Genomic DNA, 45,384 nt, shown 5'->3' with positions numbered 1-45,384 from the left:
CGACGCGTTCGCAGGTGACGCCCGGTTCGGCGACGTCGAGGGCGGCTTCGACGCCCTCGACGACGATTTCCATCCGCTCTGTCATCTCCTCGGGCGGGTCGCCGACGTAGGCGGTGCGGGCGAGCGGCGAGTGATAGCGGTGCCGACAGCCCGACAGTTCGATGATGACCGGGTCGCCCGCCTCGAACTCCCGGTCGGTCCACGTCAGGTGCGGCGTCCCCGTGTGGTCGCCGGAGGGCATCAGCGGGACGATGGAGGGGTAGTCGCCGCCGTAGTCGTCGGTGCCGCGGATGAGGGCGTCGTAGATGGCCCGCGCCGCCTCCGACTCGGGGACGCCTTCTGCGATAGTATCGAGACCCGCCCGCATCGCGTTCTCGGAGATGCGGGCGGCCTCGCGCATGCAGTCGAGTTCCCGTTCGGACTTCCGTATCCGAACCCAGTTGACCAGAAGCGTCGCGTCCGAGAACGACGCCTCGCCGAGGTTCTCCTGCAGGCGCGTGTAGGACTTCGCGGTGAAGTAGTAGGCGTCCATCTCCAGTCCGATCGTCCCGTCGGAGACGCCGAGGGCGTCCAGGACGTCCGCGATGTAGTCCATCGGATGCAGGTCGTGCGGCGAGTGGACGTGGTCGTCGCTGTAGGAGTCGATGCTCTCCTCGGAGAGCCACGTCGTCGCGCGCGCGCCGTTGGCGTCCATCCCGCGGCCCACCCAGACGGGTTCCTCGCGGTCCGGGGTCACGACGACGGCCTGGTTCACGTAGAACGACCAGCCGTCGTACCCCGTGAGGTAGTTCATGTTCGCCGGGTCGGTGACCAAGAGGGCGTCCAGTTCCTCCTCGCGCATCCGCGCTTTCGTCTCCTCGATGCGTCTTTCGTACTCGCCGGGGTCGAAGATTGACTGTCGCATGTTAGCGAGACTCTACAGGCGCTTCGTCCAACGCCGATATAACCTTTTTCGTGGGGCGCGCTGGTGGTCAGTTTCTGTGTACAGTCCCTATGGAAACTGTGGACAACTTATTTACGACAGTTACACCTCAACACGCGTATGGCACGCGGACCACCGATAACGGAACTCCACTACGACGACGCACCGTCGGTCGACTCGGTCCCCGGACCGAAGTCCCGAGAACTCATCCGCCGACAGAAAGATATCGACAGCAGCGCCGTCGCCTACCCCGAGGACATCCCCATCGCGTTCGAGTCGGGGAAGGGCGCCACCGTCCGCGACGCCGACGGCAACACCTTCATCGACATGTTCGCCGGCATCGGCGTCCTCAACGTCGGCCACTCGAACCCCTACGTCCTCGACGCGGTGCACGAACAGGCCGACAAGTTCGTCCACACCGTCGACTTCCCCACCGAGGCGCGCCTCGAACTCATCGAGAAACTCGACGAGATAGCGCCCGAGGGCCTGCAGGGGAACATGCGGACGGTGTTCGGCGGCCCGACGGGGAGCGACGCCGTCGAGGCGGCTATCAAACTCTCGAAGTACAACACCGGCGGCACCGGCCTCGTCGCCTTCCGGGGCGGCTACCACGGCGCGACCAGCGGTGCGATGAGCGTCACCTCGAACAAGAAGTTCAAGGAGGCGTACACGCCGCTCCTGCCCGACGTCGTCCACGCGCCCTACCCGTACCCGTTCCGCGACGACAAGTCGCCGCAGGCGTCGGTCGACCACGCACTCGAGGAGGTCCAACAGATACTCGAAGACCCCTACGGCGGCCTCGCGAACCCCGCGGGCATCATCGTCGAACCGATTCAGGGCGAGGGCGGCATCGTCACGCCGCCGGAGGGCTTCCTGCAGGGCCTGCGCGACATCGCCACCGACAACGACGTGCCCCTCGTGTTCGACGAGATTCAGTCCGGCCTCGGCCGGACGGGCCAGTGGTGGGCCAACGAGTGGGAGGGCGTCACCCCGGACATCATGACCACGGCGAAGGCCCTCGGCGGCGTCGGCTTCCCCCTCTCGGCGACGATGTACCACGAGGACCTCGACACGTGGGGGTCGGGCGACCACGCCGGCACCTACCGCGGTCACGTCGTCGGCATGCGCGCCGGCACGCGGGCCATCGAGTACATTCAAGAACACGACCTGCTTTCGCACGCGCGCGAACTCGGCGAGTACCTCCGGGCGCGACTCGAAGAGGCGGGCGAGTCGAACCCGCAACTGGCCGAAGTGCGCGGAAAGGGACTGTTCGTCGGCGCGGAGTTCGTCGACGCCGACGGGCACCCCGACGGCGACGTCGCCGACGCGATTCAGGACTACTGCTTCGAGCACGGCGTCCTCGTCTGGAAGGCGGGTCGCCACGGCAACGTCCTGCGACTGCTCCCGCCCCTCGTGCTGACGCGGGACCTCGCCGAAACCGCGATGGACGTCATCGTCGACGCCGTCGAACACGCGACGACGGCGACGGCGACGCGGTAAGGAGTTAGCCGTCGAGGCCGTCGGCGGGCGACACCCACACCGTCTTCTTGTTCGTGAACTCGCGGATGCCGTCGGCGGCGAGTTCGCGGCCGTATCCGGAGTTTTTCACGCCGCCGAACGGAAGTTTCGGGTGCGACTGCACGAGTTCGTTGACGAACGCCGCGCCCGCCTCGAACTCGCCGGCGAGTCGCTCGCCCCGTTCGAGGTCCTCGGTCCAGACGCTCGCCCCGAGTCCGTAGTCGGTGTCGTTCGCCAGTTCCATCGCCGCTTCCTCGCTCTCGACGCGGAACAGGGAGGCGACGGGGCCGAACAGTTCGTCGCAGGCGGCGGGGCTGTCGTCCGGAATCTCCTCCAGCACCGTCGGTTCGAAGAAGTAGCCCTCGCGGTCCAGCGCCTCGCCCCCGGTGAGCACCGTCGCGCCGGCGTCCACCGTCTCTCGCACCTGCGTCTCCAAGGTGTCGAGGAGGTCCGCGCGGGCGATGGGACCGACGTCGGTGTCCTCATCCGCCGGGTCGCCGACCGTCAGCGACTCCATCTCGCGGACGAGGCCGTCGCGGAACTCCTCGTAGACGTCCTCGTGGACGATGAACCGCTTGGCGGCGATGCAGGCCTGCCCGTTGTTGTTCACGCGGGCCTGCGCGGCCACCTCGCACGCCCGGTCGAGGTGCGCGTCGTCGAGAACGACGAAGGGGTCGCTCCCCCCGAGTTCGAGCACGGAGGGTTTGAGGTTGTTCCCGGCCGTCTCGGCGACGGCGCGGCCCGCGCGGACGCTGCCGGTCAGTGTCGCCGCCGCGACCCGGTCGTCGGCGACGGCGTCGTGTATCGCGTCGGTGTCGACGACGAGGGTCTGGAAGACGCCCTCAGGGAAGCCGGCGTCGTCGAGAATCCGCTCGACGGCCTTCGCACACCCGGTGACGTTGGGCGCGTGGCTGAGAAGCATGGTGTTGCCGGCCGCAAGCGTCGGCGCGGCGACCCGCAGCACCTGCCAGAACGGGTAGTTCCACGGCATCACGGCGACGAGGGGGCCGAGGGGTTCGTAGGACACCTTCGTCCGCGCCTCGGGGTGGACGCCGACGCGTTCGTCCTGCAGGAACTCCGCGGCCCGTTCGGCGTAGAACTCGCAGACCCACGCGCACTTTTGAATCTCCCCGCGCGCCTGCGAGACGGGTTTGCCCATCTCCTCGGTCATCAGTTCGGCGTACTCGTCCTCGTTCTCGCGGAGGACGTCGGCTATCGACCCGACGAGCGCCTGTCGCTCGGTGATGGGCCGGTCGCGCCACGACGCGAAGCGGTCGGCCGACGCGTCGAGCATGCGGTCGAGGTCGGCGTCGTCGTGGCCCTCGTACGTCTCGATGTCCTCCTCCGTCGTCGGGTCGGTGGTCGTGAGCGCCATCTCAGTTCACCCTCGCGACGGCGTCTATCTCGACGCGCACGTCCTCGGGGAGGCGGGCGGCCTCGATGCAGACCCGGGCGGGCGGCGTCTCGCCGACGTGTTCGGCGTACGCCTCGTTGACGGCGTCGTAATCGTCCATGTCGGCGACGTAGACGGTGGTCTTCACGAGGTCATCCAGCGACCCGCCGGCCTCTTCGACGACGGCGGCGACGTTCTCCATCGCGCGGTGCGTGTGCGCTCCGACGTCGCCCTCGACTTCCGCGCCGGTCTCGGGGTCGACCGGACCGAATCCGGAGACGAACAGGAGGCCGTCGGTGAGGACGCCCTGCGAGTAGGGGTTGTCGTTCTGCGGTGCGCCCGCGGCCGATATCGCGGTCTGGTCTGGCATGAGTCTCGGTCGCACTCACTCGCTGGAGGTTCATAAACGTTATTCGGTACGTCGTACACAGAATCCGTTCTCGCGTCGGCGGAGCGCCGAACGGCACCGCGGGGCCGAGCGTCAGTCGCGCAGGTCTTCGGTCCGTCCGTTCCGCCGTTCCGTCGCCTCGGAGACGGCGTCGAGGAACGCCGGCATCTCCGCTTTCATTCCCGAGCGCATCTCCGCGGAGGAGAACTCCTCGGACTCGGTCATGAGTCGGACGAACGCGCGGAGTTCCTCGTCGGTCACCTCGTCGAACCGCTCGGCCTCCAGTTTGTCGACGACGTCGTCGACGTCGATTCGGCCGACCGGGTCCACGTTGAAGTCGACGGTCACCATGCGGTAGTCCGACCCCGCGAGTTTCTGCTCGGCCCGGTTGACGCCCTGCCCGAGCATATCCTTGAACGGGACGTGGTAGCCGAGGGTGCCGAGGTGGAGAAAGCCGAGCATGTCGACGATTCCCTGCGTGTAGGCGTCGCGGGCCTCGTCCTCGGGGTTGAACACCGTCTCCCTGTCGCGGTCCTCCAGATGCTCGAAGAGGATGGAGAAATCGAGGATGGCGTTTCGCAGGCGCCGACGGATGCGGTTGCGCTTCTGTTTCTTCGAGTGCTCGGTGTAGTCCGTCTTCCGCCCGAGGAGGAACTCCCGGTCGCTGGGCGTGAGGATGCCGCGCGCCCTGTCCGCCGAGTGCGCGAGCGTCTCGTCCGCGGCGTCCGCGTCGGGGGCGTCTGTCATACACACTTCTCGTGTACATCCGCGGATAAGATTTGCGAACCACGAGAACGCATCACACAGAGTTCGAGAAGCCCTCAGACGGCGGATGCTCGAAACCGCGTAGAGGGGTCGATTCGGTCCCGTACCCGATTACAGAAACCGTGTAGCCGGCCGAGGACCCGCGCGGCAGTGATGCTCGCTCGTCGTTCGCACCCACAACGTTTAACCGGGCGTTCCAGCATGTCGTTGATACGCACTCGCACACAGCCATGCACTCGACTCAGAGCGGCGACTCCGACGGCCGTGCGCGCGGGTACAGCGACGTCAATCACCGGGTCCGACGGGGAATCGGGGGAGAAGGCGCATGAGCGAGAGCGACGGCGCCGTCTCCGAGTTCCTCGACGAGATAGAGCCGACCATCTTCGGATTCGGGGCGGGTATCACCCTCCTGTTCGTGGTGCTCTTCGCGCTCCGCCCGCAGATGGCCGGCGAAGTCGTCTCCGGCGTCAACCAGTTCGTGCTCGCGCGGTTCAACTGGGCGTTCCTCATCGTCATGCTCGTTCTCGTCGGCTTTCTGACCTTCCTCATCCTCGGTCCGTGGGGGAAGCTCACACTCGGGGAGGGCAGCCCGGAGTTCAGCTACGTCTCCTACTTCACGATGATCTACTCGGCAGGGCTGGCCGCGGGCATCGTCTTCTGGGGGCCGACCGAGGCGCTGCTACACTACTCGACCGTGCCGCCGCTGTACAGTGCGGCCGCCGAGTCGCAGGCCGCCATCCCCATCGCCGTCCAGTACAGCCTGTTCCACTGGAGCATCACCCAGTGGTCCTGTTTCACCGTCATGGGCCTCGGAATCGGGTACTTCGCGCACGAACACGGGGCGCCGCTGCGCGTCTCGGCCGTGCTGACGCCGTTCGTCGGCGCCGACAACGTGGACAACCTCCTCGGGAAACTCGTCGACATCCTGGCGGTGTTCGCGACGCTCGGCGGGGTGGCCACGTCGCTCGGCCTCATCGGGAGTCAGTTCCTGACCGGCATCGAGTTCAACTGGGGGTATCAGATCGGCGACGTCGGGACCATCCTCATCATCACGGGGATGACGCTCCTGTTCACGGTCTCTCTGGTCCTCGGGGTCGACAAGGGTATCCGGCGCCTGTCGAACTTCAACATGGGGCTGTTCGCGGTGCTCATGACGGCGACGCTGATACTCGGGCCGACGGCCCGCGTTCTCGAACTGAGCACGCAGGCCACGGGCGGCCTCCTCGGCGACTGGTTCCTGATGAGCACCTTCACCGACTTCGGGAACGGCGGGTCGTGGTCGAACGCGTGGACGGTGTTCTACTGGGCGTGGCCGCTGGCGTGGTCGCCGTTCGCCGGCCTGTTCATCGCCCGCATCTCGCGCGGCCGGTCGGTCCGCGAGGTGGCGTTCACCGGCATCGTCGCCACGTCGCTGGCGACGATTCCGTGGTTCGCCATCGTCGGCGGCACCGCCGTCCTCTTCCAACACGGCGGCGTCGTCGACATCCTCGGACCCGTCGGGCAGTACGGCGAGGCCGTCTCGGGCTACCTCCTGTTTCAGGCGCTCGACGTGGCGTGGATTCCGCTCCCGGTGGGAACCATCCTCCTGTTCGCGTTCCTCGTCCTCGTGACGACGTTCTTCGTCACCTCGGCGGACTCCTCGACGCTCGCCGTCTCGATGATGACCACCGGCGGGAAGGCCGAACCCTCCTCCGTCAGCCGCATCTTCTGGGGCGTTCTGCAGGGCGTCGTCGCGTCCATCCTCATGGTCATCGGCGGCGTCGAGGCGCTCCAGTCGGCCGCCATCATCACCGGCGGGCCGTTCGCCGTCGTCTGTCTCATCGCCGTCGCCGGCCTCGTCAAGTCGTTCAGCCAGCAGTCGGAGAACGTCCTCTTACGGGAGGAGACGGTCCTGTACGGCGATACCGGCGGATCGGAGTCGGCCGACACGGAGGGACGGCCGGCGGGGGCCGACGACGACTGACCGGTCGTCGGGTCGCCCGCGACGCCGCCCGATTCGGCAGCGGCGAATCGGTTCGGTAACTCACTCGCGGATAAATCCGTTTTATCGTCGCACGTTCGTCCGACTATCGTTCCCTTCAGTCTTCGCTCCGCAAACTCCGCTCCCGTCCGTTCCTGAGAGCGGAACGCTATCTCCTCCGTCTGCGCTCCCGTGCGACATCTGAATCTCAAAGACTGCCACACAATTACATATCTAAGATTGTAATGCTTTCAATCCGCAACGGAGACGCCGAAAGGAAGCCCGAGGGGGTGAATAGAACGAAGAACGGAAGCAAATAGGACAGAGAAGTCGTTCAGCGCCCGGTTTCGTTCGAATAGTGTATGGAGATGGGATTAGACGGCGGAAAGATGACCGAGAGTCCACAATCATATCGGCCCGGCGACACTCTAGTTGGAGGGCGGTTCGGTCCCCAGCAGAACGTCAAGAGGTAGCAACCCGCACTCAGATCGGCCTTTCGTTCCGCTCTCAGGAACGGTTCGGTAGGCGCGGGCGGTTCCGCGAGGTTCGAAGCGAACGTGTTCGGCCGAGTTTCGTCTCGGCCTCAGTACACCTCTATGCAGGGTTAGAATCTCACTTCTGCCGATTTCATTCTCGTATTTGGAGATTTATTCGTACTATATGGATATACAACTATATTTGGAGCAAACGGTGGTTGTTTGAACCCCTTCTACCGTCGTATAGTCGTAGAATAGCTCTCCCACCTTGCGGTGAGTTCTTGTGGACGCCCGACTTCTCCGGTGTATGGACGTTCCGCGAACGGTTCGGGCCGCACTCGCGGACCGCCCGGTGTCGGGTGCGACCTGTCTCGAGGCGGGCGCGGGCGTCGGGAAGATGACCGCGGGTCTCCTCGACGCCGGCGCCGCGCACGTGTACGCGGTGACGAACGACCGCGACCACGCGCGACTCGTGCGCGAGCGCCTCGCTCCCGACGAACTGGCGCGGACGACGGTGCTGGAGGCGGACCTGCGGGCGCTTCCCCTTTCCGACGCCGCCGTCGACGTCGTCACCGCCCACGCCCTCTTCAACGTCGTCCCGGTCGCGTCGCTGGCTGCCGTCGTCGGGGAACTGACGCGGGTCGCGTCACCGGGTGCCCACCTCATCGTCGACGACTACGAACCGCTTCCCGGAGACGCGGCGATGCGCGAGTTGTTCGCGCTGGAGAACGCGGCGACCGAACTCGCGGACGGCCGACCCGCCCTGACGTTCTATCCCGCCGAGGTCCTGCGCGCGCAGTTCGAGGCCCGCGGGTGGGCGTTCGACCGGGAGCGGACGCTGTTGGACCCGGTGCCGTGGACCGAGAGCCACGTCGCGGCGCACGCGAACGTCGTTCGCCGGGCCTGTGAGCGACTGCCGGCCGCGTTCGCGGAGCGGTTCGCGTCGGAGGCGGACCGTTTGGAGGAGACGATAGGCTCGGAATCGGCGGGCGAGATGTACGGATTGGCGTTCCGACTGGCGGACGGTGCCGTCGCGTCGAGCAGGTAACCGACGGAGCGAGGGTGGTCCTATCCCATCGTCACGTCGAACGGCGGTTCGGCCGCCTCGGGGAGCGGCGTCTCGTAGGCGTCCGACCCGACGGTCGCCTCGAACTCCTCGCGCGCCGCCGCGAGTCGCTCCGCGTCGCCGAGCAGGTCGTACGCCGCCCCCGCAAGCACCTTCGCCGCGAAGGCGACGCCCTTCAACCCGAAGTCGCCGTTGGCGGCGACGACCTGCCAGGAGTGGCCGGGCGTCCCGACGGGCCACGTCGCGCCGTTGAACTGCCCGGTAGGAGTGATCCAACTCACGTCGCCCACCTCCGTCGACCCGTGGGTCTGCCGGTCGTGGTCGTAGGGGGCGACCGGTTCCGCGTACAGCGCCTCGTCCTCGATTTCGGCGGCGACTTCGTCGGGAAGTTCGGCGAGGCGCGACTCGATGCGCTCGTCAGCCACCGTCGCCTGCAATTCGGCGGCGAACTCTCGGTCCGCGTCGTCGTACGGAATCGGCCCGGCCGCCTCGATGTTCTCCCAGACGACCTCGGAGACGACGTCGTTCGCCCGATAGTCGTAACAGCCGGTGAGGAACCGTTCCGACACGTCGGTCTGCGTCATCATCGCCGCGGCCTCGGCGATGTCGCGGAGCCAGTCGGTGTTGCGCTCGACTTCCTCGCGGGTCGGCGCGCGGACGTAGTACCACACCGTCGCCTCCGCGGGAACGACGTTCGGCGCGTCGCCGCCGTCGGGTATCGAGTAGTGCATCCGCGCGTCGTCGGAGACGTGTTCGCGCATGTACTCGACGCCCGTGTTCATCAGTTCCACCGCATCAAGCGCCGACCGCCCGGAGTCGGGGGCGCCGCCGGCGTGCGCGGAGACGCCTTCGAACGTGAACGTGAGGGAGTTCAGCGCGTTCGAGGAGCCCATCCGAGGCGTGCTGAGGTCGCCGGGGTGCCACGTCAGCGCGGCGTCCAAGTCGTCGAACGCGCCCGCGCGGGCCATGTACGTCTTCCCGACGAGCGTCTCCTCGGCCGGACAGCCGTAGAAGACGACGGTTCCCGACACCTCGCCGGCGTCGACGGCCTCGGCGAGGGCGAGGGCGGCGCCGACGCCGGCCGTGCCGAAGAGGTTGTGCCCGCAGCCGTGTCCCGGACCGTCGGCCTCGACGGGGTCGCGCTCGGCCGATACCGACTGCGAGAGACCCGGCAGCGCGTCGTACTCGCCCAAGATACCGATTCGCGGGTCGCCGTCGCCGTACTCGGCGACGAACGCCGTCGGCATCCCGGCGACGCCCGTCTCCACCTCGAAGCCGCCGTCTTCGAGCGCCTCGACCAGCGTCGCGGCGGACTCCTCCTCGTGGAGACCCAACTCGGGCGTCTCCCAGATTCGCTGTGCGAGGGCTCTCAACTCCGGCTCGTTCGCCTCGATCCGCTCGAAAAGTTCCGATTTGGTCACAGTCTCGCGTCGGAGTGGTCGAATATCAACCTGTGTCTCGCGGCGGTTCGGGTGGATACTCCTAGACCGTAGAATTTGTACAATTTCCAGAGAGTGTGGGTCATCGTCCCGAGTGCCGGGCGGCCGACCGACCAACGGTGATGTCGGCGCCGATAGCATCGACGCGACGCCGGTGCAGTCAAACCCCTCCACCCTCTATCACGCGTAGAGACCGTATGGACAGACAACGTGACACGGCACGGATTCCCGTTCAGGCTCTCAAACGGCAGGTCGCGGACGCCGTGGGCGCCTCCGCGTCGCTCGTCGAGATAGAGCGGGTGGACGTCGAGGAGAGCACCCTGGCGGTGGAGTACTCGCTCCCCACGGGCGAGGCGCCGATAGTCGAAGTGTACGTGGACCACCCCGACGGGCGGACAGACTCGACCCTCGTCGAACTGGGCGAACCGGCGGGGCTGAAGGTGTACGGCGAGACGATTCGCATCGAGTACGCCGGCCGCGACAGCGAGACGAACGACGTCCTCGTCAGCGTCGACCAGCGACGCGGCGACGACTGGGTGACGCTGCTCGGGTGCGGGCAGATGTGGGCCGTCGAGAGCGAACGCGACGGCGACCCCGTGCGCGTCACCTGTCACGCCGAGACGCCGCGGACGGACGAAGACGAAGACGAAGACGAGGACGAGGGGGACGAACCGGACAAAGTGACCGAAGAGGGTGACGACGTGAACATCGGCCTCGGCGCCGAGTCCGAGTGGTAGACGAACGATGGTGGAGAACGTCCGGTGGGGCGCTCCACCAACCGTCCACTCAAGTACCCGGAGGTAGAAGCCTCGACCGATGCCAATCGTCGAAGTGACGCTCCCCGACGAACTGCTGACGGAGTTCGAGCAGCTCGTCGACCAGGAGTTCGTGAGCGAAGAACAGGCCGCGGAGGAACTGATAAGCATGGGTATCGACGCCTACAACGTCAACGTCGTCGACGAGTCGACGCCCGGTGACGACTTCATGGACGGCGCGGAGAACAACCTGTTCGACACCGCGAACGACCCCGGCGCCGCGGACGACGACCGCCTCTAACGCGACCCTTTTTTCGGAGAGAAAACCTCGAACCGTCAGCGACCGCCGTCCGCGTCGACCGCGATAGCCGCCATCCGGTCGCTCCCGGCGGCGGCGGCGAAACCGCCGTGGTAACACAGCGTCCGCGAGATATCTAACTGGGAGAGCGTCCGCACCGACGCCAGCGCCTCGTCCATCTCCTCGGTGAACGTCGGGTCGGGGCCGTTCAGTTCGCCGTCCGCGGCGGTGACGGCGTCGCCCGCGAGGAGGAACGACTCCTCCGGGAAGTACAGCGAGACGTGACCGGGAGTGTGGCCCGGCGTCGGAACGACGCGCGCCGGTCCCGCGCGGGTGTCGAGCGTCGCCTCGCCAGCGAGCGCCACGTCGACGGCGACCGGTTCGTACCGGTCGTCGTCGGGGTCGGAACCGCGGGGCGGTTCGGAGCCGTCGACGACGCGGGCCGCGTGTTCGCTGGCGACGACGACGGCGTCCGTCTCGGAGACGACGCGCGCGAGGCCGCCGACGTGGTCGCCGTCCTGATGAGTGAGGAAGACGAGGCGCACGTCCGAGAGGTCGAAGCCCGCCTCCGCGAGGCCCGCTTCGAGTTGGTCGGTAGTGTGTGCGAACCCGGCGTCGACGAGGACGAGGCCGCGGTCCGTCTCGACGGCGCAGGGCCAGAAGCGTCGGGTCCCGCCGTCGGTGTCGAGTTCGACCGGAAGCGGATGTACGGCGTCGGGAACGTTCATATTCGGGAGTCGGGCGGAGCCGGGATGGGCGTACCGGCACCGACGACCCGTTCCGGGGCCGTCCCCGCCCGCACTCGTTCGCGTCCGTCCGCGTCCGTCCGCTCACCCCAGCGCCAGCGGAACCGGCGTGAAGGAGAGCGCGCCGAGAAGGAGCGTCACCGCGCCGACGGCCAGGCGGGGCGTACCGAGGGGCGAGTCGTCGACGGGTTCGGCGCCGCCCGCACGGGCGAACAGGAGCGCGAGGAAGCCCCAGAGGACCCAGAGGCTCAGCGACTGCCCGTCGGCGAACAGGTAGGTGTACGCGCCGAGGCCGAACAGCGCGACGGGAACGAGTCGCTGGACCGTCGCGTGCGCGCTACCGAACATGGCGCGGACGACGTGGCCGCCGTCGAGTTGGCCGACCGGCAGGAGGTTGAGGAACGTCACGAACGCCCCCACCCACCCGCCGACGACGACGGGGTTGGCCATCAGCGAGGCGTCCGCGTAGGTGAGCGGCTGACCCAACGCGGCCGCGACGATGCGGATGAGCGGCGGGTAGCCCAGTCGGACGGGGAACGCGGCCGCTTCGACGGGCGGCAGGGAGACGCCGACGGCGGTGACGACGACGGTGGCGACGAGGCCCGCGAGGGGACCGGCGACGCCGATGTCGAACAGCGACTTCCGGTCGGGAAGCGTATCGCGCATCCGGATGACCGCGCCCATCGTCCCCAGCAGCGTCGGGACGGGGATGAAGTAGGGCAGCGACGCCTGCACGTCGTGGTGACGGCTGGCGACGTAGTGGCCGAGTTCGTGGACGCCGAGGACGCCGAGGACGGCGGCGGCGAACGGCCACGCGTCGAGGACCCCGAGAGGGTTCGAGAGGGCGTCGATGCCGTACCACTGCGACCCCGCGAACAGCGTCGTGACCACGGTGGCGAGAAAGAGGACGACGTTCGTCGTCGGGAAGCCGTCGACGCCGACGGTGCGTTCGCTGGCGACGAGAACGTACTCGCCCAGTTCTCGCTCCACGGAGACGGTGTACCCTCGCTCGCGGAACACCGGCGCGACGACGCGGACGACCGACTGATGGTCCGAGCGAGGCTGGCCGTAGTAGCATATCTCTCCCCCCTCGGCCTCAACCTCGTAAACGTCGAACACGCCGGCGAACCGACCGGGTTCAGGGGCGCCGCCGAGAGCCGTCTCGGTCATAGCTTCGGTACGTGCCGAACGTACATATGCCCACAGACTCCGGTGGGGCGTCGAAGAGTACCGAGGACCCAGTGACGGACGCCGCCGCGGAACTGGCACGGACGGACTTCCCGCCGATGATTCGGACCGCGGTGGACGAGCACGCATCCTCCACTCCCATCGAACGGGCGGCGTGAGCGTCTCAGACACCGGAACGGGAATTCGAATAGGTATGGTATCCCGTAACGTTCTTTGTACCCGCCGCACCACTCGGAGGTCGTGGAAGTCACGATTCGGTGTTACGCCGGCGTCGCCGACGCGGTTGGCGAGCGGTCGCTGTCGCGCGTCCTCGAACCGCGCTCCACCGTCGAGGACGTGGTTCGCGGCCTCACTGCGGAGTTCGACGCCTTCGACCCCGAGTCGCTGACGAGCGAACTCGTCTGTCGGGTGAACGGCGGCGACGCCGACCGGACGACCCGTCTCGCCGACGGCGACGCCGTCGTCCTCTCCGAGCGGTCCGCCGAGGAGTGAGTGCTCAGTCGTCCGCCGGCGCTCGCCGCGTGAGCGACCCCTCCCGCCACGTTCCGCGGCGGTACCAGAGGTAGGCGATGGCGGCGCCGGCGACGTTCGAGACGGTGAAGGCCATCCAGATACCCGTCGAGCCGTACCCCCACGACTGCGAGGCGAAGTAGGCGAACGGCAGGCGGATGACGGCGAGCATCAGCACCGAGATGGCCGCCGAGGTCAGCGTCTCGCCCGCGCCGCGGAAACTCCCGGTGTACGAGCGCATGATGCCGATGAAGCCGAACGTCGGCGCGACCCAGTAGAGGAAGTCAGCCCCGACGCGAATCACCTCGGGGTCGTCGGTGAACACGGCGATGATGGGGTTCGCGCCGACGTAGGCGAGGACGCCCGCCAGCGAGAGGATGACGAACATCGCGACCGCAGCGACGTTGGCCGCTTTCTCGGCGCGGGCCTCCTTCCCGGCGCCGATGTTCTGTCCCGTCATCGTCTCGACGCCGCGCGCGACGGCGATGGCGGGCAGGAAGATGACCGAGAACACCCGCACGCCGATACCGTAGGCGGCGACGACGGTGGTGGGGAACATCCCGACGACGATGAGCAGCAGATTCACCGAGAGGGCGCGTCCCGTCCCCTCGATGGAGGCGGGGATGCCGATGGCGAGCAGGCGCCGGAGAAATTCGAAGTCGGGCCGCATCTGCGAGAGGCGGATTTGGACGCCGCGGGTGCTCCCGAACATGATGTACAGACCGACGACGAGAGCGAGCGACCGCGAGAAGACGGTGGCGATGGCCGCTCCTCCGATGCCCGACCCGGCGTACCCCGTGGCGGCGAACAGTTGCGACTGGAGGCCGCCGAGTCCGAGCATCGTGAACAGCGGGTTCCCGTCGAATCCGAAGATGAGCACGGGGTCGATGGCGATGTTCAGGACGACGGACCCGAACATGACGAGCATCGGCGTGATGGTGTCGCCGTACCCCCGCATGAGGGCGATGAAGACGAAAAAGCCGAACATGAACGGCAGACCCAGCGAGATGATCTGCATGTAGTTCGTCGCGAGGGGGAGCACGTCGGGCGAGGCGCCCAGGAGGGAGAGGAACGGCCCCACGAGGAGGTAGCCGACCGCGCCGAGAAGCAGCGACCCGAGCAGCGAGAACGTCACCGTCTGCGAGGCGGCGTACTCGGCCTTGGCTTCCTCCTCCGCCCCGGTGTGTTGGGCGACGAGGACGCTGCCGGCGACGGAGAGTCCCATCCCCAGAGCGATGAGCAGGAACACCATCGGAAAGGCGAAACTGATGGCCGCCAGCGCGTTCGTGCTGAACTGGCCGAGCCAGAACGTGTCCGCGAGGTTGTACGCCGTCTGGAGGAGGTTGGTGACGACGATAGGTAACGAGAGGTAGAACAGCGGACGGGCGATGTCGCCGGAGGTGAGGTCGAACTCGTCGCGGCTCTTGAAGACGCTGTTCAGTCGGCCCCGGAGGCTCATTCGGCCGCCACCCCTTCTTCGGGCGGGTCGGCCAGCAGCGTGCGGCGGACGTAGCGGCGGAACGCCGCGAAGGAGTCGTCGAGCGACGCGCCGACGGCGACGTTCCGCGTCCGCGCCCCCTTGACGTAGGTGACGACGAACGACGACGCCTCGTCGGGGTCGACCGACTCGTCGAACGTGCCGTCGGCGACGCCCGCGGCGAGGAGCGAGCGGACGCGGTCGGCGAACGCCTCGTCGAACCGTTCGAGTCGCGCGCGGTACGCCTCGTCGTAGGGGGCCTGCGCCTCGATTTCGAGCAGCGCCGTTCGGAACTCGTGCGGGTCGCCGTCGGCGGGCGGCAGCAGCACCGTCTCCACGAGCGACAGCAACCGCGCTTCGGGGTCCGCGCCGGTCACCCCGTCGAGGCGCGCCTCGAACCGCTCCAGAAGGCGGTCGAGAAAGGAGCGCAGGAGGTCGCGTTTGCCGTCGAAGTGGTAGTGGAGCGCCGCCTTGCTCACTCCGGCCTCGTCGGCGATGTCCCGCATCGTCAACTCCGCGTACCCGCGCGCGCGGAGTGCGCTGTGCGTCCCGTCCATGATGGCGTCGGCGGCGTCAGAGCTCATTCGAAATCGACCGAAAATCGGTCACTATACTGATTGACTGGCCGGTCAGTCAAAAGCGTTGTAGCTTCAGGTTCCCGTGCCGCCAACGACAGAGCTAAACCCGGTGAGCGGTCGAAACATCTCCGAGCGAGCGCCGTGGGGCGGGAGTCGCGCCGGCGAACCGCCGAGCGGTTCAGGCGAAGAACTGGTTGGCGTCGCCCCAGAACAGGTCGACGGGGGGCGGCGTCTGTTCCACCAACGCCTCGAAGGTCCGCTCCCCGAGCAAATCCCGGGTGACCTCCTCCGAGAACATTCCGGACCGGAAGAGATTCCACACTTCTTCCTTCTGCGCGTCCGTTAGCTCGGCTGCCATGTGCCACGCATGGACGCGGGGGCATATTGGTGTGCACATCGTTACTCGGGTTAAGCGCGTGTTAAGTGCCCGAATCACCCGTTCCGACGCCCGTCGAGGGACGAGTCTCACTCGCCGACGAGTGAATCGGGGTCGGCGTTCGGGGCGCGGACTACCCGGACATACTCTGCGTGTCCTGCGCGACGATGAGGTCGAAGGCGGTGTCGGCGGGTTCGTCGTCGGGCGTGAGGTAACCCGCCGCGAACGCCGTGTACGCCTGGCCGCCGGACAGACTCACGTCGAAACTGGCGGCGACGTCGCCGTCGTTGCTCTCCGTGTCGCCGCGCACGTCCAAGGTGTAGTCGCCGGCGGGGACGGTGGTCGTGCTGCTCTCGCCGTAGGCGACGCCGTCGAACACCGTGTCGCCGTTCGACGCGAGCGTCACGTCCACCGCGGGCGCGTCGGGGGAGGCGTGAACCAAGCGGACGCGAGCCATGTCGCCGCCGGGGGCCGAACCGTCGCCCTGCAGGACCAACGGCTCGAACGCTTGGTCGGCCATGTCGCCGATTTCGCCGGTCGCGGCCACGGTGTACATCATCCCCGCTTCGACCGGAACGGCGCCCTCGAAGACGACCGTGTCGGGGTCGCCGGCCGCCGTGATTTGGACCTGTCGCTCCCCGGCGGGCACGGCGAGGTACTCGCTCACGGCGCCGAAGGGGACGTCTTCGAGGACCGCCGAGCCGTCGACGTACACGTCGACGTTCGGCGCGTTCGGGGCCACGTGCGCCACGCGGACGGAGGCGGACTCCCCCTCCGTTCCGGTGGCTTCGCCCGACTCCGTCTCCATCTCGGTTTCGCCGGCCATCTCCGTCGACGTCTCCATCTCCGTCGACATCTCGGTCGACGTCGACCCCTCGGTTTCGGTCCCGTCGCCGCCGCCCATACAGCCCGCGAGACCGACCGCAAGACCAGTTCCGATGCCGATCAGCGCGCGCCGTCGAGTCGTCTCGGAGTCGTCTGAGTTCATGCGTCGTACGGGAGGGACGACGCCGGATTAACCGCTTTCGCAGTTCTCACCCAAATCGGGCTCAACTCACGGGTGACTCCCGGCCGAATCTCCCCCAAGACGCCGCACCGAGGCGACGAGAGCGCGGACGCCCGCGGTGCCCGTCCTCCGCGTCGCGCGTCGCCGTCCGTTCGGGCGCGCTCGGGGGACGGACGCGCCGGGGTTCGGTGGTTTCTTGTCGAGCGACGACCACGAATAGTATCATGGAGACGGTCCTCTGGCAGGTTCTTGCCGGGACACGAGGAGGACCCAACCGCGCGCGGATTCTCCGGGCTATCGACGAGCGTCCTCGCAACGCGAACCGACTGTCCGAGGACCTCGATATGGCCTACAACACTATCAGACACCACCTCGAAGTTTTAGAGGAGAACGGCGTCGTCACAAGCGGTGGTTCGGACTACGGGACAGTGTACCTCCCGTCCGACCGAGTCCGAAACCACTGGAACACCGTCGAACGAATCATTTCACAGATCGATGATTAGGCCGAGAGACGCGAACGAACGGGCGCGAACGGGCGAGTCGAAGAACCGGCGGGGAACGCGCCGATGAGTCTCATGCTCAACGCGGCGCGTCTCGCGGCCGCGGTCAACATCGTGCTGTTGGCGACGCTTTTGACCATCTGGATTCGGAACTACCGCGAGATTCGAGCGCCCTTGACGCTCGGGTCCATCGTGTTCGGTTCGCTGTTGCTCGTAGAGAACGCCGTCGCGCTGTACTTCTATCTGAGTCCCCCGGCCATGCCGGCCCTCGCCGTCCGATTCATGATGGTCCTTCAAGTGCTCGAAACGGTGGCGATAGCGGTCCTCGCGTACGTCATCTGGCAGTGAGGCTCCCCGCGAAAGCCACCGCCACGACCAGTTCTTTGTGGGAGACGCGCGCACGTCCCGGCATGGAACTCGACATGGCGGGCGACGCGGCGTTGGTGACGGCGTCGAGCAGCGGTCTCGGCAGGGCCTCGGCGCGAGCGCTCGCACAGGAGGGCGTGAACGTCGTGATGAACGGGCGCGACGCCGAGCGACTCGAATCGGCCGTTGAGGAGGTGCAGAAGGACGCGACGGGCGGTGCGACGGTGGTCGGCGAGGCGGGCGACCTGACCGACGCCGACGACATCGAGTCGCTCGTCGAGCGACCGGTCGAGGAGTTCGGCGGCCTCGACCACCTCGTCACCTCCGCGGGCGGTCCGCCCTCGGGGCCGTTCTCGGAGACGACCGACGAGGACTGGTACGAGGCGTTCGACCTACTCGTGATGAGCGTCGTGCGGACGGTGCGGGCCGCGGAGGAACACCTTAAGGAGGGCGACGGCGGCACCATCGTCACCATCGCCTCCGGGAGCGTCAAGGAGGCCATCGACGGCCTCGTCCTCTCGAACTCGGTCCGCATGGGCGTCATCGGACTGGAAAAGACGCTCTCGAAGGAGTTCGCCCCGGAGGTGCGCGCCAACGCCGTCCTCCCCGGATCCCACGAGACGTCCCGCATCGAGGAACTCGTCGAGCAGGGCGTCGAACGGGGCGAGTACGACTCCTACGAGGAGGGAATCGAGGAGTGGGGCGAGGGCATCCCGACGGGTGGCATCGGCGACCCGATGGACCTCGGTCGAACCGTCGCCTTCCTCTCCTCGCCGCAGTCGGAGTTCGTCAACGGCGCCGCCGTCCCCATCGACGGCGGGTCGAGCGCGTCGAACCTCTAACCGACGCCGAGACGATTAATCGCCAGTGATTTTCCGGCACGCGGGTTCCGCAATCCGAAACCACCTACGCCCCCGTCGCGGAGTCTCCACCGTGAGCGAAGCGAAGGGAGAGAACACGGCGGGCGGCGGGAGCGGAAGCGGCGGCTACGCGACGCGGATGCTCCTCGTCGTCTCGCTCGGATGGGCGATTCTCCAGACGGGGCGATTCCTCCTCTCGCCGCTCCTGCCCGCCATCATCTCGTCGCTCGATATCACCGAGGCGACGGCGGGCCTCGCGCTCGCGGCCTTCCAAGGCGTCTACGCCGTCACGCAGTACCCCGGCGGCGAGTACTCGGACAACTGGAACCGAACGACGCTCATCCTGCCGGGTCTGGCCGTCCTCGTCGTCGGCTTCCTCCTGTTCGGCCTCGCGGGCGGCCTCCTCGGCTTCCTCGCCGGCACCGTCGTCGTCGGACTCGGCAAGGGGCTGTTCGCCATCCCCTCGCGGGCGCTCATCTCCGATCTCTTCACCGCCCGGCGGGGCCGCGCGCTCGGCGTCTACGCCGCCGGAACGGACGTCGGCGGACTGCTCGCCTCCGGAATCGCCGTCCTCGCGCTGACGTACGCGACGTGGCGGACGCCGTTTCTCCCCGTCGCCGCCGCGCTCGCGACGGTGACCGCGCTGTACGCCCTCTGGACGCGCGAGACGGTCAGCGTCGGGTCGACGTCGCTCGACGCCGCCGGCACCGTCCGCCGACTCGTCGCCAGTTCGAGACAGCGCGAGACGCTCCTCGCGTTCGCGCTCTTTTACTTCATGGTCGGCGGCTTCATCAACTTCTTTCCGACCTACCTCGCGCAGGCGCGGGGGTTCTCCGACGGCCTCGCCAGCGCCACGTTCGCCATCGTCTTCGTCGTCGGCCTCACCATCAAACCGCTCGCGGGCGGCCTCGGCGACCGCTACTCGCGCCGGCACATCGCCGTCGCCGGCCTCCTCCTCGGCGCCGTCTCGCTGACGGGCATCGTGCTCGCGCAGTCGCGCCTCCTCCTCTACGTCGCCGTCTTCGCCACGGCGGCGGGCTACAAGACCGGCTTCCCTCTCGCGGACGCCATCATCATGGACGAGGCGCCGGCGGATGGCATGGGCGCGGACCTCGGGGCGGCGCGGGCGCTCTTCCTCGGCGCGAACGCCCTCGGCCCGGCGTACGTTGGCGTCGTCGCCACCTACGCGGACTACGCCGTCGCGTTCGGCGGACTCGTGGGCTGTCTGCTGGTGGCGGCGGCGCTGTTGCTGCGGGGGTAAAGCGCGGCGAAAAGAGACGACGGCCGAATCGACCGAATCAGTTCACGCCGCGGACCTGTCCGGCGAACTTCTCGCGGACCTTCTCCAGTTTCGGCGGAATCTGGACCGCGCAGTAGGGCTGGTCGGGGTTCTTTTCGTAGTAGTCCTGGTGGTGCTCTTCGGCCTCGTAGAAGGTGTCCAGAGGAGCGATTTCGGTGACGATGTCGTCGTCGTAGACGCCCGATTCGGTCATCTCGACGACGAGGGCTTCGACCGTCTGTCGCTGCTCCTCGTCGTGGTAGAAGACGGCCGAGCGGTACTGCGACCCCACGTCCGGTCCCTGTCTGTCCTCCGTGGTCGGGTCGTGAAGCGCGAAGAACACTTCGAGCAGGTCCCGGTAGGAGATGTCGTCGGGGTCGAACTCGACCTGCACGACTTCGGCGTGCCCCGTCGACCCCCGGCAGACCTCCTCGTACGTCGGGTCCTTGACGTGTCCACCCGCGTAGCCGGAGGTGACGGACTCGACGCCGACGAGTTCCTTCATCGGGGCCTCGATGCACCAGAAGCAACCGCCGCCGAGCGTCGCGAGTTCGGTGTCGCTCATGGACGGAACTGGGCGTCCCACGAGCAAAAGCCCCTCGGAGGCGGTCATCGACGGGCGGAGAATCGACGGGTTCGCCGTCACACGGGAGATTCGGCGCGGATGTTGCAGAGATTTGGGTGAGAATCGGAAAATTCTCTTTTACCCCTCCGGTCGGCGTTTCAATCGAGGGTACGATAGATGACCGCAGCACAGGAGCGACGAGATGGCAGCGTGTGACCACTGCGGAACCCACGTCTCCGAACGCTTCGTCCGCGTCTTCGCGGACGAGTCGGGGACGGTCCGCGCCTGCCCGAACTGCTCGGCGAACGCCGGCCTCGCGGACGTGATGCGCGAACGCGCCCGAGGGGCCTGAGAGGGGTCCCCGCGACGACGGTCCTCACCACCCCGTCTCTTCGAGCGCCTCGACCAGTCGGTCGACGTCCGTCTCGGTGTTTATCGCGTGTAGCGAGGTTCGGACCGACCCGTCGAGCGACGGGATGGGTCGGACCACGATACCGTAGTCGTCTTTGAGCGTCTGCACCGTCGCTTCCGGGTCGTCGACTCGTACCGTCACGAGCCCCGATTCCGGTTCCTCGGGGCTCAATAGCTTGTCGTTCGGGACGGCGTCCGTCAGCCTGTCCGCGAGGCCGAGGAGGTGCGACTCGACGGCCTCGAGACCGACGGACTCCATCGTCTCCATCGCCGTCTGCAGCGCCGCGTACGGCGCGAGGTTGGTCGTCCCCACCTCGAAGCGCGGCGCGCCGGTCTTGAGTTCGTACTCGTCGGTCGAGGGGTCCTCGACGCTCCGGTAGCTCACGTCGGTCGGTTCGAGGTCGTTCGCCGCCGACTCCGCGACGTAGAGGAAGCCCCCGCCCCACGTCCCGAGGAGCCACTTGTGCCCCGCGGCGGCGACGGCGTCGGCGCCCCAGTCGGTCACGTCCAGCGGCGAGTGACCCGGCACCTGCACGGCGTCGACGAGGACGAACGCGCCCGCGTCGTGAGCTTCCTCGACCAACTCCGAGACGGGGAGATAGGTTCCGTAGTTCCACGTCAGCGCGCTGAAGCAGACGAGTTTCGCGTCCTCGACGGCCTCCCGGTAGGCCTCGCGGTCGATTCGCCCCTCCTCCGTGGGGACGACGCGCACCTCGCAGCCGCGACGTTCGAGGCGCGACCACGGGAGGACGCCCGCCGGGTGTTCGAGGTCGGTGCGGACGACCACGTCGCCCGCCTCCCAATCGAACGCGCCCGCGACGCGGGTGATGCCGTCGGCGGTGCTCTGCGTCAGCGCGATTTCGGTCTCCGCGGCGCCGAGGAAGTCGGCGACGGTCTCCCGAACCTCCTCGTAGAAGTCGAACGCGAACGGGTACGGCCCCGCCTCGCTCGCGGCGTCGTACTCGTGGCGCGCCAGCATCTCCTGGGCGCTCTCCACGACGGGACGGGGACTAGGTCCGCTCGCGCCCGTGTTCATGTAGCGCACGTCGTCGAAGACCGGGATAGAAGCTCTGAGTTCGCTCGGATTCATGAGAGGGACTGCGGACTCGGGGTACCTATCAGTAGCGCCCGCGGCCGCGGCCGCCGCGTCTCCGGCCCGCTACGGCGGCGGCGGTCGCTTCGGCGCGTCGTCGACCTCTCGGGAGACGAACAGGCGTCGCGGGAGGACGACCCCGCGGGCAAAGACGTAGCCGACGAGTCCGACGACGACGCAGACGACGGACTCGGCGACTCCCAGCGGCCCGATAGCGATGCGCCAAAGTATCAGTATCGATACCGGCATCGCGACCGACAGCGATACGTCTGCGAGGTAGGCGAGCAGGAACGCGAGCGGGTGTGTCTGTGTCGGCACGGGGTCTACTATCGCGTTCGTTTCCGCTTATCAGTAATGAATCTCACGTCTGCGAATGGGAGCAGGGCGGGGTGGCCGGCGTGGCGCTACTCGCCTATCGTCACCATCCCCTTCACCACGTCCGGTTCCTTCGCTCGCTCGAACGCCGCGGTGAGGTCGGACATCGGCATCTCGAAGTCGATGATCCGCTCGACGTCCACCGCGCCGCGTTCGAGGAGGGAGACGGCGTCGTCGTACGTGTTTCTGAACCGGAACGAGCCTTTGAAATCGAGTTCCTTGTCGACTATCTCGTTGGTCTCGACCGGAATCTCGTCCTCGGCGGAGAGGCCGATGCAGACGACGGTGCCGCCGCGGCGCACCGCGTCGACGGTGGACGAGATGGACGCCGCCGCACCGGAGGCTTCGACGACGACGTCGACACCCCCGCCGTCCGTGAACTCGTCGACGGCGTCGGTCAGCGACTCCTCCGCCGCGTTCACCGTCTCCGTCGCGCCGTACGCCGCGGCGCGGTCGAGTTTCGCCTCCACCACGTCGGCGACGAGGACCGACCCCGCGCCGGCGGCGCGGACCGCCTCGCCGACGAGCATCCCGATGGGACCCGCCCCGGAGACGAGCACCGAGTCCCCGAGTTCCACGTCGGCGCGCCGCGTCGCGTGGATGGCGACGCTCAGCGGTTCGCAGAGGGCGCCCGCGCGCGTCGAGACGTTCTCGGGTAGTTCGTAGGCGAAGTCGGCGTCCCACGCGACATACTCCGCGAACGCGCCGTGGTCCGGCGGGGTCGCCATGAACTCCACGTCGGGACAGAGGTTGTACTCGCCCGCGCGGCACCGCGCGCACTCGCCGCACGGGACGCCGGGTTCCAGCGTCACCTCGTCGCCCGGTTCGAACCCCGTCACCCCGTCGCCGACGGCGGCGACCTCGCCCGCGCTCTCGTGGCCGAGAATCAGGGGGTCCTCGACGACGTAGTCGCCGATGCGGCCGTGCTCGTAGTAGTGCACGTCGGACCCGCAGATGCCGACGTGGGCCATCCGGACGAGGACCTCGCCGGGACCCGGGTCGGGGCGGTCGCGCTCTCGGTGCTCGAAGACGCCCGGTTCGGTGAGTTCCACGGTCTGCATGCTCATCTCTCCGCGGCGGGCGAGCAAAAAACCGAACCCCGTCGAACGATGTAAATTACATCGGCCGTCTCGCTGACCGTCGGTAATATTCTGCCGAACACTTTAGCCCCCCGCTCCCCCACGATTCGAACGGTTGACAATGACAAACTTGGTGCAGGACGTGGCGGCGGCGGCGGAGGCGAATCCGGACCGGACGGCCGTGGGGTTCCGCGGGGAGGAGTGGAGTTACGAAGAACTGTGGGAACTGACCTCGCGGTTCGCCGCGGGACTCGCGGAACACGGCGTCGAGGCAGGCGACCGAGTGGCCGTCTACCTCCCGAACCTCCCGCAGTTCGTCACCGCCTTCCACGGAACGCTCCACGCGGGCGGCATCGTCGTCCCGATGAACCCGCAGTACAAGGCGCGCGAGATATCGCACCTCCTGGCCGACAGCGAGGCGCGGGTCGTCGTCGCCCTCTCGGACCTCGTCCCGTTCGTGGACGCCGTGCGCGAGGAAACGAGCGTCGAACGCGTCGTGAGCGTCGGCGGGGAGGCGGAGGGGGCGATACCGTTCGAGGAGTTCCTCGCCGACGAGGGGACGGACGTGGTCGAACGCGGCGACGACGACGTTGCGGTCCAACCGTACACCTCGGGGACGACGGGGCGGCCGAAGGGCGTCCTCCTCAGTCACCACAACCTCGCGTGGGACGCGCGCGCGACGGCGAAACTGCTGCCCGACGGGGTGCAGGCGGACGACAGGTTCCTCGGCGTCCTCCCCCTGTTCCACATCTACGGGATGACGGTCACGATGCTGTCGACGCTGTTCGAGGGCGGGAGCTACTACCCGCTTCCCACCTGGGACGCCGAGGCGACGCTGTCGCGCATCGAGGCCGAGCAGTTGACCGTCATGCACGGCGTGCCCGCGATGTTCAACGACCTCGTGAACTTCGAGGACGCCGACGACTACGACGTCTCCTCGCTCCGCTTCGTCAACTCCGGCGGGAGCAGTCTCCCTATCGAGGTGATGAACCGCTTCGAGACGGTGTTCGGCGTCGAACTGTACGAGGGGTACGGGCTGACGGAGACGAGTCCGGTGACGCACGCGAACCGGCCCGGCGAGCGACGGCCGGGAAGTATCGGCAAACCGCTGGACGGTCTCGACGCCCGCATCGTCGACGGGAACTTCGAGGACGTTCCGCCCGTCGAGCGCGGACCGGTCGACGAGGAGGCGGTCGACCTCAACGAGATAACGGGCGAACTCGTCGTCAGCGGGCCGAACGTGATGCAGGGCTACTACGGCCTGCCCGAGGCGAACGAGGAGGCGTTCACCGAAGACGAAGGAAAGCGCTGGTTCCACACCGGCGACATCGGCTACCGCGACGAGGACGACTACTACTACGTCGTCGACCGCGCGAAGCACATGATCGTCACCGGCGGCTACAACGTCTACCCGCGCGAGGTGGAGGAACTGCTGTTCGAGCACCCGCAGGTCGCCGACGCCGCCGTCGTCGGTATCCCCGACGACCGCCGCGGCGAGACGGTGAAGGCGTACGTCGTCCCCGTTCCGGACGCGGACGTGACGCCCGAGGAGGTCAAGCAGTACTGTCTCGACAATCTCGCGGAGTACAAACACCCCCGCGAGGTGGAGTTCATCGACGAACTGCCGCGGACGACGACCGGGAAGGTCCAGAAGTTCGAACTCCGGGAGCGAGACGGGGGCGGGGGCACGCCGTCCGACGACGGCGCGGAGGGCGAGCGATGAACTTCCAACTGAACGACGAGCAACGCGCCGTCCGCGAGGCGGTGCGCGAGTTCGGCGAGGAGGAGATTCGGCCCGTCGCTCGCGAGCACGACGAGGAGAAGAAGTACCCGTCCGACCTCGTGCAGAAGGCGGCCAGATACGACCTCGTCGCGCCCGGCATCCCCGAGGAGTACGGCGGCGCCGGGATGGACGCGCTGACGGAGATTCTGGTCACCGAGGAACTGTGGCGGGCCGACGCCGGCATCGGCAGCGCAATCGGCTCGCGCGGGTTCGGCACCTCGATGCTCCGGAAGTACGGCGACGAGTGGATGAAAGAGGAGTGGCTCCCGAAGGTGGCCGCCGGCGACACCGCCACCTGCTCCTGCATCTCCGAACCGGCGCACGGGTCGGACGTGGCGGGCATCGAGACGAAAGCTGAGGAGTCCGACGACGGCGACGACTACGTCCTGAACGGCACGAAGATGTGGATAACGAACGGCACCGTCGCGGACGTGGCCGTCGTGATGGCGAAGACGACGCCCGACGCGGGCCACCGGGGTATCACGGCCTTTCTCGTGCCGACCGACGCCGAGGGCTTCGAGGCGACGAAGATAGACAACAAACTCGGCATCCGCGCCTCCGACCTCGCCGAAATCGTGCTCGACGACGTGCGCGTGCCGGTGGAGAACGTCATCGGCGAGGAGGACGAGGGGTTCTATCAGCTGATGGACTTCTTCGCCGACGGGCGGACGCGCGTGGCGGCGCAGGCCGTCGGCGTCGCGCAGGCGGCCGTCGACGCCGCCGTCGACTACGCGAACGAACGCGAGCAGGGCGGACAGAAGATAGCCGAGTACCAGGCGATTCGCCACAAGGTGGCCGAGATGGCGACGAACGTGGAGGCGGCGCGGTCGCTCACCTACCGCGCGGCGACGGAGGTGGAGGCGGGCGACGACGACACCGCCGCGCGGTTCGCCAGCATGGCGAAACTGTTCGCCAGCGAACGCGCCGTCGGGGTTGCCGACGAGGGTCTGCAGGTCCACGGCGGCGCCGGGTTCGTCACCGACCACCCCGCCGAGCGCTTCTACCGCGACGCGCGCATCACGAAGATATACGAGGGGACCAGCGAGATTCAGAAGAACATCATCTCCGACCGTGTGCTGTGAGGAGATTGCGAGCGGCGGCCTCGGGGGAACGAGCGGGAGCGACCGAAACCGACACGGGCCGGGACGGAAACCACGGTGACAGACATGGATGACGCCGACGACGCCCCCGACTGGACGTTCAAGGACCGCGATACGGTCATCCTGCGCGAGTTGGCCGCCGACCCGCAGCGCTCCTCGCGGGAACTGACGCGCATCCTCGCAGAGGAGCACGGCATCGAGGTGTCGCACGTCACCGTCTCGGAGACCATCCGTCGGATGCGCGAGGAGGGCGTCTTCCGGGAGGCCATCGTGCCCAACGAGGAGTACTACTCCTTCGCGCTGTTCGAGTTCAAGTTCGACCCCGAGCACTTCGCCGAGACGTGGCACGACGCGATGACGTACATCCGCGACGACCCGCACACCCTCTTTTACTTCCTCTCGGACGGCGAGTACCAGTGGAAGTCGGTGATGATGTTCGAGTCCTCGCAGGCCCAATCGAAGTGGATTCACGAGTTCTACAAGCGCCACGGGAAGGTGGTCTCGAACCTGCGGAACTCCGCCGTCCACAACGTCCTCAAGTTCAGCACCGACCCGGAACTGTTCGCGCGCATGAACGCCGAGGAGTGAGGGCGGGCGTCGCCCGCGGGGCCGTCCGCTCGCCGCTCAGTGCGGGTCGAACCCGCGGACGCGGTGCAGCGCCGTTCGGTAGCCGGTGAGACCGACGAGAGCGCCGACGAGAGCCACGGCGGCGGCGAGCGAGAGTCTGAAGAGCGCCGGCGCCGCGGACGCGAACGACGCGAGCGGTGCGAGGAGCGCGTCTGCCAGTTCCGGCGCGCCGACGAGCAACGCGAGCACGCCCGACGGGACGAGGACGGCGGCGCCGTGGAGCAGCACCGCGCCCGTCCGCGGCGGGAGCACCTCGTCGCTGCGGGCGACGCTGACGCCCTCGAACCGCGGCATGTACGCGCCGACGGCGACGCCGAGCGGTGCGGCGACGAGCGTCGCGAACGCCGCGGCGGCCGCGAGTCCCAGTGCGGCGAGCGGCGAACGACCGCCCGCGAACGCCGCGAGCGCGGTCAGCACGGCGGCGAGGGGCGTCCCGTAGACGACGCACGGGAGGAGGACGCCGCGGACGAACTGCGTCGGCGTCGCCGCGACCAGCGTCACCGGCAGGAGCGACCCCTCGTCGCCGAGGAAGTTCAGCGTCGTCGCCGCGCCGAAGACCCACGGGAGGAACGCCGCCAAGAGAAACGGGAGCGCGCTCAGCAGTTCGGAGAGCGACTCGATGACGCCGACGAGCGACCCGGAGAAGATGAACAGCGGCGTCAGGAGAAACGTGAGTCGCTTGGGGTCGCGGCGGGCGCGCAGGAGCGACATCTCGGCCACGCGGCGCGTCGGCAGGTCCACGAAGTCGGGGACGGCGAACGGCGAGACGGCGGCGGTTAGCCCGCGCCACTCGGTCGTTCCGGTTCCAGTTTCGGCCTTGCTTCCAGTCTCGGTCTCGGAGTGATTCTCGTCAGCCGTCGCCGGTCCGTCGCCGAACCACAGCCGTTCCGTCTCCCGTTCGAGGAGGACGCCGCCGAGAACGAGGACGACGAGCGATCCGACGCCGGCGACGGCGGCGCGGAGCGTCGACCCGACTAACGGCGTCCCCACGGCCGCGAGGTCCGCGAACCACCCGGACGGGAGCCACGCCAGCGACCCCCGGTCGAGGCCGACCAGTTCCGGCGCCTGCACGACGAAGAACCCGCCCATGAGGACCAGAATCAGCGGAACCCCGAGCGCCGTCTTGTGCCGGGCGACGAACGGCGAGGTGTCGAGCAGCAGCGCGGTTCCGTAGCCGACTAACGACCCGACGAGGACGGCGGTGAGCACCGCCAGAAGGGCGACGACGGGGACGACGAGGAGCGGAGCGAGGGCGCCGAACGCGTACGTCAGCAGCGCCGACACGGCGAGTATCGGAAGCGCCACGTAGCTGAGAAAGCGCAGCGTCTCGGCGAGTGCGAGACCGACGGCGATGCTCCGCGTCGAGGCGGTGGTCAGGAGCAGCGACTCGGCCTCCGGGCGGGGGCGAGTCGAGACGACGCGCTGAGCGACGAGGTACGTCCCGAACAGCCAGAACATCCCGACGGTGCCGCGGAGGCCGTCGGAGACGGGCACCGAGTCGGCGGAGACGAACCCCACGACCACCACGCCGAACAGGACGAGCATCGCCGTCGGAAACAGCGCACCGAGGACCGTGAGTAGGAACCGCCCCGTGCTCTCTCGGAGGCCACGGACCGACCGTCGGTACTCGAAGCGAGCGATGCGGACGGCGTTGCGCGCCCATCCGGGTTCGGACGGGGGCTCAGACATCGAGCGTCGACTCCTCGCGTGGGCCGTTGCCGTTCTCGGTCGCCTCGTCACTCCGACCGCTCTGGGTCGGGTCCGAACTCGTCACGTCGAGGAAGGCGTCTTCGAGCGTCCCGCCCTCCCCCGCCTCGGCGCGGGCGACGAGTTCGTCGGGCGACCCCTCGGCGACCAGCGACCCCTCGTAGAGGATGCCGACGGCGTCGGCCGCCTCCTCGACGACGGGCAGGATGTGCGTCGAGAGGAACACCGTGGTCCCCTCGTCGGCGAGTCGGCGGATGCGGTCGCGGAGCGTCCGGGCCGCGCGAGGGTCCAGCCCCGACGTCGGTTCGTCGAGGAACACCACGGCGGGGTCGTGCAGCACCGTCTGCGCGTACGCGACTTTCTGTCGCATCCCCTTCGAGAAGTCGTCGATGCGGTCCGCGGGGCCGACGTCGAGTCCGAGGGCCTCGAACAGTTCCTCCCCGCGCGCCCGGGCCGTCTCGGCGTCGATGCCGCGGAGGCCGCCGACGTACTCCAACTGTTCGAACGCCGTCGCCTGGTCGTACAGCGGCGGCTCCTCGGGCATGTAGCCGATTCTGGGGCGGAGGGCGGCGCGGTCGGTGACGACCGCTCCGCCGACGGCGGCCGTTCCGGCGGTAGGTTTCGACAGACCGGTGAGCATCCGCATCGTCGTCGTCTTCCCCGCGCCGTTCGAGCCGAGGAAGCCGTAGACCGTCCCCTCGGGGACGGAGAGCGAGAGACCGTCGACCGCGAGGGTGTCGCCGTAGCGCTTCGTGAGGTCGGAGGCGTCGATAGCGGGCATAAGGAAGGCTCGGTTGCTCGGAATAGACGGACGTGTCACTAATGTGTTGCGTCGCCGGGTTCACGATGCCGGGAGTCGAATTGCGGGTCGATGCCCTCCACCACGACGGACCCGAATCGGACTCGAACGGGCGGTGACCGCGCGTGAACCTCGATTCGACGGCGGCGTTCGGCGCCGCGATGCTCGCCGTCGGCCTGGGCGTCGTCGCCGTCAGCGCCCGCCACGCCGTCCGGACGCTCCGCCTCCTCGCCGCCGACGGACCGGACGAGAGAGACCCGCGAGTCGGCGAGCGAGTCCGCGTCGAGGGGACCGTCCGGCGGACCGACGACGCTGTCACCGCCCCGTTCACCGGACGCGATTGCGTCGCCGTCGAGTTCGACGCGGAGGAGCGTCGACTCGGCGCGTACTACCTCCCGACGTGGGTCCGCGTGGGCGGCGGCCGGCGCCTGGCCGCGTTCGTCGTCGACGAGAAGACCGGGGGCAGTGACGGCGACGGCAGGAGCGGAACCGGCGGCGTCGAAGCCGGCGACGGGGAATATCTCGTCGCCGGCGACAGCGTGGTCAGCCTCGACCGGACGGCGAGCGTCCGCGTCGGCGAGAGGGAGGCGCCGCCGGACCCGATTCGGGACTACCGAGCCGAGACGGGCGGAGCGGGGACGGTTCGGCCGCGCGCGCCGTCCGCCCTCCGGCGGTTCGGCCTCGGCGACCGGCGGTATCTCGAACGCCGTCTCGACCCCGGTGACCGCGTCACCGTCGTCGGGCGAGTCGCGGACGAATCGGGGCGCATCGACCCGAGCGTCGTCTCGGACGCGACGCCCCTCCGGACGGCGGCGCGGATGAGTCGGCAGTCGCTCGCCGGCGTCGCTATCGGCGCGTTCGCGGCCGCGGTCGGCGCGGCGTTGCTGCTCGTCTGAGGCGAGTTTCCCACGGAACGGGCGCGCTACAGCGGTTCCTCGCCCTCGATGATGCGCTTCGCCCGGTCGCCGAGAGCCGGGACGCGCGCCTCCATCTTCGGGTACATCGGGTCGTCGCTGTTTCCTTCCAAGTACCGCCGGAAGAACATCTCTCCGAGGCCGGCGAGTTTGTAGACGGCCAGCGCGCGGTAGAACCGCTGGTGCTCGAACTCGATACCGGTCCGCTCCTCGTACCGGTCGACGAGTTCGCGGCGCGTCGGGTAGCCCGCCCGCTCCATGAACCGCGTCTCCAACTCCGGTATCGCGGGTTCGGGGTCGTCGGCGTCGCGCCAGTACGAGAGCATCCACCCGAGGTCCGCGCGCGGGTCGCCGAGCGCGCTCATTTCCCAATCGAAGACGGCCGCGAGGTCCGGCGGCGTCCCGGGCGCGTACAGCACGTTGTCCAGTTTGTAGTCGCCGTGGACGAGTGACTCGGGGTGTTCGTCGGGCGCGTTCTCGTCCAACCACTCGCCCACCGCCCGCAGGACGGGCACCGGACGGACCTCGCTGGTCCGCTCGAACGCCCACGCGAGCTGTTTTCCCCAGCGGTCGACCTGTCGGCGGGTGTAGCCCTCGGCGCGGCCGAACTCCGCGAGGCCGACCGAGTCGAGGTCCACCTCGTGAATCGCGGCGAGGGTGTCCACGAGTTCGTAGCCGACGCGTTCGCGCGCCTCGGGATTCCCGAAGCGCTCGGGTTCCGCCTCGCGGAGCACGTCGCCCGCGACGCGCGACATGAGGTAGAAATCGCTGCCGACGATATCGTGATTCTCGCAGGCCAGCACCGTCTCCGGGAGGGGCACGGGCGTCTGCTGCAGGGCGTCCATCACGCGGTACTCCCGCAGGACGTCGTGGGCCGTCTCGGCCGTCTCTCCCGGCGGCGGCCGCCGGAGCACCAACTCCCGGTCGCCCCACGTCACGAACAGCGTCTCGTTCGAGTGGCCCGCGGGGTGTCGCTCCACCGCGAAGGTCGATTTGGGGCCGAGTTCGTCTTCGAGGTACGCGTGGAGGGCGTCCTCGTCGACGAGTCGCCGGACGTAGTCGTCGCGGTTTCCGTCGTCGCTCATATCATCACTCCCGTTACCGACGATAAGTTCGGAGCGGAAATAGATTTACACCGTTCGATTTCCAGAGGAGAGTATGGAGTACGACGACACGGAGACGGCGAGCGAACTCGCGGGGCGGGTCCGCGCGTTCGTCGACGACCGCGTCATCCCGGTGGAGCGCGACTACCTCGGCGACGGGCCCGTCCCCGACGAGGAGATAGCGGCCCTTCGCGAGGAGGCGCGCGGGCGGGACCTGTACGCGCCGCAGATTCCCGAGGAGTACGGCGGGCAGGGACTGGACTTCCGCGACGTGCTCCCGGCGTTCGAGGAGGCGGGGCGGAGCCTCCTCGGACCCCCGGCGCTGCACGTCGGCGCGCCGGACGAGGGGAACATGCACACACTGGAACTCGTCGGCACCGAGGCGCAGAAAGAGGAGTACCTCCGGCCCCTCGTCGCCGGCGACGTGCGCTCGGGCTTTTCGATGACCGAACCCGCGCCGGGCGGCGGGTCGGACCCGAAGATGATCCGCTCGGAGGCGCGGAAGGAGGACGACGAGTGGGTCATCGACGGTCACAAGTGGTGGACGACGCAGGGCAGCGAGGCCGATTTCCTCATCGTGATGGCGCGCACGGACCCGGAGGCGCACCCGTACGAGGGCACCTCGCTGTTCCTCGTCGACGCGGACGCCGACGGCGTCGAAATCGTACGCGACATCCCCCACGTCGGCGGCGACCTGCTCGGGTCGAGCCACGCCGAGATTCGCTACGACGGCGTGCGCGTCCCCGAAGAGAACCTGCTGGGCGAGGAGAACGAGGGGTTCGCGCACGCCCAGCAGCGACTCGGCCCGGCGCGCCTGACCCACTGCATGCGTTACACCGGGATGGCCGCCCGGTCGCTGGAGGTGGCGAAGGCCTACACCGAGAAACGGGAGGCGTTCGGCGGCAATCTCTCCGAGAAGCAGTCGGTCCGGTTCACCGTCGCGGAGGCGGAGACGCGTCTGCACGCCGTCCGGACGATGGTGCGGGACGCCGCGGAGCGAATCGCGCGGGGCGAGGAGGCGCGCGTCCCCGTCTCGATGTCGAAGACGTACGCCGCGAACGTCGTCCAAGAAGTAGTGGACGACTGCCTGCAACTGTGCGGGGGTAACGGCATCGGGAAGGACCTCCCCCTCGCGGACTTCTACGAGGACGTGCGTGCCTTCCGCCTCATCGACGGCGCCGACGAGGTGCACAAACGCGTCGTCGCCCGCGACGCCTTCGAGGACGTGGACGCCTCGCAGGTGGAAGGAATCACCCGGTACGAGGGGTAGACCGATACCCCTCCCGGACGGGTTCTGTTTTACGCTGCTAACTCAAGCCGGGGTTTGATTACCAACGCACGAGAGCCGGACTGTGATGACACGCAATTCAGCGGAGGCGCGGCGATGACGGCCGACCGATTCTCCGTCGACGGACAGACGGCTATCGTCACGGGCGCGTCCAGCGGTATCGGGAAGACCATCGCCGAGCGATTCGCCGCCGAGGGCGCGGACGTGGTCGTCTGCTCGCGCGAACAGGAGAACGTCGACCCCGTGGCGGAGGGAATCAACGAGGAGAGCGCCGGCGGCGACGGCGGACGCGCCCTGGCCGTCGAGTGCGACGTGACCGACCGCGACGCCGTCGACGCCCTCGTCGAGGCCACCGTCGAGGAGTTCGGCGGCCTCGACTGCCTCGTGAACAACGCGGGCGCATCGTTCATGGCGCCGTTCGACGACATCTCCGAGAACGGGTGGGAAACCATCGTGGGCATCAACCTCACCGGGACGTACCACTGCACGCAGGCGGCCGGCGAGCACCTGAAAGACGGCGGCGGCACGGTCGTCAACTTCGCCAGCGTCGCCGGAACGCAGGGGTCGCCGATGATGAGCCACTACGGGGCGGCGAAGGCGGGCGTCGTCAACCTCACTACCAGCCTCTCGTACGAGTGGGCCGGCGAGGGCGTGCGCGTGAACTGCATCGCGCCGGGGTTCGTCGCCACGCCGGGCGTCGAATCACAGATGGGCGTCTCCGCCGAGAACATCGACCGCGAGGAGGTGGAGCGACGCATCGGCACCACCGAGGAGATAGCCGACATCGCGCAGTTTCTCGCCGCGCCGGCGTCGTCGTACGTCGTCGGCGAAACGGTTGTCGCGCAGGGCGTCCCGCAGGTGATGGAGACGCCCGAGGTGTAGGGAGGCGGGACAGTCATCGAGCCCAACTCGGACGTTGTGCCGACGACGAGAACAGCGTGAACGAGTGGCCGCCTTCCGACGTTCTCGAAAGGTCGAAACCCCCGGCGGAGCCGCCGCTCTCCGGTCGATTCCATGAAAGTAGGAGTGAGCGGCAGCGGCGTGCGCGTCAAGTACCCCTACCCGTCGCGCCCGCGGACCGCCGCTCGTTCACCGTACCAACACGTACGTGAGATTGAATAAAAGTCTTGTGTCGCGTCCGCCGCGCGTCTGACGCCGAGGGACCGTCTCGGCGCCGAATTCGTGTGAATCGGTCGCAGGGCCACACCGTTTACCACCCTCCCGTCCGTCGGCTGAGGGGATGCTTCAAAACGAAAGCGGTACGTTCGACATCGGCGGCGAACTGACGGTCCACCGACTCGGGTTCGGCGCGATGCGACTCACCGGCGAGGACATCATCGGCCGTCCCGACGACGAGGCGGACGCCGAACACGTCCTCCAGACGGCGACGAACCTCGGCATCGACTTCGTCGATACCGCGGACTCCTACGGACCGGGCGTGAGCGAACGCCTCATCCGCGAGTCCCTCGCGCCGTACCCGGAGGACCTCGTGGTGGCGACGAAGGGCGGCCTCCTCCGCAACCGCGATGGAGACTGGCTTCCCCGCGGCGACCCCGACTACCTCCGCAACGCGCACCTCTGTAGTCTGGACCGCCTCGGCGTCGAGAAGATAGACCTCTACCAGTACCACCGCCCCGACCCGGACGTCGACTTCGAGGAGTCGGTGACGGCGCTGGCCGAACTGAAAGACGAGGGCGTTATCGGGCACGTCGGTCTCAGCAACGTCAGCGTCGAGCAGTTGGAGACGGCGCGGGACATCGTCGACGTCGCGACGGTGCAGAACCGCTTCAACCTCGGGCACCGCGAGGACGACGACGTGCTGGCGGCCTGCGAGGAGTACGATATCGGGTTCATCCCGTGGTCGCCGCTCGCGGCGGGCGACGTCGACGCGAAGTCCGAGGCGCTCGAAGACGTCGCCTCGGAACGCGACGCGACGCGGTACCAGGTGATGCTGGCGTGGTTGCTCGAACACTCCCCGGTGACGCTTCCCATCCCCGGGACGGCCGACGTCGAGCACCTGAAGCAGAACGTCGGCGCGACGCACCTCGACCTCACGGACGAGGAGATGTCGCGACTGAACGAGTAAAAAGTCGTATCGAAGGGCCATCCAACGCGGGGACCGCACGCGCGCGTTCGATGGTGTCAGGTGTCAGTGGAGAGCCGAGTCGGGAGCGCCTCGATCAGGCCGAGGCTTCGGTTTCGGTGTCCGTCTCGTTCTCGACGTTGATCGTCTCGTTCTCCTCGGGGATGTCCGTCTCCTCCATCGAGGAGTTCTCCTCGGTCTCGTTCATCATGGAGTCCTCTTCGGTCTCCTCCATCGTAGCCTCTTCTTCGGTTTCGTCCATCGCGGACGCCTCTTCTGTCTCCTCCATCATGGACTCCTCCTCGGTGGATTCCATCTCGGCCGTCGTCTCCTCGCTCGCCGAGGTCGTGACTTCAGAACCTGTACCCGCTTCGCCCGCGCCGCCGGAACCCGAGCACCCTGCGAGTAGCATGAGCGCCGCGACGAGTCCGGCAGCCACGATCTTTCTATCTACCATCGAATCGGCAGACGACGGCGAGGAATAAAGGCCCCGGCGCCCGTTGCGAGCGGTTTCACCGTTTCGAGCGAATTGAATCGAAACAGGCGCGCTTAGGTCGCTACAAACCGTGTGACGGCCTCTCAAGACGCGGAGAAATCGCTGTCGAGTTCGCGGTCCGAAAGGAAAACGCCGGGGTGGGGAGCCCGGCTAGCAGTCGAGAGCGCGCCGCACCGGACGGCGTCCGGGCACCGAGCGCGACCGCGCGCAGAACGTCGATGGGGATGTGACGTCGCGCGGACGTTGGCCGATGCGGGAATCGGACGAACACAGTGGGTCGCTGGGGATGCGACGGGGGAACTCCCGGAGATGCGGGATGGGGACGCCGTCGTGGGGAAACGGCGGGACGGGAGTTCGGGCCGGTGCCCGGAGTGGGGTCCTCCAGACCGGCAGTGGTCGTCCGGAGCCGCGCGCTTCTGTCGCCTGACGATGGCTCGGACCCTCTGTACGCGTCTGAGCGGCGGCGGGTGATGCGGCCGCGACGCGTCGGGAAGTCCTTACGATGCCACCGAATGGTACGAACACGTCCGAGGATAAAGTGGGTAACACTCGTTACGTACACTTCCACTGTTTCAGGACTGTTCCGCGGAGCCAGCCGGAGTTAACAGATTAGAAACGAGAACTGTTTCATCGGTCGAGCCGGTAGACGGCGAAATACCGCTCGAACGACCGTCGAGAGTCCGCATAGCGAGCGACTGCGACTCGTCGATGAATACTAGAATAGTGAATTTCGATTTTGCGCGACCGATTTAGCATCACATTATACTGATATTCCAACAGTATCCAGTAAGTTTTTGAGTCGAACGCGACGACAGTAGAGAAGACAGGAACCGAAAAGATGTCTCCACCCGCGCTTCGTTCCGTACTTTCGTTCGCCGCGGCCGCGTTGGTCCTCTTCGGGGCCGTCGGCGCGCCGGTCGCGGCCGCCCCCGAGGCGACAGTCACGTCTCAATCCGTCGCCACGATAGACGGCACCGCCTACGTCTGGCAGTCGTCGCAGACCGACCTTCGCGTCCGGACCGACAGGCCGCTCTCCTCGTCCGCGTCGGTTTGTATCGGCCCCGCGGACGGGAACCGGACGGTCACCTGCGCGCCCGCGAACGGCGGAGCGAATCTGACGATATCGGTGCAGAACTGGCCCGACGGGGTCACCGGAGCGCAGGACGTCTTCGTCAACGGAACGGACGGACGGCGGACGCTCGTCGAGAGCGCGGTGTTCGTCATGACGAAGGACGGCGACGTGGACGGTGACGGCCTCTCGAACGCGGAGGAAGTCTCGGGCGAGACCGGGTTCAAAAACGCCGACACGGACGACGACGGTCTCGACGACGGCGCGGAGGTGAACACGCACGGGACCGACCCGACCAGCGCCGACACCGACAGCGACGGACTCGACGACACCGCGGAGATCAGAACGTACGAGACGAACCCGACGAAGTCGGACACCGACGGCGACGGACTCGACGACGGTCCCGAGATAAACCAGTACTCCACGTCGCCCTCCGAAGCCGACAGCGACGGCGACGGACTCGACGACGGCGAAGAGGTCAATACGTACGGGACGAACCCGAACAAGGCCGACACCGACGGCGACGGTCTCAGCGACGGCGAGGAGATCAACACCTACGAGACCGACCCGAACAAGGCCGACACCGACGAGGACAATCTGGACGACGCCGCGGAGGTCAATACCTACGAGACGAACCCGAACAAGGCCGACACCGACGGCGACGGTCTCAACGACGGCGCCGAGGTGAACGTCCACGGGACCGACCCCAACAGCGCCGACACCGACGGCGACGGGACGAGCGACCGCGTCGAGATAGAGAACGGGAGCGACCCGGGCGAGGCGCCCGAACCCGGCGCGCCCGTCTCGTCGGGCGCGGGCCTCGCGTTCGTCGGGACGGTGGTCCTCGCCGCCGGCGGCGGCTACTTCTGGTGGCGCCGCCGCGGCGGGGCCGCGCCCGCGACGGAGTCGGACGACGGCGACGGAACCGGCGGTGCCGCCATCGTCCCGTCGCAGTTGGCGGACCGGTCCGAGGCGCCGGGGACGACCGCCGAGTCGACGGCCGAACCGGCGGGAGCGGAGGGAGCGAACGCCGCGGAATCCGCAGACTCCGCCACCGAACGCGAAGAGTCGGAGCAGTACGACGAACCGCTCACCCGCGAGGACGAGGTGATCGTCATCCTCGAAGAGGCGGGCGGTCGACTGGAGCAGAGCGCCATCGTCTCCGAGACCGGGTGGTCGAAGGCGACGGTCAGCCGCGTTCTCTCGTCGATGGCCGACGAGGGACGAATCACGAAGATATCGCTCGGCCGCCGGAACCTCATCACCCTCCCCGGTAACGAACCCGACGGCGCCCGGTCGCCGTTCGAGAAACCCTCGTAGCCGGCGCCGGAGTCGCCCCGAACTGCCACTGCCACACGTATCTTGAACGTCCCGCCCGTACGGTGGGTATGGGACGAATCGAGGCGGACTTCTCCGAGGAGACGGTCGTCGTCACCGGCGGCAGTTCGGGTATCGGTCGAGCGGTCGCTCTCGCGTTCGGCGAGGCGGGCGCACTGGTCGTGAACGCGGACTTGCAGAGCGAACCCAAGGACCCCGACGCCGAGTTGCCGACCCACGAAGAGATTCGAGAACGGGGCGGCGAGGCCGACTACGTCGAGTGCGACGTGTCGGACCCGGCCGAACTGGAGGCCCTCGTCGACCACGCTCGCGAGTACGGCGGCGTGGACGTGATGGTCAACAACGCGGGCCTCTACACCAAGACCCGGTTCAGGGACGTGACGCCCGAGGAGTTCGACGACGTGTACGGCGTCAACGCACGCGGGGCGTTCTTCGGCACGCAGTACGCCGCGAACGACATGATCGACCGCGGGGTCGAGGGCGTCGTCATCAACACCTCGTCAAGCACGCAGGGGCGCGCGGAGTGGGACCACGCCCACTACGGAGCGTCGAAGGGTGCGATTCGGATGGTGACGCGGAGCGCCGCCCTCGAACTCGCTCCCGAGAACGTTCGGGTGAACGCCGTCGCGCCCGGCCCCGTCGCCACCGAGATACGCGAGGGGTGGGCCGAGGAGGCCGAAGAGATGGAACCGGAGGGCGAGACGCCCGGTCTGCCGCACCGCGCGGCCGACCCCGAAGAGTTGGCGAGCGCGTACCTCTATCTCGCAAGCGAGAACGCCTCCTACGTCACCGGCGAAACCGTGTGGGTCGACGGAGGCGGACACGTGGACTGAATCCTCGGTGACGCGCGGCGGGGAATAACAGCGGACACGGTGGTGTCCCGGTCGAAACCATCCACGCGAGACGGCCTGAACGGACGTATCCGGGAGACTGCGACGAACCCGCTCGTCGGCGAACCTTGCGATATGGTGACAACTCATAAATACTTCACTGGTCAATTAGTTTCAATGACCGAGACGGTTCGCGTGTTGCACGTCGACGACGACCCCGCGTTCGTCGACCTGACGGCGACGCACCTGGAGCGACGCGGCGGATTCGAGGTCGTCACCGAGACGGATCCGTCCGCGGTGCTCGACCGTCTGGCGGACGCAAATGCAGGGAAGAACGAAGTGAGAACCGAACCGGGGGGCCGCGCGGCGGCCGTCGACTGCGTCGTCAGCGACTACGAGATGGGAGAGACGACGGGAATCGACCTTCTCAGACGCGTCCGGGAGCACTACGAGGAACTGCCGTTCGTCCTCCTGACCAGTCGAGGGAGCGAGGAGGTGGCCAGCGAGGCCATCTCGGCGGGCGTCACCGACTACATCCAAAAGCGGACGCGCGGAGAGCAGTACGAACTTCTCGCGAACCGCATCCGCAACGCCGTCGAGCACTACCGGACCGAGCGGCGACTCCGCGAGAGCGAGGCGCTGTACCGCACCGTCGTCGAACGGACGCACGACGCCATCTACATTTATCAGGGAGACCGATTCCGGTTCGTCAACCGCCGGGTCCGAGAACTGACCGGCTACGAGGAGTCCGAACTGCGCGAAAGAGCGGTCTGGGACCTCCTCCATCCGGACGACGAGGCGCGGGTCCGCCGCATCGCCGAGCGACGGACGAGCGACGACGGGGAGGCGCCCTCGCGCTACACGGCGCGGGTCGTCCGAAAGAACGGAGAGACGGTGCGGTGCACGTTCGACGTACAGCGGATCCGATACGAGGGCGAACCGGCGACGCTCGGCACCGTCCGCGAGATGAGCGACGAAGAGCGCGCCGAAGAGCGGTTTCAGGCGCTCATCGAACGCTCGACGGACCTCGTGACGACCGTCGACCGGGAGGGAATCGTTCGCTATCAGAGCCCGTCGAGCGAACGGATTCTGGGGATCGAACCGGAGGACGTCGTCGGGAAAAACGTTCGCTCGTTCGTCCACCCCGCAGACGAGACGCGGGTGCGAGCGACGTTCGAGCGACTCCACGAGTCGACGGGGTCGACCGTCGAGACGATGCGCTTTCGCGCCCGGCACGCGGACGGGTCGTGGGTGTGGCTGGAGTCGGTCGCGCGCGCGGACCCCGTCGAGAGTATCGACGGCGTCGTCGTCAACTCGCGCGACGTGACCGAGCGTCTGGAGTACGAACAGCGACTCCGCCGGTACGAGAGCCTCGTGGAGAGCGTCAGACAGGGGGCGTGCATCGTCGGAACGGACCGCCGCTTCTCGTTCGTCAACCGCGTCATCGAGTCGTGGACGGACATGCCCGCCGAGGAGTTCGTCGGCCGTCCCGCCTCCGCCCTCCGCGACGCCGACGTTCTCGACGACGAGGGGTTCAGGCGAGTCTCGGCGAGCATCGACCGAATCCTCGGTGGAGAGCGAGAGCACGAACGACACCGCCTCCCGGCGAACCTCCCCTCCGACGTCGAGCACATCGAAGTCGACCTCTCGCCGCTTCACGAACGACTGTCGGACGATTTCGAGGGAGCGGGAACGGCGGCGGAGACGGAGTCGATTCGGGGCGTCGTCGTAGTCGTGACGGATGTGACGGCGCAGGCGCGGTATCAAGAACGGCTGAGCGCCCTCCACAGCGCGAGCCGGGAGCTGACGGCGGCGAGGACGTACGACGACGTGGCGCGGGTGGTGAGCGACGCCGCGGAGAACATCCTCGGCTACCCGCTGGCCGGCGCCGCGTTCTACGACGAGGACCGCGACGCTCTCGTCACCCGAGCGCTGTCGGACGCGGCCGCGGAGACGATCGAGAAACGGGAGGTGCCGCGCGGCGAGGGCATCGCCTGGCGGGTGTTCGAGAGCGGCGAGGCGGAGGTGTTCGACGACGTGAGCGCGGACCCCGACGCGCTGAACGCCGAGACGCAGGTGCGGAGCGAGGTCATCTTCCCCATCGGCGAGGAGGGTGTCCTGATGGCCGGGTCGTGGGAACCCGACGACCTGGACGATTCGCGCGTCTCGCTCACCCGTTTGCTCGCGTCGAACGCGGACGCCGCGCTCGAACGCGTCCAGCGCGAACAACTGCTCCGACGCCGAGAGCGCGAGTTGGAGTACCAGAACGAGCAGCTCGAACAGGTCGCGAGCGTCGTGAGCCACGACCTGCGGAACCCCCTGAATCTCGCGTCGGGGCAGGTGGAGCTGTTACGGGCGAATCACGCCGCCGGCGGCGACGACGCGGTGGCGGAGCGACTGACGCGAATCGGGGAGGCCCACCGGCGGATGCGCCGCATCATCGAGGACATGCTCGACCTCGCGCGGAACGGCCAACCGGTCGAGGAACTCGAGACGGTCCTCCTCGGGAGCGTCGTGCGGGCCGCCTGGGAGACGGCGACGGCCGGGAACGACGCGACGCTGGAGACGCCCGACGGACTCGGGACCATCGAGGCGCACGAAGGGCGCGTGAGACAGCTATTCGAGAACCTGTTTCGGAACTCGGTCGAGCACGGCGCCACGAGCAGCCGGAACGGGTCCGGTGACGCCGTCACGGTCCGCGTCGGCCGCCTGACCGACGGCGGGTTCTTCGTCGAAGACGACGGCGACGGCATCCCCGAGGCGGACAGAGAAGACGTGTTCGACCCCGGAGTCTCGACGAATCCCGACGGGACGGGGCTCGGTCTCGGCATCGTCCGCACTATCGCTCACGCGCACGGGTGGAACGTGACCGTCGGGGAGAGCGAGAGCGGCGGCGCGCGTTTCGAGATTCAGACCGACGGCGACGAACGCGGTGGGCCGATGGACCGAGAGCGGTCGCTCGGAAGGCAGCGGTCGGAGAGACAGTAAAGTGGCCCGGCGGGGTGGAAACCGCCGTCCACCAACCCATGTTCGCTCCTGGCAGACCGAGAACGGGACTGGATTCCGAGGAGCGATCGAGACAACGCCCCGTCGGGCCATAGTTACTCGGCTGTTAGCCGGCGGTAGGTCGGGGTTAGCCGGACGAAACGGACTCTGAACGGGACGGAAGGGACGAGAGGCAAGTCGAGTCGACATCATCGAAGCGACGGACGGACGCGTGACCGCGTACCACGCGAACTACCTCGCAGTCGGGCGGCCCGAGTGAATCGCTCAAAAGAGTAAATCGCCCGTTAAGTAATGTTCACGTTCGAATATAATCTTCCAAAAGAGATATTCCCTACTAAGTAGAACAGTCGAGCGTGTCAGACGATTCGACCCGACGTCGGTTCGTCGACGACGCCGTCGCGGCCCGCCGTGCGGGCCCGTCCGACCGTCTCGGGGGAGACGCGGACGACGGCGTCGGTACGTCGGGAAAGACGGGGGGAACAGGGGGAGAGACGGCGGCACCGACCGGTGTCGGTAGCGGCGCGACGGCGGACGAGCGAAAGCGCCCGCGGCGCGGTGGGCGACTCGCGAGTCCGTCCGGCGCGAGCGACTCCGGGGGACGCTAGTGGTCGCGCGCGCGGCGTGGACCGCGGTCGTAGCCGCTCTCGTCGTCCTCTCGGGCGTCGCCGCGCCGGTCGTCTCGGCGCTCGACGGAACCGAGGCGGACGCGACGACTGGGACGGAGACGGAGACTGAAACGGCGGTTGCGACGCCGACCGACGGGGAAGCGGAGACGACCATCGAAACGTCGGCGGCGACAGCGACAGAGCAACCGCGGACCGAGAGCGCCGCGCGAGACGCCGAGAGGGACGCGGCGGGCCGGGCGAAAGTCGACCCCGAACTGCTCGTTCGGAGCGGGAGCGACGACGACGGCGGCGCTTCCGCCGTCTCCGCGCAGGGTTTCGAGACCGAGGCGTCCAGCGAAGACGCGACCGAGTACGCCGTCGTCGTCGAACTCGACCCGGGCCGGGTCGGAGCGGGACAGGATGCGGTCCTGCGAGTACTCGGCCGCGACGCCGCGACGCACGGCCGGTACGTCGGCGCGACGGCGACGCGCGAGGAAATACTGGCCTTGGCAGCCGAACCATCCGTCTCGTACGTCAGGGAACCGGCGCGGCCCGTCTCGTTCGCGGGAAGCGACGGGACGACGGAGGCGGTCCAGACGGCGCGACTGGAGTCGCTGCACGCCCGCGGCTACGGCGGCGAGAACGTCACCGTCGCCGTCATCGACGTCGACCAGTTCGACCTCGACAACCCGGCGCTCGCGGACCGAGTCGTCGCCTCGAAGGACTTCACCGGGAACGGACTCGACGGAACCAGCGAGGACGGCGAGCACGGAACGGCGACGGCCGAACTCGTTGCCGAGACGGCGCCGAACGCGTCGCTCGTGCTCGTGCGCATCAACACGGACTGGGACTTCTATCAAGCGGTCGATTGGTTGGAGACCGAGACGGACGCCGACGTGGTATCGATGTCGCTCGGGTGGTACAACCTCGGCCCACTCGACGGCACCTCCGAGATGGACCGCGTGATAGACGCCAGCGCGGCGAACGGCACCTCGTGGGTCGTCTCGGCCGGTAACTCAGCCGGCGGACACCACTGGGGCGGGACGTGGAACGACACCGACGGCGACGGTCTGATGAACTTCGAGGACGGGAGCGAATCCATAGTCGTCGACGGGTCGGGGTCCGGTCGGATGTGGGCGCAGTGGAACGACTGGGAGAACAAGACGGAAAACTACGACGTCTGTCTCTACACCGAGTCGGACGTGCAGAACGCGACGCCCACGAAGTGTTCGAACCGGACAAATCACCCCACCGAGACGTTCTCGCTCTCCACGACTGGAACGCGGTACCTGACCATCGAGCGAGTGAACGCCACCCGGTCCGTCCGGTTCGACGTGTTCCTCGGCGGGGCGACGTTCCGGAACGGCGGCGTCGACACCGGGAGTCTGTCGAATCCCGCGACGAACCCGAACGTCGTCACCGTCGGCGCCTACGACCAGGAGACCGGCGAACTGGAGCCGTACTCCTCGCGGGGGCCGACCGTCGACGGGCGACTCAAACCGGACGTCGTCGCGGCCGACAACGTGCGGTCGAGCGTGTACGGGAACTTCCGCGGCACGTCGGCGTCGGCGCCGCACGCCGCCGGCGTCCTCGCGACGCTCCTAGACGCGAACCGTCGGCTCACGCCCGCGCAACTGAAAGCGAACCTGACGGCGCACGCCCGCCCCGTCGGGGACGGCCCGGACAACGAGACGGGCTACGGGAAGGTGGACGCCGCCGCGGCCGTCGCCGGCCTCGGAGCGTACGACCTGCCGCCCGACGGCCGCCTGACGTACGACGGGGACTATCGACTGGACACCGGCGGGAACGCGGCCCCCTCGTCGCTCGTCGTCGACGCCGCGAACGTCGCCGTCGACGGCGAGGGCCGCACGTTCGCCGCCGGCGAGGACGGCGCGGCGTTCGCCACCACCGCGAACGTGACGAACCTCTCCGTCCGCGACCTGACGGTGACCGACGGAGCCGTCGGCGTCGCGGCGACGGACCTCCGGACGCTCGAACTGACGAACGTCACCGCGACGGCCGACGCGGCGCTGTCGGTGTCGAACGTCTCCGCGGTGACGCTGACGGACGTCTCGCCCGCCGACGCGCCGTCGTTCGACCTCGCGGGGGAGAACGTCGGCCTCTCTCTGGCGGGCGCAGATGCGCGCGCGCCGCCGAACCGCGGTCGACTGTCGGCCGCGCCGAACCTGACGCTCGCGTCGGCGAACGCGACGGTGACGCTGCGGTACGACGAGTCGCACGCGAACGAGTCCACCGTCGTCGTCTGGACGGACGCGAACGGGACGTGGACCGAGACGAACGCGAGCGTCGACACGGCCGCGAACGCGGCGACGTTCACCGCGTCGGCGAACGGCACCTACGGCGTCTACGCCGTCGGCTATCCCGCGGCCGACGCGCCGGACGCCGTCTCGATGGCGGCGGACGTGGATGACACCGCAACGGCCGACGCGAACGTGACGAACGTCGGCCGCGGGAACCTCACCGTCGTCTCCGCGAACCTCTCGGGACCGGAGGCGGGCCAGTTCTCGCTGGTGGACGCGCCCGACAACGAAACCGTGCGTCCGCGCGCGACGCTCGGCGTTCAGGTGCGCTACGCGCCGAACGAGTCCGGCGACCACGCGGCGACGCTGACCGTGCGAACGGCCGACGCCGGGTCGCTGAACGTCAGCCTCGACGGGACCGCGTCGGCGCCGGACCCCGAACCCACCCCCGAGAGCGGCTCGGACGAGTCCGAGGACTCCGACGGTTCAGCGGGCGGGAGCGGGGGCGGCGGTGGGGGCGGAGCGCCCGCACCGGCACCCGCACCCGCGACGCCAACGCCCACACCCGTCCCGACGCCGACGCCGACTCCCACGCCCGCGCCGAACGCGACGGAGACGCCGACACCGAACCCGGCGCCGGGAACGCAGACGCCGAACGAGGCGGTGCCGCACGCGGGCGAACCGGGTACGAGCAACGGTTCCGGAGCGGTGACGACCGAGTCGGCGACGGCAGTCTCGACGGCCGAACGAGGCGAAGCGGCCGAAACGAAGACGCCGGCCGCGGTCACCGGAACGGGCGTCCCCGGATTCTCTCCGGTGACCGCCGCCGTCGCGCTGGCGGCGGCCGCGGCGCTGCTCGCGAGGCGGGACTGAGACGCCGGCGGACGGGTCGAACTACTGGCCCCCGCCGAGGAGACCGACGACCCACCGGACGACTTCCGAGGTGACGAACAGCCCCCCTTCCGAGCGCGAGAGTCGACGCCCCG

General features: G+C 68.1%; 44 protein-coding genes (1 of these 44 only partly in view). 24 read left to right on the top strand and 20 right to left on the bottom strand.

Annotation, left to right across the window (positions count from 1 at the left end; all coding sequences use genetic code 11):
• On the bottom strand, positions 1-904 hold a 904-nt coding region (locus NDI76_RS17395), incomplete at its 3' end, for a M24 family metallopeptidase (protein ID WP_310925411.1).
• Positions 905-1,042: 138 nt separating this feature from the next.
• Here NDI76_RS17395 and NDI76_RS17390 point away from each other — a divergent pair.
• A complete protein-coding gene (locus NDI76_RS17390; protein ID WP_310925410.1) occupies positions 1,043-2,422 on the top strand; it encodes an aspartate aminotransferase family protein in 1,380 nt (459 codons plus the stop codon).
• Between the two features lie 4 nt (positions 2,423-2,426).
• On the opposite strand, the gene NDI76_RS17385 is transcribed toward NDI76_RS17390, so the two are convergent.
• The 3 genes from NDI76_RS17385 to NDI76_RS17375 all read right to left on the bottom strand — a co-directional run bounded on the left by NDI76_RS17385 (position 2,427) and on the right by NDI76_RS17375 (position 4,968).
• Positions 2,427-3,815: an NAD-dependent succinate-semialdehyde dehydrogenase gene (locus tag NDI76_RS17385; protein ID WP_310925409.1), complete on the bottom strand. Its 1,389-nt coding sequence runs from the start codon at positions 3,813-3,815 to the stop codon at positions 2,427-2,429.
• Between the two features lies 1 nt (position 3,816).
• Positions 3,817-4,203, bottom strand: a complete 387-nt coding sequence (locus NDI76_RS17380) for a Rid family detoxifying hydrolase (RefSeq protein WP_310925408.1) — start codon at positions 4,201-4,203, stop codon at positions 3,817-3,819.
• 111 nt (positions 4,204-4,314) lie between these two features.
• Positions 4,315-4,968 carry a DUF8102 family protein gene (locus NDI76_RS17375; RefSeq protein ID WP_310925407.1) on the bottom strand — a complete coding sequence of 218 codons (654 nt, stop codon included), beginning with the start codon at positions 4,966-4,968 and terminating at the stop codon, positions 4,315-4,317.
• A gap of 343 nt (positions 4,969-5,311) precedes the next feature.
• Between NDI76_RS17375 and NDI76_RS17370 the strand changes: the two genes are divergently transcribed.
• Together NDI76_RS17370 and NDI76_RS17365 are read left to right on the top strand one after the other, a co-directional pair.
• Entirely contained in the window at positions 5,312-6,949 is a 1,638-nt protein-coding gene (locus tag NDI76_RS17370; RefSeq protein ID WP_310925406.1) for a BCCT family transporter, read from the top strand.
• A gap of 780 nt (positions 6,950-7,729) precedes the next feature.
• Entirely contained in the window at positions 7,730-8,470 is a 741-nt protein-coding gene (locus NDI76_RS17365) for a class I SAM-dependent methyltransferase (RefSeq protein WP_310925405.1), read from the top strand.
• 20 nt (positions 8,471-8,490) lie between these two features.
• Here NDI76_RS17365 and NDI76_RS17360 read toward each other — a convergent pair whose 3' ends face one another.
• Positions 8,491-9,909: an amidohydrolase gene (locus tag NDI76_RS17360; RefSeq protein ID WP_310925404.1), complete on the bottom strand. Its 1,419-nt coding sequence runs from the start codon at positions 9,907-9,909 to the stop codon at positions 8,491-8,493.
• 215 nt (positions 9,910-10,124) lie between these two features.
• Between NDI76_RS17360 and NDI76_RS17355 the strand changes: the two genes are divergently transcribed.
• A complete protein-coding gene (locus tag NDI76_RS17355) occupies positions 10,125-10,664 on the top strand; it encodes a hypothetical protein (protein WP_310925403.1) in 540 nt (179 codons plus the stop codon).
• A 79-nt stretch (positions 10,665-10,743) separates the two neighbouring features.
• Complete coding sequence (locus NDI76_RS17350; protein ID WP_310925402.1) at positions 10,744-10,983, top strand: DUF7120 family protein; 240 nt, start codon at positions 10,744-10,746, stop codon at positions 10,981-10,983.
• 35 nt (positions 10,984-11,018) lie between these two features.
• On the opposite strand, the gene NDI76_RS17345 is transcribed toward NDI76_RS17350, so the two are convergent.
• Positions 11,019-11,708: an MBL fold metallo-hydrolase gene (locus NDI76_RS17345; protein ID WP_310925401.1), complete on the bottom strand. Its 690-nt coding sequence runs from the start codon at positions 11,706-11,708 to the stop codon at positions 11,019-11,021.
• A 102-nt stretch (positions 11,709-11,810) separates the two neighbouring features.
• On the bottom strand, positions 11,811-12,896 hold the full coding sequence (locus NDI76_RS17340) for a site-2 protease family protein (protein ID WP_310925400.1): 1,086 nt from the start codon (positions 12,894-12,896) through the stop codon (positions 11,811-11,813).
• A gap of 26 nt (positions 12,897-12,922) precedes the next feature.
• On the opposite strand from NDI76_RS17340, the gene NDI76_RS17335 reads away from it, so the two are divergent.
• Together NDI76_RS17335 and NDI76_RS17330 are read left to right on the top strand one after the other, a co-directional pair.
• On the top strand, positions 12,923-13,072 hold the full coding sequence (locus NDI76_RS17335; RefSeq protein WP_310925399.1) for a hypothetical protein: 150 nt from the start codon (positions 12,923-12,925) through the stop codon (positions 13,070-13,072).
• A gap of 82 nt (positions 13,073-13,154) precedes the next feature.
• Positions 13,155-13,406 carry a MoaD/ThiS family protein gene (locus NDI76_RS17330; RefSeq protein WP_310925398.1) on the top strand — a complete coding sequence of 84 codons (252 nt, stop codon included), beginning with the start codon at positions 13,155-13,157 and terminating at the stop codon, positions 13,404-13,406.
• Positions 13,407-13,410: 4 nt separating this feature from the next.
• Here NDI76_RS17330 and NDI76_RS17325 read toward each other — a convergent pair whose 3' ends face one another.
• From NDI76_RS17325 to NDI76_RS17310, 4 genes are all read right to left on the bottom strand, one after another.
• On the bottom strand, positions 13,411-14,883 hold the full coding sequence (locus NDI76_RS17325) for an MATE family efflux transporter (RefSeq protein ID WP_310925397.1): 1,473 nt from the start codon (positions 14,881-14,883) through the stop codon (positions 13,411-13,413).
• Entirely contained in the window at positions 14,880-15,485 is a 606-nt protein-coding gene (locus tag NDI76_RS17320; protein ID WP_310925396.1) for a TetR/AcrR family transcriptional regulator, read from the bottom strand. The genes NDI76_RS17325 and NDI76_RS17320 overlap by 4 nt, the downstream gene beginning before the upstream one ends.
• 172 nt (positions 15,486-15,657) lie before the next feature.
• On the bottom strand, positions 15,658-15,837 hold the full coding sequence (locus tag NDI76_RS17315) for a hypothetical protein (protein ID WP_310925395.1): 180 nt from the start codon (positions 15,835-15,837) through the stop codon (positions 15,658-15,660).
• A gap of 151 nt (positions 15,838-15,988) precedes the next feature.
• Positions 15,989-16,843, bottom strand: a complete 855-nt coding sequence (locus NDI76_RS17310) for a DUF4397 domain-containing protein (protein ID WP_310925394.1) — start codon at positions 16,841-16,843, stop codon at positions 15,989-15,991.
• A 242-nt stretch (positions 16,844-17,085) separates the two neighbouring features.
• On the opposite strand from NDI76_RS17310, the gene NDI76_RS17305 reads away from it, so the two are divergent.
• The 4 genes from NDI76_RS17305 to NDI76_RS17290 all read left to right on the top strand — a co-directional run bounded on the left by NDI76_RS17305 (position 17,086) and on the right by NDI76_RS17290 (position 19,848).
• Positions 17,086-17,364, top strand: a complete 279-nt coding sequence (locus tag NDI76_RS17305) for an ArsR/SmtB family transcription factor (RefSeq protein ID WP_310925393.1) — start codon at positions 17,086-17,088, stop codon at positions 17,362-17,364.
• A gap of 63 nt (positions 17,365-17,427) precedes the next feature.
• Complete coding sequence (locus NDI76_RS17300) at positions 17,428-17,709, top strand: DUF8036 family membrane protein (RefSeq protein ID WP_310925392.1); 282 nt, start codon at positions 17,428-17,430, stop codon at positions 17,707-17,709.
• A 62-nt stretch (positions 17,710-17,771) separates the two neighbouring features.
• Positions 17,772-18,569, top strand: coding sequence for an SDR family oxidoreductase (locus NDI76_RS17295; protein ID WP_310925391.1), 798 nt, complete (start codon positions 17,772-17,774; stop codon positions 18,567-18,569).
• 157 nt (positions 18,570-18,726) lie between these two features.
• Positions 18,727-19,848 carry an MFS transporter gene (locus NDI76_RS17290; RefSeq protein ID WP_310925419.1) on the top strand — a complete coding sequence of 374 codons (1,122 nt, stop codon included), beginning with the start codon at positions 18,727-18,729 and terminating at the stop codon, positions 19,846-19,848.
• A gap of 37 nt (positions 19,849-19,885) precedes the next feature.
• On the opposite strand, the gene msrA is transcribed toward NDI76_RS17290, so the two are convergent.
• Positions 19,886-20,431, bottom strand: coding sequence for a peptide-methionine (S)-S-oxide reductase MsrA (msrA, locus tag NDI76_RS17285; protein WP_310925390.1), 546 nt, complete (start codon positions 20,429-20,431; stop codon positions 19,886-19,888).
• 202 nt (positions 20,432-20,633) lie between these two features.
• On the opposite strand from msrA, the gene NDI76_RS17280 reads away from it, so the two are divergent.
• On the top strand, positions 20,634-20,783 hold the full coding sequence (locus NDI76_RS17280) for a DUF7563 family protein (RefSeq protein WP_310925389.1): 150 nt from the start codon (positions 20,634-20,636) through the stop codon (positions 20,781-20,783).
• A 24-nt stretch (positions 20,784-20,807) separates the two neighbouring features.
• Here the strand turns inward: NDI76_RS17280 and NDI76_RS17275 are convergent, their stop codons facing one another.
• The 3 genes from NDI76_RS17275 to NDI76_RS17265 form a co-directional block, all read right to left on the bottom strand.
• A complete protein-coding gene (locus tag NDI76_RS17275; RefSeq protein ID WP_310925388.1) occupies positions 20,808-21,932 on the bottom strand; it encodes an aminotransferase class V-fold PLP-dependent enzyme in 1,125 nt (374 codons plus the stop codon).
• A gap of 69 nt (positions 21,933-22,001) precedes the next feature.
• Complete coding sequence (locus NDI76_RS17270) at positions 22,002-22,253, bottom strand: hypothetical protein (RefSeq protein ID WP_310925387.1); 252 nt, start codon at positions 22,251-22,253, stop codon at positions 22,002-22,004.
• Positions 22,254-22,339: 86 nt separating this feature from the next.
• Positions 22,340-23,371 carry an NAD(P)-dependent alcohol dehydrogenase gene (locus tag NDI76_RS17265; RefSeq protein WP_310925418.1) on the bottom strand — a complete coding sequence of 344 codons (1,032 nt, stop codon included), beginning with the start codon at positions 23,369-23,371 and terminating at the stop codon, positions 22,340-22,342.
• 139 nt (positions 23,372-23,510) lie between these two features.
• On the opposite strand from NDI76_RS17265, the gene NDI76_RS17260 reads away from it, so the two are divergent.
• The 3 genes from NDI76_RS17260 to NDI76_RS17250 all read left to right on the top strand — a co-directional run bounded on the left by NDI76_RS17260 (position 23,511) and on the right by NDI76_RS17250 (position 26,860).
• Positions 23,511-25,112, top strand: coding sequence for a long-chain-fatty-acid--CoA ligase (locus NDI76_RS17260; protein ID WP_310925417.1), 1,602 nt, complete (start codon positions 23,511-23,513; stop codon positions 25,110-25,112).
• A complete protein-coding gene (locus NDI76_RS17255) occupies positions 25,109-26,254 on the top strand; it encodes an acyl-CoA dehydrogenase family protein (protein WP_310925386.1) in 1,146 nt (381 codons plus the stop codon). Before NDI76_RS17260 ends, NDI76_RS17255 begins: the two co-directional genes overlap by 4 nt.
• Before the next feature lie 84 nt (positions 26,255-26,338).
• Complete coding sequence (locus NDI76_RS17250; protein ID WP_310925416.1) at positions 26,339-26,860, top strand: Lrp/AsnC family transcriptional regulator; 522 nt, start codon at positions 26,339-26,341, stop codon at positions 26,858-26,860.
• A 36-nt stretch (positions 26,861-26,896) separates the two neighbouring features.
• Here the strand turns inward: NDI76_RS17250 and NDI76_RS17245 are convergent, their stop codons facing one another.
• Together NDI76_RS17245 and NDI76_RS17240 are read right to left on the bottom strand one after the other, a co-directional pair.
• Positions 26,897-28,588, bottom strand: a complete 1,692-nt coding sequence (locus NDI76_RS17245; protein WP_310925385.1) for a TetR family transcriptional regulator — start codon at positions 28,586-28,588, stop codon at positions 26,897-26,899.
• Positions 28,581-29,387 (bottom strand): ABC transporter ATP-binding protein, encoded by an 807-nt coding sequence (locus NDI76_RS17240; protein WP_310925384.1) that lies wholly within the window; start codon positions 29,385-29,387, stop codon positions 28,581-28,583. The genes NDI76_RS17245 and NDI76_RS17240 overlap by 8 nt, the downstream gene beginning before the upstream one ends.
• A gap of 143 nt (positions 29,388-29,530) precedes the next feature.
• Between NDI76_RS17240 and NDI76_RS17235 the strand changes: the two genes are divergently transcribed.
• Positions 29,531-30,301 (top strand): hypothetical protein, encoded by a 771-nt coding sequence (locus tag NDI76_RS17235; RefSeq protein ID WP_310925383.1) that lies wholly within the window; start codon positions 29,531-29,533, stop codon positions 30,299-30,301.
• Between the two features lie 26 nt (positions 30,302-30,327).
• Here the strand turns inward: NDI76_RS17235 and NDI76_RS17230 are convergent, their stop codons facing one another.
• Positions 30,328-31,404, bottom strand: a complete 1,077-nt coding sequence (locus NDI76_RS17230) for a phosphotransferase family protein (RefSeq protein WP_310925382.1) — start codon at positions 31,402-31,404, stop codon at positions 30,328-30,330.
• A 73-nt stretch (positions 31,405-31,477) separates the two neighbouring features.
• Here NDI76_RS17230 and NDI76_RS17225 point away from each other — a divergent pair, with 73 nt between their 5' ends.
• The 3 genes from NDI76_RS17225 (at position 31,478) to NDI76_RS17215 (ending at position 34,796) form a co-directional block, all read left to right on the top strand.
• Positions 31,478-32,692, top strand: a complete 1,215-nt coding sequence (locus tag NDI76_RS17225) for an acyl-CoA dehydrogenase family protein (protein ID WP_310925381.1) — start codon at positions 31,478-31,480, stop codon at positions 32,690-32,692.
• Between the two features lie 114 nt (positions 32,693-32,806).
• A complete protein-coding gene (locus tag NDI76_RS17220) occupies positions 32,807-33,592 on the top strand; it encodes an SDR family NAD(P)-dependent oxidoreductase (RefSeq protein ID WP_310925380.1) in 786 nt (261 codons plus the stop codon).
• 358 nt (positions 33,593-33,950) lie between these two features.
• Complete coding sequence (locus NDI76_RS17215; protein WP_310925379.1) at positions 33,951-34,796, top strand: aldo/keto reductase; 846 nt, start codon at positions 33,951-33,953, stop codon at positions 34,794-34,796.
• A 94-nt stretch (positions 34,797-34,890) separates the two neighbouring features.
• Here NDI76_RS17215 and NDI76_RS17210 read toward each other — a convergent pair whose 3' ends face one another.
• Positions 34,891-35,250, bottom strand: coding sequence for a hypothetical protein (locus NDI76_RS17210; protein ID WP_310925378.1), 360 nt, complete (start codon positions 35,248-35,250; stop codon positions 34,891-34,893).
• A gap of 877 nt (positions 35,251-36,127) precedes the next feature.
• On the opposite strand from NDI76_RS17210, the gene NDI76_RS17205 reads away from it, so the two are divergent.
• The 5 genes from NDI76_RS17205 to NDI76_RS17185 all read left to right on the top strand — a co-directional run bounded on the left by NDI76_RS17205 (position 36,128) and on the right by NDI76_RS17185 (position 45,271).
• Positions 36,128-37,678: a helix-turn-helix transcriptional regulator gene (locus NDI76_RS17205; RefSeq protein WP_310925377.1), complete on the top strand. Its 1,551-nt coding sequence runs from the start codon at positions 36,128-36,130 to the stop codon at positions 37,676-37,678.
• Between the two features lie 68 nt (positions 37,679-37,746).
• The gene (locus tag NDI76_RS17200) at positions 37,747-38,529 is read left to right on the top strand and encodes an SDR family NAD(P)-dependent oxidoreductase (protein ID WP_310925376.1); all 783 of its coding nucleotides are present in this window, start codon (positions 37,747-37,749) and stop codon (positions 38,527-38,529) included.
• A 174-nt stretch (positions 38,530-38,703) separates the two neighbouring features.
• Positions 38,704-41,514 carry a PAS domain S-box protein gene (locus tag NDI76_RS17195; RefSeq protein ID WP_310925375.1) on the top strand — a complete coding sequence of 937 codons (2,811 nt, stop codon included), beginning with the start codon at positions 38,704-38,706 and terminating at the stop codon, positions 41,512-41,514.
• Positions 41,515-41,885: 371 nt separating this feature from the next.
• Positions 41,886-42,137 (top strand): hypothetical protein, encoded by a 252-nt coding sequence (locus NDI76_RS17190; RefSeq protein ID WP_310925374.1) that lies wholly within the window; start codon positions 41,886-41,888, stop codon positions 42,135-42,137.
• Entirely contained in the window at positions 42,137-45,271 is a 3,135-nt protein-coding gene (locus NDI76_RS17185) for a S8 family serine peptidase (RefSeq protein ID WP_310925373.1), read from the top strand. The genes NDI76_RS17190 and NDI76_RS17185 overlap by 1 nt, the downstream gene beginning before the upstream one ends.
• Positions 45,272-45,292: 21 nt before the next feature.
• On the opposite strand, the gene NDI76_RS17180 is transcribed toward NDI76_RS17185, so the two are convergent.
• On the bottom strand, positions 45,293-45,384 hold the 3' end of the coding sequence (locus NDI76_RS17180; RefSeq protein WP_310925372.1) for a calcium/sodium antiporter. It continues 922 nt past the right edge of the window; 92 of the gene's 1,014 nt are visible here — the last part of the coding sequence; its start codon lies beyond the right edge, outside the window — the gene reads right to left on this strand; the stop codon is at positions 45,293-45,295.

It is taken from the genome of Halogeometricum sp. S1BR25-6, from assembly GCF_031624495.1.
In the GTDB taxonomy this organism is placed as follows: Archaea; Halobacteriota; Halobacteria; order Halobacteriales; family Haloferacaceae; genus Halogeometricum; species Halogeometricum salsisoli.
This window is presented reverse-complemented; position numbering and strand designations above follow the sequence as displayed.

What these genes read in the sequence shown, in the direction of transcription:
- NDI76_RS17295 (WP_310925391.1), top strand. Translation starts at nt 17,772, where the DNA reads ATGGAACTCGACATGGCGGGCGACGCGGCGTTGGTGACGGCGTCGAGC.
- NDI76_RS17215 (WP_310925379.1), top strand. Translation starts at nt 33,951, where the DNA reads ATGCTTCAAAACGAAAGCGGTACGTTCGACATCGGCGGCGAACTGACG.
- NDI76_RS17225 (WP_310925381.1), top strand. Translation starts at nt 31,478, where the DNA reads ATGGAGTACGACGACACGGAGACGGCGAGCGAACTCGCGGGGCGGGTC.
- NDI76_RS17375 (WP_310925407.1), bottom strand. Translation starts at nt 4,968, where the DNA reads ATGACAGACGCCCCCGACGCGGACGCCGCGGACGAGACGCTCGCGCAC.
- NDI76_RS17370 (WP_310925406.1), top strand. Translation starts at nt 5,312, where the DNA reads ATGAGCGAGAGCGACGGCGCCGTCTCCGAGTTCCTCGACGAGATAGAG.
- NDI76_RS17260 (WP_310925417.1), top strand. Translation starts at nt 23,511, where the DNA reads ATGACAAACTTGGTGCAGGACGTGGCGGCGGCGGCGGAGGCGAATCCG.
- NDI76_RS17325 (WP_310925397.1), bottom strand. Translation starts at nt 14,883, where the DNA reads ATGAGCCTCCGGGGCCGACTGAACAGCGTCTTCAAGAGCCGCGACGAG.
- NDI76_RS17305 (WP_310925393.1), top strand. Translation starts at nt 17,086, where the DNA reads ATGGAGACGGTCCTCTGGCAGGTTCTTGCCGGGACACGAGGAGGACCC.
- NDI76_RS17210 (WP_310925378.1), bottom strand. Translation starts at nt 35,250, where the DNA reads ATGGTAGATAGAAAGATCGTGGCTGCCGGACTCGTCGCGGCGCTCATG.
- NDI76_RS17320 (WP_310925396.1), bottom strand. Translation starts at nt 15,485, where the DNA reads ATGAGCTCTGACGCCGCCGACGCCATCATGGACGGGACGCACAGCGCA.
- NDI76_RS17265 (WP_310925418.1), bottom strand. Translation starts at nt 23,371, where the DNA reads ATGCAGACCGTGGAACTCACCGAACCGGGCGTCTTCGAGCACCGAGAG.
- NDI76_RS17340 (WP_310925400.1), bottom strand. Translation starts at nt 12,896, where the DNA reads ATGACCGAGACGGCTCTCGGCGGCGCCCCTGAACCCGGTCGGTTCGCC.
- NDI76_RS17205 (WP_310925377.1), top strand. Translation starts at nt 36,128, where the DNA reads ATGTCTCCACCCGCGCTTCGTTCCGTACTTTCGTTCGCCGCGGCCGCG.
- NDI76_RS17380 (WP_310925408.1), bottom strand. Translation starts at nt 4,203, where the DNA reads ATGCCAGACCAGACCGCGATATCGGCCGCGGGCGCACCGCAGAACGAC.
- NDI76_RS17280 (WP_310925389.1), top strand. Translation starts at nt 20,634, where the DNA reads ATGGCAGCGTGTGACCACTGCGGAACCCACGTCTCCGAACGCTTCGTC.
- NDI76_RS17345 (WP_310925401.1), bottom strand. Translation starts at nt 11,708, where the DNA reads ATGAACGTTCCCGACGCCGTACATCCGCTTCCGGTCGAACTCGACACC.
- NDI76_RS17315 (WP_310925395.1), bottom strand. Translation starts at nt 15,837, where the DNA reads ATGGCAGCCGAGCTAACGGACGCGCAGAAGGAAGAAGTGTGGAATCTC.
- msrA (WP_310925390.1), bottom strand. Translation starts at nt 20,431, where the DNA reads ATGAGCGACACCGAACTCGCGACGCTCGGCGGCGGTTGCTTCTGGTGC.
- NDI76_RS17350 (WP_310925402.1), top strand. Translation starts at nt 10,744, where the DNA reads ATGCCAATCGTCGAAGTGACGCTCCCCGACGAACTGCTGACGGAGTTC.
- NDI76_RS17300 (WP_310925392.1), top strand. Translation starts at nt 17,428, where the DNA reads ATGAGTCTCATGCTCAACGCGGCGCGTCTCGCGGCCGCGGTCAACATC.
- NDI76_RS17290 (WP_310925419.1), top strand. Translation starts at nt 18,727, where the DNA reads ATGCTCCTCGTCGTCTCGCTCGGATGGGCGATTCTCCAGACGGGGCGA.
- NDI76_RS17365 (WP_310925405.1), top strand. Translation starts at nt 7,730, where the DNA reads ATGGACGTTCCGCGAACGGTTCGGGCCGCACTCGCGGACCGCCCGGTG.
- NDI76_RS17220 (WP_310925380.1), top strand. Translation starts at nt 32,807, where the DNA reads ATGACGGCCGACCGATTCTCCGTCGACGGACAGACGGCTATCGTCACG.
- NDI76_RS17335 (WP_310925399.1), top strand. Translation starts at nt 12,923, where the DNA reads ATGCCCACAGACTCCGGTGGGGCGTCGAAGAGTACCGAGGACCCAGTG.
- NDI76_RS17390 (WP_310925410.1), top strand. Translation starts at nt 1,043, where the DNA reads ATGGCACGCGGACCACCGATAACGGAACTCCACTACGACGACGCACCG.
- NDI76_RS17245 (WP_310925385.1), bottom strand. Translation starts at nt 28,588, where the DNA reads ATGTCTGAGCCCCCGTCCGAACCCGGATGGGCGCGCAACGCCGTCCGC.
- NDI76_RS17275 (WP_310925388.1), bottom strand. Translation starts at nt 21,932, where the DNA reads ATGAATCCGAGCGAACTCAGAGCTTCTATCCCGGTCTTCGACGACGTG.
- NDI76_RS17310 (WP_310925394.1), bottom strand. Translation starts at nt 16,843, where the DNA reads ATGAACTCAGACGACTCCGAGACGACTCGACGGCGCGCGCTGATCGGC.
- NDI76_RS17195 (WP_310925375.1), top strand. Translation starts at nt 38,704, where the DNA reads ATGACCGAGACGGTTCGCGTGTTGCACGTCGACGACGACCCCGCGTTC.
- NDI76_RS17230 (WP_310925382.1), bottom strand. Translation starts at nt 31,404, where the DNA reads ATGAGCGACGACGGAAACCGCGACGACTACGTCCGGCGACTCGTCGAC.
- NDI76_RS17250 (WP_310925416.1), top strand. Translation starts at nt 26,339, where the DNA reads ATGGATGACGCCGACGACGCCCCCGACTGGACGTTCAAGGACCGCGAT.
- NDI76_RS17385 (WP_310925409.1), bottom strand. Translation starts at nt 3,815, where the DNA reads ATGGCGCTCACGACCACCGACCCGACGACGGAGGAGGACATCGAGACG.
- NDI76_RS17255 (WP_310925386.1), top strand. Translation starts at nt 25,109, where the DNA reads ATGAACTTCCAACTGAACGACGAGCAACGCGCCGTCCGCGAGGCGGTG.
- NDI76_RS17200 (WP_310925376.1), top strand. Translation starts at nt 37,747, where the DNA reads ATGGGACGAATCGAGGCGGACTTCTCCGAGGAGACGGTCGTCGTCACC.
- NDI76_RS17355 (WP_310925403.1), top strand. Translation starts at nt 10,125, where the DNA reads ATGGACAGACAACGTGACACGGCACGGATTCCCGTTCAGGCTCTCAAA.
- NDI76_RS17240 (WP_310925384.1), bottom strand. Translation starts at nt 29,387, where the DNA reads ATGCCCGCTATCGACGCCTCCGACCTCACGAAGCGCTACGGCGACACC.